This is a genomic window from Lysobacter sp. CFH 32150, from assembly GCF_022758295.1.
Taxonomy (GTDB): Bacteria; Pseudomonadota; Gammaproteobacteria; order Xanthomonadales; family Xanthomonadaceae; genus CFH-32150.
The window spans coordinates 627,711-684,154 of the sequence record NZ_JALDWJ010000001.1 but is presented as its reverse complement, the minus strand read 5'-3'; the positions used below and the strand labels follow the sequence as shown (position 1 = coordinate 684,154).

The 56,444-nt window shown below is 64.4% G+C and carries 54 protein-coding genes, 1 tRNA gene and 1 pseudogene (2 of these 56 cut by a window edge); 31 read left to right on the top strand and 25 right to left on the bottom strand.

Annotated features, from left to right (window positions below):
• The 4 genes from MO486_RS03095 to MO486_RS03080 all read left to right on the top strand — a co-directional run.
• Positions 1-406, top strand: the final stretch of a protein-coding gene (locus tag MO486_RS03095) for a hypothetical protein (RefSeq protein WP_242904468.1). 1,328 nt of this gene lie to the left of the window's left edge; the window shows 406 of its 1,734 coding nt (coding positions 1,329-1,734); its start codon lies beyond the left edge, outside the window; its stop codon occupies positions 404-406.
• Positions 407-495: 89 nt separating this feature from the next.
• Positions 496-3,714, top strand: coding sequence for an RHS repeat-associated core domain-containing protein (locus MO486_RS03090; protein WP_242904467.1), 3,219 nt, complete (start codon positions 496-498; stop codon positions 3,712-3,714).
• Positions 3,714-4,073: a hypothetical protein gene (locus MO486_RS03085; protein WP_242904466.1), complete on the top strand. Its 360-nt coding sequence runs from the start codon at positions 3,714-3,716 to the stop codon at positions 4,071-4,073. Before MO486_RS03090 ends, MO486_RS03085 begins: the two co-directional genes overlap by 1 nt.
• 676 nt (positions 4,074-4,749) lie before the next feature.
• Positions 4,750-5,022 (top strand): DUF2845 domain-containing protein, encoded by a 273-nt coding sequence (locus MO486_RS03080; RefSeq protein WP_242904465.1) that lies wholly within the window; start codon positions 4,750-4,752, stop codon positions 5,020-5,022.
• 40 nt (positions 5,023-5,062) lie between these two features.
• On the opposite strand, the gene MO486_RS03075 is transcribed toward MO486_RS03080, so the two are convergent.
• Entirely contained in the window at positions 5,063-6,649 is a 1,587-nt protein-coding gene (locus tag MO486_RS03075; RefSeq protein ID WP_242904464.1) for an autotransporter outer membrane beta-barrel domain-containing protein, read from the bottom strand.
• A gap of 195 nt (positions 6,650-6,844) precedes the next feature.
• A tRNA-Phe gene (locus tag MO486_RS03070) sits at positions 6,845-6,920 on the bottom strand.
• A gap of 147 nt (positions 6,921-7,067) precedes the next feature.
• Here MO486_RS03070 and MO486_RS03065 point away from each other — a divergent pair.
• A complete protein-coding gene (locus MO486_RS03065; protein WP_242904463.1) occupies positions 7,068-7,478 on the top strand; it encodes a DUF6491 family protein in 411 nt (136 codons plus the stop codon).
• Here the strand turns inward: MO486_RS03065 and MO486_RS03060 are convergent.
• From MO486_RS03060 to ftsY, 4 genes are read right to left on the bottom strand one after another with little or no spacing between them, the layout of a single operon-like run.
• Positions 7,460-7,759: an oxidative damage protection protein gene (locus MO486_RS03060; RefSeq protein ID WP_242904462.1), complete on the bottom strand. Its 300-nt coding sequence runs from the start codon at positions 7,757-7,759 to the stop codon at positions 7,460-7,462. The genes MO486_RS03065 and MO486_RS03060 overlap by 19 nt on opposite strands.
• 3 nt (positions 7,760-7,762) lie before the next feature.
• The gene (gene mutY, locus MO486_RS03055) at positions 7,763-8,818 is read right to left on the bottom strand and encodes an A/G-specific adenine glycosylase (protein WP_242904460.1); all 1,056 of its coding nucleotides are present in this window, start codon (positions 8,816-8,818) and stop codon (positions 7,763-7,765) included.
• Positions 8,811-10,040 (bottom strand): hypothetical protein, encoded by a 1,230-nt coding sequence (locus tag MO486_RS03050; RefSeq protein ID WP_242904457.1) that lies wholly within the window; start codon positions 10,038-10,040, stop codon positions 8,811-8,813. The genes mutY and MO486_RS03050 overlap by 8 nt, the downstream gene beginning before the upstream one ends.
• A 2-nt stretch (positions 10,041-10,042) precedes the next feature.
• Positions 10,043-11,107, bottom strand: a complete 1,065-nt coding sequence (gene ftsY, locus MO486_RS03045) for a signal recognition particle-docking protein FtsY (protein WP_242904455.1) — start codon at positions 11,105-11,107, stop codon at positions 10,043-10,045.
• 68 nt (positions 11,108-11,175) lie between these two features.
• Between ftsY and rsmD the strand changes: the two genes are divergently transcribed.
• From rsmD to MO486_RS03005, 8 genes are read left to right on the top strand one after another with little or no spacing between them, the layout of a single operon-like run.
• The gene (gene rsmD / locus MO486_RS03040; RefSeq protein WP_242904452.1) at positions 11,176-11,805 is read left to right on the top strand and encodes a 16S rRNA (guanine(966)-N(2))-methyltransferase RsmD; all 630 of its coding nucleotides are present in this window, start codon (positions 11,176-11,178) and stop codon (positions 11,803-11,805) included.
• Positions 11,802-12,302, top strand: coding sequence for a pantetheine-phosphate adenylyltransferase (gene coaD, locus MO486_RS03035; protein ID WP_242904450.1), 501 nt, complete (start codon positions 11,802-11,804; stop codon positions 12,300-12,302). The genes rsmD and coaD overlap by 4 nt, the downstream gene beginning before the upstream one ends.
• An 18-nt stretch (positions 12,303-12,320) precedes the next feature.
• Complete coding sequence (locus tag MO486_RS03030; protein WP_242904447.1) at positions 12,321-12,818, top strand: hypothetical protein; 498 nt, start codon at positions 12,321-12,323, stop codon at positions 12,816-12,818.
• A 49-nt stretch (positions 12,819-12,867) separates the two neighbouring features.
• A complete protein-coding gene (locus tag MO486_RS03025; protein WP_242904446.1) occupies positions 12,868-13,122 on the top strand; it encodes a YfhL family 4Fe-4S dicluster ferredoxin in 255 nt (84 codons plus the stop codon).
• On the top strand, positions 13,119-14,846 hold the full coding sequence (gene ggt / locus MO486_RS03020; protein WP_242904445.1) for a gamma-glutamyltransferase: 1,728 nt from the start codon (positions 13,119-13,121) through the stop codon (positions 14,844-14,846). The genes MO486_RS03025 and ggt overlap by 4 nt, the downstream gene beginning before the upstream one ends.
• Before the next feature lie 13 nt (positions 14,847-14,859).
• Positions 14,860-15,432 carry a hypothetical protein gene (locus tag MO486_RS03015; RefSeq protein WP_242904444.1) on the top strand — a complete coding sequence of 191 codons (573 nt, stop codon included), beginning with the start codon at positions 14,860-14,862 and terminating at the stop codon, positions 15,430-15,432.
• Between the two features lie 53 nt (positions 15,433-15,485).
• Positions 15,486-16,373, top strand: coding sequence for an MBL fold metallo-hydrolase (locus MO486_RS03010; protein ID WP_242904443.1), 888 nt, complete (start codon positions 15,486-15,488; stop codon positions 16,371-16,373).
• Positions 16,370-17,044 (top strand): TMEM43 family protein, encoded by a 675-nt coding sequence (locus MO486_RS03005; RefSeq protein ID WP_242904442.1) that lies wholly within the window; start codon positions 16,370-16,372, stop codon positions 17,042-17,044. The genes MO486_RS03010 and MO486_RS03005 overlap by 4 nt, the downstream gene beginning before the upstream one ends.
• A gap of 134 nt (positions 17,045-17,178) precedes the next feature.
• Here the strand turns inward: MO486_RS03005 and MO486_RS03000 are convergent, their stop codons facing one another.
• Positions 17,179-18,675 carry an aminotransferase class III-fold pyridoxal phosphate-dependent enzyme gene (locus tag MO486_RS03000; RefSeq protein ID WP_242904440.1) on the bottom strand — a complete coding sequence of 499 codons (1,497 nt, stop codon included), beginning with the start codon at positions 18,673-18,675 and terminating at the stop codon, positions 17,179-17,181.
• 115 nt (positions 18,676-18,790) lie between these two features.
• On the opposite strand from MO486_RS03000, the gene MO486_RS02995 reads away from it, so the two are divergent.
• The 6 genes from MO486_RS02995 (at position 18,791) to secF (ending at position 25,076) form a co-directional block, all read left to right on the top strand.
• On the top strand, positions 18,791-19,222 hold the full coding sequence (locus MO486_RS02995) for an Lrp/AsnC family transcriptional regulator (protein WP_242904438.1): 432 nt from the start codon (positions 18,791-18,793) through the stop codon (positions 19,220-19,222).
• A gap of 68 nt (positions 19,223-19,290) precedes the next feature.
• Positions 19,291-20,325 (top strand): tRNA preQ1(34) S-adenosylmethionine ribosyltransferase-isomerase QueA, encoded by a 1,035-nt coding sequence (gene queA / locus MO486_RS02990; RefSeq protein ID WP_242904436.1) that lies wholly within the window; start codon positions 19,291-19,293, stop codon positions 20,323-20,325.
• A 199-nt stretch (positions 20,326-20,524) separates the two neighbouring features.
• On the top strand, positions 20,525-21,634 hold the full coding sequence (tgt, locus tag MO486_RS02985) for a tRNA guanosine(34) transglycosylase Tgt (protein ID WP_242904434.1): 1,110 nt from the start codon (positions 20,525-20,527) through the stop codon (positions 21,632-21,634).
• A 197-nt stretch (positions 21,635-21,831) separates the two neighbouring features.
• The gene (gene yajC, locus MO486_RS02980) at positions 21,832-22,173 is read left to right on the top strand and encodes a preprotein translocase subunit YajC (protein ID WP_242904431.1); all 342 of its coding nucleotides are present in this window, start codon (positions 21,832-21,834) and stop codon (positions 22,171-22,173) included.
• A gap of 71 nt (positions 22,174-22,244) precedes the next feature.
• Positions 22,245-24,113, top strand: a complete 1,869-nt coding sequence (gene secD, locus MO486_RS02975; RefSeq protein ID WP_242904429.1) for a protein translocase subunit SecD — start codon at positions 22,245-22,247, stop codon at positions 24,111-24,113.
• A 12-nt stretch (positions 24,114-24,125) separates the two neighbouring features.
• Complete coding sequence (secF, locus tag MO486_RS02970) at positions 24,126-25,076, top strand: protein translocase subunit SecF (RefSeq protein ID WP_242904428.1); 951 nt, start codon at positions 24,126-24,128, stop codon at positions 25,074-25,076.
• Between the two features lie 158 nt (positions 25,077-25,234).
• Here secF and MO486_RS02965 read toward each other — a convergent pair whose 3' ends face one another.
• A complete protein-coding gene (locus MO486_RS02965; protein WP_242904427.1) occupies positions 25,235-26,053 on the bottom strand; it encodes an inositol monophosphatase family protein in 819 nt (272 codons plus the stop codon).
• A 90-nt stretch (positions 26,054-26,143) separates the two neighbouring features.
• Between MO486_RS02965 and MO486_RS02960 the strand changes: the two genes are divergently transcribed.
• The 3 genes from MO486_RS02960 to MO486_RS02950 all read left to right on the top strand — a co-directional run bounded on the left by MO486_RS02960 (position 26,144) and on the right by MO486_RS02950 (position 30,114).
• Complete coding sequence (locus MO486_RS02960; protein ID WP_242904426.1) at positions 26,144-26,944, top strand: RNA methyltransferase; 801 nt, start codon at positions 26,144-26,146, stop codon at positions 26,942-26,944.
• 108 nt (positions 26,945-27,052) lie between these two features.
• The gene (locus tag MO486_RS02955; protein WP_242904603.1) at positions 27,053-27,964 is read left to right on the top strand and encodes a phosphate/phosphite/phosphonate ABC transporter substrate-binding protein; all 912 of its coding nucleotides are present in this window, start codon (positions 27,053-27,055) and stop codon (positions 27,962-27,964) included.
• A complete protein-coding gene (locus tag MO486_RS02950) occupies positions 27,961-30,114 on the top strand; it encodes an EAL domain-containing protein (protein ID WP_242904425.1) in 2,154 nt (717 codons plus the stop codon). Before MO486_RS02955 ends, MO486_RS02950 begins: the two co-directional genes overlap by 4 nt.
• Here the strand turns inward: MO486_RS02950 and MO486_RS02945 are convergent.
• Entirely contained in the window at positions 30,111-30,746 is a 636-nt protein-coding gene (locus MO486_RS02945) for an exopolysaccharide biosynthesis protein (protein ID WP_242904423.1), read from the bottom strand. The genes MO486_RS02950 and MO486_RS02945 overlap by 4 nt on opposite strands.
• Complete coding sequence (locus MO486_RS02940; protein ID WP_242904421.1) at positions 30,736-32,052, bottom strand: hemolysin family protein; 1,317 nt, start codon at positions 32,050-32,052, stop codon at positions 30,736-30,738. Before MO486_RS02940 ends, MO486_RS02945 begins: the two co-directional genes overlap by 11 nt.
• A gap of 237 nt (positions 32,053-32,289) precedes the next feature.
• On the opposite strand from MO486_RS02940, the gene MO486_RS02935 reads away from it, so the two are divergent.
• Together MO486_RS02935 and MO486_RS02930 are read left to right on the top strand one after the other, a co-directional pair.
• A complete protein-coding gene (locus MO486_RS02935) occupies positions 32,290-32,916 on the top strand; it encodes a pit accessory protein (protein WP_242904419.1) in 627 nt (208 codons plus the stop codon).
• Between the two features lie 10 nt (positions 32,917-32,926).
• Positions 32,927-34,048 (top strand): inorganic phosphate transporter, encoded by a 1,122-nt coding sequence (locus tag MO486_RS02930; RefSeq protein ID WP_242904417.1) that lies wholly within the window; start codon positions 32,927-32,929, stop codon positions 34,046-34,048.
• A gap of 187 nt (positions 34,049-34,235) precedes the next feature.
• Here MO486_RS02930 and MO486_RS02925 read toward each other — a convergent pair whose 3' ends face one another.
• Positions 34,236-34,646, bottom strand: a complete 411-nt coding sequence (locus MO486_RS02925; protein WP_242904415.1) for a hypothetical protein — start codon at positions 34,644-34,646, stop codon at positions 34,236-34,238.
• A gap of 45 nt (positions 34,647-34,691) precedes the next feature.
• Between MO486_RS02925 and MO486_RS02920 the strand changes: the two genes are divergently transcribed.
• A complete protein-coding gene (locus MO486_RS02920) occupies positions 34,692-35,021 on the top strand; it encodes an MGMT family protein (protein WP_242904413.1) in 330 nt (109 codons plus the stop codon).
• Here the strand turns inward: MO486_RS02920 and MO486_RS02915 are convergent.
• A complete protein-coding gene (locus MO486_RS02915) occupies positions 35,018-35,623 on the bottom strand; it encodes a 2OG-Fe(II) oxygenase (protein WP_242904412.1) in 606 nt (201 codons plus the stop codon). The two genes, MO486_RS02920 and MO486_RS02915, sit on opposite strands and share 4 nt — an antisense overlap.
• Positions 35,624-35,662: 39 nt before the next feature.
• Here MO486_RS02915 and MO486_RS02910 point away from each other — a divergent pair, with 39 nt between their 5' ends.
• Positions 35,663-36,325, top strand: coding sequence for a rhomboid family intramembrane serine protease (locus MO486_RS02910; protein WP_242904411.1), 663 nt, complete (start codon positions 35,663-35,665; stop codon positions 36,323-36,325).
• A 70-nt stretch (positions 36,326-36,395) separates the two neighbouring features.
• On the opposite strand, the gene MO486_RS02905 is transcribed toward MO486_RS02910, so the two are convergent.
• Complete coding sequence (locus MO486_RS02905) at positions 36,396-38,465, bottom strand: M13 family metallopeptidase (protein ID WP_242904410.1); 2,070 nt, start codon at positions 38,463-38,465, stop codon at positions 36,396-36,398.
• Between the two features lie 123 nt (positions 38,466-38,588).
• Positions 38,589-40,643 carry a M13-type metalloendopeptidase gene (locus MO486_RS02900; RefSeq protein ID WP_242904602.1) on the bottom strand — a complete coding sequence of 685 codons (2,055 nt, stop codon included), beginning with the start codon at positions 40,641-40,643 and terminating at the stop codon, positions 38,589-38,591.
• A gap of 187 nt (positions 40,644-40,830) precedes the next feature.
• Between MO486_RS02900 and MO486_RS02895 the strand changes: the two genes are divergently transcribed.
• Positions 40,831-42,204, top strand: a complete 1,374-nt coding sequence (locus tag MO486_RS02895; protein WP_242904409.1) for an MBL fold metallo-hydrolase — start codon at positions 40,831-40,833, stop codon at positions 42,202-42,204.
• A 67-nt stretch (positions 42,205-42,271) separates the two neighbouring features.
• On the opposite strand, the gene MO486_RS02890 is transcribed toward MO486_RS02895, so the two are convergent.
• Together MO486_RS02890 and MO486_RS02885 are read right to left on the bottom strand one after the other, a co-directional pair.
• The gene (locus MO486_RS02890) at positions 42,272-43,450 is read right to left on the bottom strand and encodes a low temperature requirement protein A (protein WP_242904408.1); all 1,179 of its coding nucleotides are present in this window, start codon (positions 43,448-43,450) and stop codon (positions 42,272-42,274) included.
• Between the two features lie 116 nt (positions 43,451-43,566).
• Positions 43,567-43,929, bottom strand: coding sequence for a hypothetical protein (locus tag MO486_RS02885; protein ID WP_242904406.1), 363 nt, complete (start codon positions 43,927-43,929; stop codon positions 43,567-43,569).
• 376 nt (positions 43,930-44,305) lie between these two features.
• Between MO486_RS02885 and MO486_RS02880 the strand changes: the two genes are divergently transcribed.
• Positions 44,306-45,634, top strand: a complete 1,329-nt coding sequence (locus MO486_RS02880; RefSeq protein ID WP_242904403.1) for a DEAD/DEAH box helicase — start codon at positions 44,306-44,308, stop codon at positions 45,632-45,634.
• A gap of 270 nt (positions 45,635-45,904) precedes the next feature.
• Here MO486_RS02880 and MO486_RS02875 read toward each other — a convergent pair whose 3' ends face one another.
• A complete protein-coding gene (locus tag MO486_RS02875) occupies positions 45,905-46,798 on the bottom strand; it encodes a hypothetical protein (protein WP_242904401.1) in 894 nt (297 codons plus the stop codon).
• Positions 46,799-46,851: 53 nt separating this feature from the next.
• Positions 46,852-47,268, bottom strand: coding sequence for a DoxX family protein (locus MO486_RS02870; RefSeq protein WP_242904399.1), 417 nt, complete (start codon positions 47,266-47,268; stop codon positions 46,852-46,854).
• Between the two features lie 146 nt (positions 47,269-47,414).
• Here MO486_RS02870 and MO486_RS02865 point away from each other — a divergent pair, with 146 nt between their 5' ends.
• Together MO486_RS02865 and MO486_RS02860 are read left to right on the top strand one after the other, a co-directional pair.
• Entirely contained in the window at positions 47,415-48,482 is a 1,068-nt protein-coding gene (locus MO486_RS02865) for a histidine kinase (protein WP_242904397.1), read from the top strand.
• Entirely contained in the window at positions 48,482-49,234 is a 753-nt protein-coding gene (locus MO486_RS02860; RefSeq protein WP_242904395.1) for a LytTR family DNA-binding domain-containing protein, read from the top strand. Before MO486_RS02865 ends, MO486_RS02860 begins: the two co-directional genes overlap by 1 nt.
• Here MO486_RS02860 and MO486_RS02855 read toward each other — a convergent pair.
• The 5 genes and pseudogenes from MO486_RS02855 to trxA form a co-directional block, all read right to left on the bottom strand.
• Complete coding sequence (locus MO486_RS02855; RefSeq protein ID WP_242904601.1) at positions 49,227-49,994, bottom strand: queuosine precursor transporter; 768 nt, start codon at positions 49,992-49,994, stop codon at positions 49,227-49,229. The two genes, MO486_RS02860 and MO486_RS02855, sit on opposite strands and share 8 nt — an antisense overlap.
• 143 nt (positions 49,995-50,137) lie before the next feature.
• Positions 50,138-50,785 (bottom strand): annotated as a pseudogene (locus MO486_RS02850) (DUF502 domain-containing protein); the annotation flags it as partial.
• A 69-nt stretch (positions 50,786-50,854) separates the two neighbouring features.
• Positions 50,855-52,846: a bifunctional serine/threonine-protein kinase/formylglycine-generating enzyme family protein gene (locus MO486_RS02845; protein WP_242904394.1), complete on the bottom strand. Its 1,992-nt coding sequence runs from the start codon at positions 52,844-52,846 to the stop codon at positions 50,855-50,857.
• A 120-nt stretch (positions 52,847-52,966) separates the two neighbouring features.
• Positions 52,967-53,416: a DUF4442 domain-containing protein gene (locus tag MO486_RS02840; protein ID WP_242904393.1), complete on the bottom strand. Its 450-nt coding sequence runs from the start codon at positions 53,414-53,416 to the stop codon at positions 52,967-52,969.
• Positions 53,417-53,556: 140 nt separating this feature from the next.
• Positions 53,557-54,426 (bottom strand): thioredoxin, encoded by an 870-nt coding sequence (gene trxA / locus MO486_RS02835; RefSeq protein WP_242904392.1) that lies wholly within the window; start codon positions 54,424-54,426, stop codon positions 53,557-53,559.
• 79 nt (positions 54,427-54,505) lie between these two features.
• Here trxA and MO486_RS02830 point away from each other — a divergent pair, with 79 nt between their 5' ends.
• A complete protein-coding gene (locus MO486_RS02830) occupies positions 54,506-55,126 on the top strand; it encodes a DUF998 domain-containing protein (protein WP_242904391.1) in 621 nt (206 codons plus the stop codon).
• On the opposite strand, the gene MO486_RS02825 is transcribed toward MO486_RS02830, so the two are convergent.
• Positions 55,074-55,340 (bottom strand): SemiSWEET transporter, encoded by a 267-nt coding sequence (locus tag MO486_RS02825; RefSeq protein ID WP_242904390.1) that lies wholly within the window; start codon positions 55,338-55,340, stop codon positions 55,074-55,076. The two genes, MO486_RS02830 and MO486_RS02825, sit on opposite strands and share 53 nt — an antisense overlap.
• A protein-coding gene (locus MO486_RS02820; RefSeq protein ID WP_242904389.1) for an amidohydrolase family protein crosses the window boundary here: on the bottom strand, positions 55,337-56,444 show its 3' portion. It continues 182 nt past the right edge of the window; only the last 1,108 of its 1,290 coding nucleotides appear in the window; the start codon falls outside the window, past its right edge — the gene reads right to left on this strand; the stop codon is at positions 55,337-55,339. The genes MO486_RS02825 and MO486_RS02820 overlap by 4 nt, the downstream gene beginning before the upstream one ends.

The following is a 56,444-nucleotide window of genomic DNA, read 5'->3' as shown; positions in this document are numbered from 1 at the left end:
GTATGGACCGCCCAACAATAGTTGGGAAGCCAATTGCACGAGTGGCTGCGTAGCAACCAAATATGTCGATGTCCGCGACCCTGATGGCACACGCACACGTCATACATTCAGTAATCGCTGGCAGCTAGCCGAAGGCAAAGAGCTGTTGACCGAAACCTTCGATGTCAACAACGTGCTGCGTAAGAAGGTCGAATACGCCTACCAGACTGATCCGACAGGACAGCCCTACCCCGCGCAGATCGGTGTAGAGGGGTACACGCGTGGCGATCAGGCGGCGACCAAGTTCGATCCGCTTCTGATCACAAAGATCACCCAAGATGGCCGCACATTCACGAATCAGGTGAACGCCTACGACGACCTCGCGCGTCCGACGAATGTCACCAAGTCGAGTGCACCAGCCCCATGACGGGGCAGGCGGGGGCATCGAGCATTGACGTGCCGCGCACTGCGCGGTTGGAACAAGGACTGTCGCCACAGGGCGAGGGGAATGGAGCAATGAAGCACATTGGAATCGCATCGGCGCTGACGCTGGGGATGCTGCTGGCCTTGCCAGCGCAGGCACAGACTTACACCCGCACCGACACGATTGCCTACGAGGACAATTTGTCCCTGTGGGTGATCGGACAGCAGAAGTCATCGACTAACGTCAACACCGGTCTAGTGGAATCGCAAACGGATTACGATCCCGCCACGGCCTTGCCGATCCGCACCTATGCCTTCGGCAAACTGCAGCAGACGCTGACGTACGACACCACCTCAGCGGTGACTACCGGGCAACGCGGCACGCTCAAGACCGTCTCTGACGGCCGAGACGGCACGCTCAACACCACGATCACGTTGTCCAGTTGGAAGCGCGGCATCCCGCAGCTGATCCAGTTCCCGGCCACGCCAGAGTCGCCCACGGGCAGCAGCAAGTCGGCCGTGGTCAATAACAACGGTTGGCTCGACTCGGTCACCGACGAGAACAAATACAAGACCTGCTATCGCTTTGATGCCATGGGACGACTAACCGGCATCACCTATCCGTCCGAAACGCAGCTTGAGGTGTGCGATACCAGTAAATGGGTCGAGACCACCCAAACCTTTGCGCCAGTCGCAGCGACCGAGTACGGCATCCCCGCCGGCCACTGGAAGCAGACGGTCAGCACTGGCAACGGCCGCCAGGTCACTTATTACGATGCGCTGTGGCGTCCGCTGGTCAGCGAGCGCTACGACACCGCCAACACCGCCGGCACGCTCAGCCAGACCGTCACACGCTATGACGCCGGTGGCCATGCCGTGTACCAGTCGTATCCGATGCAGGGGCTGACCGGTTACACCGTGCCGACCCAGGGTATCCGCACCAGCTACGATGCCCTCGAACGCGTTACCCGCGTTGAACAGGATTCCGAGCTGGGTGTACTGGCGACGACCACTGAGTACCTGACCGGCTTCCAGACCCGCGTCACCAACCCGCGTCTCAAGGTGACGACCACCTCGTATCTGACCTACGACCAGCCGAGCACCGACTGGCCCAAGGCGATCGTCCATCCTGCAGGCGCCTATACCGACATCGCTCGCGATGTGTTTGGCAAGCCGACCTCCCTGACCCGACGTGACGTGGCCAGCACCAAAGTCGCGACGCGCACTTACACCTACTTCAGCGACACCCAGGAGTTGTGCCGGACCGTCGAACCGGAAACCGGCGCCACCCTGATGGGCTATGACGCGGCAGGCAACCTGAGTTGGTCGGCCGCAGGCCTGCTCAGCACGACTCCTTGCGACAAGGAAGGCGATACCGCAGCGATCCTGGCGCGCCGTGCCAGCCGCACCTACGACGCCCGCAATCGAGTCAAGACACTCACCTTCCCCGATGATGGCCTGGGAGACACCACGTACGACTACTGGGCCGATGGCCAGCTCAAGTCGTTGGTCGCCCAGAATGACGGCGGGACATTGGTCACCTCGACCTACGACTACAACAGGCGTCGCCTGCTCAGCGGCGAGAGTCTGGTGTGGAACGGCAATATCAATTGGCCGATCACTTACACCTACAACGCCAACGGCCACCTGGCTTCGCAGGTTTGGCACGGGGTGACGGTGGACTACGTCCCCAACGCGCTCGGCCAACCCACCAAGGCCGGCGTCTTTGCCAGCAGCGTGAGCTATTTCCCGAATGGGGCGATGAAGCAGTTCACTTACGGCAACGGCATCGTCCACACGCTCACGCAGAACACACGGCAGTTGCCGGATCGCAGCAAGGATGTCTACAGCACCAGTCCGGCAGTGCTGGACGACAGCTACGACTTTGACGCCAACGGCAACGTGGCTGCGATCAGTGACGGCCTGGCCGACAACCGTGGCAACCGGACGATGACCTACGACGACCTGGACCGGTTGACGGCTACGACCTCGCCAATGTTCGGTACCGGAGCGGTCTATGCCTACGACGTGCTGGACAACCTGACCCGGGCCAAGATGGGGGCCACGCCGCAGGCACCTGCCCGCGACCATTACTTCTGCTATGACGCCAACTGGCGCCTGGCCTTTGTTCGCAGCGGTCCGGTGTGCACTGGCACGGCAAGTCCGGCGGTGGACGCGCTGATCTATGACGAGCAGGGCAACGTGAAAAGCAAGGACGCACAGACCTTTGCCTTCGATTACGGCAATCGCCTGCGCAGTGAGAATACCCTGGCTTCCAGCTCCAGCTATGTGTACGACGGCCACGGCCGGCGCGTGCGCGATACGACTACGGCCGAAAAATACAGCCACTACACGTTGGACGGCCGGCTCGCGATGACCGGCGATGCCCGCGCCAACACCGTGTCGGAGTACGTCCAGCTCAACGGCAGCCTGATTGCCATTCGCGAACGCGATGTGGCCACCAATGTCTACACCTACAAGTACCAGCATACCGATGCGCTGGGCTCACCAGTGGCGGTGACTGATGCCAGTCGCAACGTGATCGAGCGCAGCGAGTACGAGCCCTACGGCAAGGTGTTAAATCGGGCGGTCCATGATGGGCCGGGTTACACCGGGCATGTAGAGGATGCGGCGACGGGGCTGACATATATGCAGCAGCGCTACTATGACCCGAGCATCGGAATGATGCTGAGCGTCGATCCTGTGACGGCCTATGAAGGCGACATGAGGCATTTCAACCGCTACGCCTACGCCTACAACAACCCCTATAAATTCACTGACCCGGACGGTAGATGTCCTTTGTGTGGGGCAGCAGTTGGCGCGGGGATTGATGCCGCTACGCAGGGGTTGCTAATGGCCGCGGGAGTGCAGGAAGAGTTTGATACCACCAGTGTCATGGTGTCTGCTGGAACAGGAGCGCTAGGCGTTGGACTTGCAGGCAGGCTAGGCAAGCTCGGTGGGATCCTTGGAGATGTAGTTGTTAGCGTGACTTCTTCTGCTTTAAAGGGCGACGACATCACTGTTGAAGGAGTTCTGATGGATGTTGCTGCAGGCCAAGGAGGAACCAAGCTTGCCACTCAGAAAATCATGAACTCCCCAGCAACCAAAGTTGCGCAACGCCAGGCCAATAGACTGGAGAGAATTGGCAATCGCCCAGGGGCCAGGCCGGCCCAAGCGGCGCGAGCGCAATCTGCTACACCTGCATTGCAAAAAAGTGTTGCTCAACAAGCTGCGAGGACTGGCATTGTCGCTTCAGGAGTTGGCTCTGCTGGCCTAAAGGGTCTTCAGGAAAAGAAGAAGGAGGCCGAGTAATGCTACGGCTTACAGGCCCCAAAAATAATCTAACCAAAGCAGCTCTGATTGCGCTTGCAGTTGGATTGTTTGCTGTCTACTTGTTCTATGCTCGCGGTTTCGAAACTACAGCACTGATCGCTGTAGGTATGTTGTGTTTTGGCTTTAATACTTTTTTTTTAGCAGCCCCGTCGCGCGTTATGCGTGGCCGATCCGATATTCGCGGCGTTGCAATATTCATCGGCATGCTGATTGCAAATGTGTCTATTTTGGTAATTACTGACTTCAATGTATGGCTGCTCCTGATTTTCTGGATACCTGCGATTGTTGGATTGCTTGCGGGATACTTTGATCGGATCAAAGGGAGCGGAGGTCGGTAAATGAAACCAGGATCAAAGGGGGCGGAGGCAATAAGCCCACCCCATAACGCACAAGGCCCGCCAATGGCGGGCCTTGTCGTTTGTAGCGTTGTCGGACGTTAAGGGGTCAGGTTCATTTGACCGCTGACCGAAAAAAAGCCCGCTCATTGAGCGGGCTTTTCAATCAAAGGGGACGGAGGCAATTAAACCGATCCCATAAGAACACAAGGCGCGCATTGCGGGCCTTGTCGTTGTTGGGGTGACGATCGGCGCTTGCCGCGCCGGCGAGCACCGAGTCGAATCCGCGTAAGGCAGGTTAAAACCGCCCTACGGAACGTCATATGTGATCTGCGTAGGGCGGGTCTTGATCCGCCATCGAGTAATCCGCAAGCCCGACACAAAATGGTCGGATCCCTTTTTCAGATGCTGCTTTACGGCTGCACGTAGACCTGAGCGTTGATTGTTGGCACGCTTGATGACTGCGCCTTGGTGTGTTCGGCCGCAGCAATTCTCGCTTCGGCGGCATGCGCTCGATCAGCTTCAGCCGCTGGTAGCACGTGAACCTGCACATGGACGGCGGCGATTGCTAGGTCAAATGAAAATTTGGCCCCTGCGTTTTGACTGCCATTGGCTCCGTTGCCAGTCGACTGGCCGGAGGGTAGATTCCATGGCCGTCCCCCACTCTGGATTGCTTAACATGCGCCCCCTGCTCACGTTAATTCTCACAGTCTTTTGTGGACTCGCATTCGCCGGCGAAACCCATCGATTCCCGCTTGGCATCGTGTCGGTGGGAGACCCCGTTGCTGCCTTGATCGAGCGGGCAGGGCAGCCGAGCAATAAGAAGGACATCGAGAATCTTTACGGCGCCGTGATCGGCGAACGCTGGGACTACTACTTGCCAGAGGGCAGCATGGTCCAGTTCAACATCCATGAAGGGCGCATCAGCAACATCGTCGAGTCGCGACGTTGATGCGTGGTGACGTCGCAATGACCTCACCGCTTCGATTCGATCACCAGCCGAACTGCACGCCTGCCTGGACGCCGTGCGCGTCATCGTCGCCGTTGCGGTGGGCTTGCGCGGCGAGGTAGAGCGAGACCCGTCCGCCCAGTCCGAGAATCGCCGCGAATCCGAGTTCGCCGCCGGTCGAGTTTTCATCGGGACCGGTGATCATCAAGGCTTCGTTGCGAGCCGTCGCGAGGGCGACGGGCAGTAGCCTGTCTTCACCGGACAATACGGACAAAAGCCGCGCGCGCATGCTGATCGCAAGCGACCGCTGTTGCGCCCATTGCCATTGGCGGCCGACCTCGAGTCCAGCCCAGGCGCGTGAACGTTCGACCGAATGCTGGTCCGCGACCAGGGCAATGCCGCCCTGTTCGGAGAAGCCATCGGTTTTCGCCTCCACCCACTCGATTCCCGCCTGCGGCACGACCTGCCAGTCGCGTGCCTGCAGCCGATAGCCGAACTCCATCACGGCCGCATTCGACGCGATGTCGTACTTCGCCGTCGAAACGCCACCCATCGATGCATTGCCATGGCGGGTATCGGCTTCGCCACGCGCATGCGATACGGCAAGGTTGGCAAACCAGCGACCGGTGCCATAGCCGGCATGCACACCGAACTGCGTCAGGTCGAGATCGGCATCTTCGGGCGCGCCCACCACGTCGATGCCGTAGTCGGTGCGATCCACGCCGAGACCGAAGCGCCAGCGATCGTTCGCCGCGAAGACTAGTCCACCCGTCATTCCCGACATCGAACGCCGATTGCCCACCACGCTGCCTTCGCTTCGGCTCTCGGAATGCCCGTCATGCCCTTCGATCCACGCGCGGCCGCCTGCTTCCGGCACGGGCGCGTCGAGCAGTCGCCCGGAGAAACGCGCGCCGCTTTCGAACAGCCCGGTCTGCACGCCGGGATGCACGGTGCCGATCAGGACCATCTGGCCGGTCAACTGGTAATGCGCGAAGTTCAGGTAGTCGTAGTTGGTGAACCAGGTCTCGAGCGTCTCGATGATCGTCGACGTATGGGTGTTGGTGTTGATCGTGCCGGACGCGACGATGACTTCTTCATAGGTGTCGCAATTGGCGAAAGCGCCATCGAAGGGCGCGTAATTGGTCGCGCCGCTCACGCCGGTATCGAAGCAGCTGCCGCGGTCGCCGGTGTAGACGACGTTGTTCGGCGCATCGCCGGTCGTGGTCTGCACCGTCGTAATGAACGTCGGCGCCAGCGTGGTGATGGAGATGTCGGTGAAGCTGTCGATCAACTCCTCGTAGGAATCGATCAGCTCGGCGCCACTCCAGACGATGACGCCAGGCGCGCCTTGGACGGCGACACCGCGTACCGCTCCGGCTTCGGCGAGCCCCGCCTGGGCTTGCGCATCGGCCAACTGCCCGTAGAAGAGCTGGTCGTAGAGGAATGTCGCCCCGTCCACGGTGGCGGTGATCCGTGTCTGGTACGCATCGTTGCGCCGCCCGTCGTAGGCGTAGTTATAGGTGCTGATGGTGCCGACGGACTGTGTCTGCGTGGCAGTCTGCGATGCAGCCACGCCGGGGAGCAGGGCCGCGCTTGCCAAGGCCCAGGTGACGATCCGTGTGTTGCCCATGCTTCCTCCCCGGGCATGTCCGTGCCCCGATTTCGTCAGAAAACGGGTAACAGGCAGCGACCAGGCCGTTGCCTCGTGCGCGGCCGAAATGAGGAGTCGCAATCGGGATGGCTTCGATCCAGACGCGCTGGGTCTAGACTCGCAAAGAAAAACGCCCCACATAGGCTGAAACCTATGCAGGGCGCGGGTATCGCGTGGTGGCCGAGGACGGAATCGAACCGCCGACACGGGGATTTTCAATCCCCTGCTCTACCAACTGAGCTACTCGGCCAGCGAGCCCGGCATGATACGGGGGCAGGCGAGTCCGGGCAAGCCGGAGGGGGACGAACTCAAGGCTGAACGGCAATCCCGGCCCGGCTTCCGCGTGCTTTCGGCAAGTGCATCATGCGTTTGAGGCATCCATCGAAAGGAGTTCGCCATGAAAAGCATTCGCACCGCATTGCTTGCCCTGTCCAGCGTGCTCTTTTTCGCCGGCTGCATGGCGCACGAAACGCGCGAGGAGAGGTTGGCGCTCTACCAGGCGCACGCCGGCACGCCGGTCAAGCGGATCCACTACTACAACCCAATCGGTTGGGAAGAGGTCGATGACGAACACATCGTATTGACCATGCGGCCCAAGGAAGTGTGGCTGATGCGCCTGTCGGGCCCGTGCCTGGACTTCGGTGGCGGTTCGCCGGTACTGCTTGTGAGCTCGCAAGCCGGCTACGTCAGCAGCGGTTTCGACCGGGTCACCGTCGGCGGGGGACTGAGTTGCCGGATCGAGGAAATCCGTCCGGTCGATGCGATGGCCCTGCGTGCTGCTGGAAAAGCTCAGCCTTCCGGTACCTGATCTTCCGGCACGAAGCCCGCAGGCTTCTCGGCGCCAGCCCCGAACAGGAACTTCTCCATCTCGACCTCGAGCATCGCGCGATGCTTGGGGTCTAGGGGAGACAGGCGGTTCTCGTTGATCAGCATGGTCTGGTGGGCCAGCCAGCGCTGCCACGCGGGTTTGCCGATGTGCGCGAACACGCGCTTGCCGAGTTCGCCCGGCCACGGCACGAAGTCGAGGCCTTCGGTCTCGCGTTGATCGACTTGGCAGAACACTTTTCTTGAAGTCGGGGTACGCGGCATCGCTCAGCCTTCTGGTAGTTGCGTGTTTTCCAACAGCTTTCGGATCGGCGCCGGGATGCCGAGCGCGACGAGTTCGTCGCGCGCCACCCAGCGCAGGTCGACATTATCGCCTACCGCAGGTTTCGCCTCGGCGCCGCGCCAGCGCAGCGGCTGGATCTGCAGGCGGTAATGGGTGAAGCCATGCACGATCGCCTGTAGCGGTTCGGCATGGTCGTAGTCGCCGCCGAGGTGGGCGTCGAACCAGTGGCGTGCGGCGTCATGGTCGTCGTGCTCGGGTAGCGACCAGAGCGCGGCCCAGATGCCGACCGGTGGGCGTCGTTGCAGCAGGACGCGGCCAGCGCTGTCTTCGGCCCACAGCACCAGCGTGCGTCGTTCCGGCAACGGTTTGCCCGGCTTCGGTGTCGGCAGCTCGGCGACGCGGCCGTCGCGCAGGGCGATGCAATCGCGCTGCATCGGACAAATCACGCAGGCCGGGTCGTGGCGGGTGCACAGGGTTGCGCCAAAATCCATCTGCGCCTGGGTGTAGTCAGCGAGGCGCGCGTGCGGCAGCTGCGCTTCGGCGATCGCCCACAGCTGTTTTTCGATCGCCGGCAGTCCCGGCCAACCTGCAATCCCGTGCACGCGCGAGAGCACGCGCTTGACGTTGCCGTCGAGGATGGCGCAGCGATCGCCCCAGGCTTGGGCGAGGATCGCTCCGGCGGTGCTGCGGCCGATGCCGGGCAGGGCGGTCAGCGCATCGAGGTCGCGCGGCAAATCGCCGTCGTGGCGTTCGACGCACAGCTTTGCCGCGGCATGCAGGTTGCGCGCGCGGGCGTAGTAGCCGAGCCCAGACCACAGTGCCAGCACGTCGTCGAGCGGTGCGGCGGCGAGCGCAGGCAGATCCGGCAACGCCGCGACGAAGCGTTCGAAGTACGGAATCACCACCTGCACCTGGGTCTGCTGCAGCATGATTTCCGACAGCCACACGCGATACGGCGCGCGCGGATGCTGCCAGGGCAGATCGTGGCGGCCGGAGACGTCGAACCACGCCAGCAACCTAATGGCGAAATCGTCACTCATCTTGCAATGTCGGATCGTCGAGCGTGATTTCGACGCCCTGCAGCTGCGCGCCGGAAATCTCCAGGCGTGGCGTGCTGAGCCTGCCATCCAGCGGCGGTAGCGGCGAGCCATTGCCCGCGTCGATCCATGCACTGACTTCCTGCAGGCGGAAACGACCGTCGAAACGGGTGTCGTCGCGCTGCAACTGCAGCGCGACAATTTCTGTCAGGTCCGGTTTGCCGACGTAGCGCAGTGCGAACGGCAGCGGTGCTGTCGATTGCCCGAGCGGCGGTGGCAAAGTCGGCCACGCCTGCGGCCACTCCGCCAACTTGCCCTCGAGTTGCAGCACCAGCCTGCGGCCGAGTGCGAGCGCGCCGCGCGCGTCGAGTGTGGGCATCACATCGCGTCCCCGCAGTGCCATGCCAGCCGGCGCCAGCGACCAGGTCGCTTCGTCGAAATGCAGCGGTCCATACAGGCCGAGCACGAACGACAAATCGGTTTCCCCTTGGTGATAACGCGCTGACATCGCCAAGCGCGCGGGAGTGATGCGCAAGTCGTCGTCGCCGATATGCAGCGGTCCCGACAGGTGGACGTGCGCGGGCATGCGCCAGTCGTCGTGCTGGATCGTCAACGGACCGATCACGGCGAGGCCGGCGTCGTTGCCAGGACGCGTCAGGGCGACGGCGAGATCGAATGGAATCGAGGTCGGCGCATCGAGGTAGCGGCCGCGGATCCGTGCGTTGAGCGGCTTTTCCGGCAGCAACGAAGGCAGTTGTACATCGATGCCATCGATGCGCCAGTCGTCGTTGATGATCAGGCCGTCGCGGATGCGCAGGCCTTTGGTGAGCGTGGGGGTGCGCTTCTTCGCCGGTGGTCGTTTTGCCAGCCAGCGTTGCAGCGCGGGCAGGTCGAATTGCGGGGCATCGAGTTCGATGCGTTGTGCGATGAGTTCCTCGCCACCAGCACGGATGGTGGACCAGGGCAGCGCCACGTAGATGCGGCGCGCGCGCAACAGGGGCGGCTGGCCATGTTCGCGTACCACGACGTCGCGCAACACCAGCAGTGGCGTGCCGCGCAGGCGGTATTCGCTGGCACCGCCAGCAGTGATCTCGAGGCCGAGCGATCGGCCGATCCGATCGACGATGAATCCGGATACCTGCGGGGGCAGTGCGAGCCAACGCAGCGCGAAGACGAGCAGGAGCGCGGCCGCGCCCAGCGTGATCAGCCAGATGCGCCGCCGCATCATTAGTTGCCCAAGGTCTCCGGCAACAATGCGTCGACGAACGCTTCGGCATCGAACACGCGCAGGTCTTCCGGCCGTTCACCGATGCCGGCGTAACGGATCGGGATGCCGAATTCGCGCGCCAACGCAAACACCACGCCGCCCTTGGCGGTGCCGTCGAGCTTGGTGACGACCAGGCCAGTCACGCCAACGGCGGCATTGAACTGGCGCAGTTGCGACAGCGCGTTCTGGCCGGTGGTGCCATCGATCACCATCAACACTTCATGCGGCGCGGTCGCGTCGAGTTTGCCCAGCACGCGGCGGATCTTGCCGAGTTCCGCCATCAGACCCTGCTGCGTGTGCAGGCGACCGGCGGTGTCGGCGATCAGCACTTCGGTGCCGCGTGCCTTCGCTGCCTGCAGCGCATCGAACGCGACCGAGGCGGCATCGGCGTTCTGGCCCTGTGCGACGACGGGAACGCCGTTGCGCTCGCCCCAGGCTTGCAGTTGCGCGACGGCCGCGGCGCGGAAGGTGTCGCCGGCGGCCAGCATCAGCGAGCGGTTCTCGTCGCGGAATCGACGCGCCAGCTTGCCGATGGTGGTGGTCTTGCCGACGCCGTTGACGCCGACGGTGAGCACGACGAACGGCCTGGCGTTGCTGTCGATCACCAGTGGTTGCGCCACCGGCGCCAGCATCGCGATCAGTTCATTGCGCAATGCCCGCAACAACGCGTCGGCATCCGCGAATTCGCGCCGCTTCATGCGCTGGCGCAGGCCTTCGAGCAACTGCGTGGTCGCGGCAATGCCGACGTCCGCAGTCAGCAACGCGGTTTCGATCTCGTCGATCAGGTCGTCATCGAGCTTCGGATGGCGCGAGAACAGGCTGCCGAAGCTGCGCGCGAACGTGCTGCCCCGCAAACGTTCGCGCCAGCCCGGTTTGCCGGGTGCGGCCGGGGCCGTTTCGGCTTCGGGCAGTTCGATCGGGTCTACGGAAGGAGCGGGAACCGGGATGTCGGTCGGGGAGGGCGAGGCCGTAATGGACACGCTCTCGGGCGCGTCGGGCTTCTTGCGTCGGAACCAGCTGACCATGAGGTCTGGCGTAAGGACTGAATGGGGGAGAATGGCGGCATGGTAGCACCCACCCCTCGCGCCTCCGGATGAAGAAAACACCGCCCAACAAAGCCGCATCCACCGCCGCGCCCGGCAAGGTCCGCATCATCGGTGGATATTGGCGCGGCACGCGCCTGCCGGTATCGACGCGGCCCGGTTTGCGGCCGACCGCCGATCGCGTGCGCGAAACCCTGTTCAACTGGTTGCAGCCGATGTTGCCTGGCGCGCGCGTGCTCGACCTGTTTGCCGGCACGGGTGCACTCGGGCTGGAGGCGGTGTCGCGCGGTGCGAAACACGCGGTACTGGTCGAGCACGATCGCGAACTTGCGCAAGGCTTGCGCGAACTCGCGGGCAGGCTCGAAGGCGGCGACGCCGTCGGGGTGGTCCAGGCAGACGCGATGGCCTGGCTGCACGCGCAACCCGATGCCTCGTTCGACCTGGCCTTCGTCGATCCGCCGTTCGACGCCAACCTGTGGGGCGGGGTGCTGCCGGCGCTCGTGCCAAAACTCGGCCCGACGGCTTGGCTGTACATCGAGGCCCCGCTCGATGCGGCCCCGTCGCTGCCTGTGGATTGGGTGCTTCACCGAGAGGGCAAAACCCGCGAGGTGCGCTATGCGCTTTACCGCCGGGTTACACTACCAACCGACTCCAACGCCGACGGCGCAGCGACTGAATGAGCGTGGCCACCCGCATCGCGGTCTATCCCGGCACGTTCGATCCGATCACGAACGGCCATGTCGACCTCGTCGACCGCGCCGCGCCCCTGTTTGAACGCCTGATCGTCGGTGTCGCCGAAAGCCCGGGCAAGGGCCCGGCGCTGCCGCTGGCCTTGCGCGTGGACCTGGCCCGCCAGGCGCTGGTGCAGTTCCCGAACGTCGAGGTACGGGGCTTCAATGGCCTGCTCGCGCATTTCGTCCGCGACCTCAACGCCGGTGTGTTGCTGCGCGGCCTGCGTGCAGTATCGGACTTCGAATACGAATTCCAGCTGGCGAGCATGAACCGCCACCTGATCCCGGAGGTCGAGACCTTGTTCCTGACACCGGCGGAACAATACGGATTCATTTCTTCTTCGTTGGTACGCGAAATCTCCCGCCTCGGCGGGGACGTTTCCGGTTTCGTGCCACCAGCGGTTGCCGCCGCGCTGCAGGCCGAATGGCAGCGCACTTCTGCATGACTTGATGGGGGACACACCATGACCAAGCTGACCCGCCCGATGTTGTTCGTAATGAGCGCGCTGCTGGCGCTGTCGTTCACCGCTTGCAAGAAGGAAGAAGCGCCGAAGCCGGTAGAAGCCGCGCCGCTGACTGCGCCGACCACCAGCGACGATGTCGCCTGGCAGAACTATCTGGTCGACGTGATCAAGCGCAACAAACCTGCCGACGTCAGCAACCCGTACGCCTACTACCTGCCGGCCGAAGGCAGCGACGATTACCAGGGCACCTACGATCGCCAGCTCGAGAAGTTGCAAGTCGACCTCTCCCGCGGCGTAATCGAAGGCAACATGCTTGCGTTCGGTTCGCCCACTTCGGCGAAGATGGCCGACATGATCGTGACCGCGTTCACCGAAATGGGCTCCGGTTCGATGAAGGGCGTGAAGGTGCTCTTCATCGGCGCTCCCGCCGACAACGAGCGGGTCAAGGCTGCCGTGACCCCGGCCGGCGTGGACTACACCTTCGTCGAAGCCAAATAACCTCGAGGTACCTGTGGCCGCCGGCATCCCGGCGGCCACCGCAGTCGAAATGTCCCTGAAGATCAATGAGCTCTGCGTCAACTGCGATGTCTGCGAGCCCGTGTGCCCGAACAAGGCGATCTCGCAGGGCGAAACCATCTATGTGATCGACCCGGCGCGCTGTACCGAATGCGTCGGGCACTACGACGAACCGCAATGCGTAGTGGTATGCCCGGTCGAATGCATCGATCCGGATGCGGAACATCCGGAATCGAACGAACAATTGCTCGCCAAGTTGGCGCGGCTGCAGCGGGAGTCCGCATGAGGCGATGGTGGTTGGTGGCCGGCCGCGGGTTGTTGGCCTTGTGGCTGGCGGTGCCTGCGGCCTTCGCAGCCGAGGTTTCCCCACAGCAGCATCCGGCGGGCGCCGCGATCGCCAGTGCGCACGCGCTCGCGACCGAAGCCGGCCTCGACGCGATCCGCGCCGGTGGCAACGCCTTCGATGCCGCGGTGGCGACATCGGCGATGTTGTCGGTGGTCGAACCGATTTCGTCCGGCATCGGCGGCGGTGGTTTCTTTCTGCTGCACGATGCGAAAGCGAATCGCGACGTATTCATCGATGCGCGTGAGACCGCGCCCGAGTCGACGACGCCTGACGTTTATCTCGATAAGGACGGCGCACTCGATCCGGATCGAGCGGAGAACGGTCCGTGGTCTGCGGGTATCCCCGGCTTGCCGGCGGCGTTGGTGCATCTCGCCGCGAAGTACGGGAAATTGCCGCTGAAAACCACCTTGGCGCCGGCGATCCGCGTCGCGCGCGAAGGTTTTCCGATCTACGAACGCCTGGCCGTCGGCTACGCCAGCCGCAGCAAGGTCATGGAGCGTTACCGCGGCACCCGCGAGGTCTTCCTGGCCGACGGCGACGCGCCCAAGGTCGGCGAGACGCTGAAACAGCCGGATCTGGCGCGTACGTTGGAGCTGCTCGCCGAACGTGGGTTCGACGGTTTCTATCGCGGCGAAGTCGCGAAGAAGTTGCTTGCCGGCGTGAAGCAGGAAGGCGGCAAGTGGCGAGCGGACGAACTCGCCGGCTACCGCGTGCGCGAACGCGAGCCGCTGCGCCTGAAATATCGTGATTGGGACATCACCACATCGCCGCCGCCATCCTCCGGTGGCGTGGCATTGGCGCAGATCCTGCAGATACTGTCCGGCTGGGATTTGCAGAAACTCGACGCGCCGCAGCGCACGCACCTGGTCGTCGAAGCGATGCGTCGCGCCTACCGCGACCGCACCATCTACCTCGGCGATCCCGATTTCGTGGAAGTCCCGCTCGTGCGCCTGACGAGTCGCGATTACGCCGCCGGCTTGCGCGCGTCGATTCATCCCGACAAGGCGACCCCGAGCGCACTGCTCTCCGGGCAACCGGCGCCGCTGGAGGACGAGGAAACCACCCACTTTTCGATCATCGATGCCGAAGGCAACCGCGTCGCGGCGACGCAGACCGTCAACCTGCTCTATGGCTCCGGCATGATCGCGCCGGGCACGGGTGTGTTGCTCAACGACGAGATGGACGATTTCGCGCTCAAGCCCGGCACGCCCAATGCGTTCGGTGTGATGGGCTTCGAGGCCAATGCCCCCAAGCCTGGCAAGCGCATGCTCAGTTCGATGACGCCCAGCTTTATCGAATCGCCGGACAAGGCGATCGTGCTCGGCGCACCTGGCGGCAGCCGCATCATCACCCAAGTGCTGTTGGGCATCCTCGCCTTCGATGCAGGTATGGATCCGCAAGCGGTCGTGGCCTTGCCGCGCTACCACCACCAGTGGTTCCCTGACGCGATTTCCGCCGAACCCGGCGCGCTCGACGCGGCGACGGTGCAAGCGCTGCAAGCGATGGGCCACACGGTGAATGCCGGCGAGCCAACGTGGGGCAATCTGCAGACCGTGCAATGGGACAAGCGTACGAATACGCTGTCCGGCGGCAGCGATCCGCGCAAACCCGGCGGGCGCGCGGACGTACTGTTGAAAGCAGTGCTCCCAGCGCCATCACCCTGACGGAACGGCGCCAATGGCCGATAACGACAAAAGCCACGACAAGAAGCCGGTGATCTCCCATGTGCCGGCGATCCTGACCGGTTCGGCAGCGTTGATCGCGGCGCTGACCACGGTCTACATCAACGTGCGCGGTGACAAGCAGGCAGACAGCAAGCCGGCCACCTCCGTGGCAGCGGCAGCGGAACCCGCAACTGCGCCGGTGTCGGACAAACTGCGCTTGCAAGTCGATCGCATCGCCGTGCAGCACGACGGTTCGCCTGGCACGACCGACTGGCGTTTCACTGTCGAGGCCGACAACGAGCCGTTGTTCGCATTCGAGCAGGAAGATCTCGACGACACCGGTGGCCGCAATGTCGCAGTGCCGGAAGGTGCCGGTTCCGTACTGCAACTCGCGGCGGGAAAACAGGCGAAGATCGTGGTGCGTGGATGGCGCGGCAGTTGGTTCAAGTTCGGCGCGGATGCCGATGCGATCGGCGAAGGCTGGCTATCGTCGAGCGGCAACATCGCGGCGATCCGGGTGCAGACGCAGGAACAGGGTGCGGGCGAATTCGTCTTCTATTTCTCCGCGGAACACGAAGTCCAATAGATCGCCGGAGTCGGATAGCGTCTGCTTAACGCCGGCGCGCTAGAATTCCTCGTATGAAACTCTGGTCCATCCTAGGCAACAGCCAGAAGCTCGATGGCGGCGCCATGTTCGGCAACGCGCCGCGGGCGATGTGGGCCAAATGGTCGCCTCCGGACGAGCAGAACCGCATTGCGCTGGCCTGCCGTGCGCTGCTGGCGAGTCCGCTCAACGGGAAGACCGTGTTGTTCGAAACCGGCATCGGCGCGTTCTTCGCACCGGCGCTGCGCGAGCGCTACGGCGTGGTCGAGGATCGCCACGTGCTGCTGGAATCGCTGCGAACCGCCGGTTTCGAGCACGAAGACGTCGACGTGGTCGTGCTCAGCCATCTGCATTTCGATCACGCCGGCGGATTGCTGGCCCCGTGGCGCGATGGCAAGACGCCTGAGCTGCTGTTCCCGAACGCTACCTACCTGGTCAGCGAATCCTGCTGGGACCGGGCGACCCATCCGCATCCGCGCGATCGCGCCAGCTTCATTCCCGAGTTGCCGCGCCTGCTGGAAGAGAGTGGACGGCTGGAAATCGTCGATGGCGTGCATTCGCACACCCTCGGCAACGCGGTGCGTTTCCACTACAGCGATGGCCACACGCCCGGTTTGATGCTGGCCGAGATCGTCGGTCCCGAACACGTCAACGGCGAGCCGCACGGCGGGGTAGTGTTCTGCGCCGATCTGATCCCGGGACGGCCGTGGGTGCACGTACCGATCACCATGGGTTACGACCGCAACGCCGAGTTGCTGATCGACGAGAAGCGCGAGTTCCTCGAAGACAAGCTCGCACGCAACGTGCATCTGTTCTTCACCCACGATCCGGGTTGCGCGCTGGCGCAGGTGACCCGCGACGAGAAGGGCAAGTTCGGCACCACGCACGAAGTCGAGGAACTGCACGCGCGGGCCCTGGCATGAGGATGTTGGCGGTCGCCGCGTTGTGGGCGATCGCAGGCATCGCCGTAGCCCAGGAACCAGCAGGCGTACCGGTGACCGACGATGTCGTTCGCGACGCCGAATTCGGTGTGACTGCGCGCCATTTCGGCCTCGAACGCCGAGTCGCAATGTATCAGTGGGCCAAAAGTGCAGGGCAGGCAAGCGGGCAGGGCTATGTACAGGCCTGGAGCGAACACGCGATCGACTCCCGTGGCTTTGCACCCGGCCACGACAATCCCGCGCTGCCGCTGCACAGCCGGCGATGGGTCGCCGCGATCAACCTCGATGGCAAGCCACTGGATGCGAGCGTGATCGAACGACTGGGCGTGTGGCGCATGTTCCGGCCGAATTTTTCCGCCTTGCCTGGCAACCTCGCCGCGACGTTCCAACCCGAAGGCGACGGTCTCGGCAGCGCCGAGAACCCGCTTGATCCGCAGATCGGCGACCTGCGCATCCATTGGCGTGAACTGACGTTGCCGTCGTTGCAGGGCCGCATCGTGCTGCGCGATGGACGTTGGCAGCTGTCGCCCGATGCCACGCCGGAGACACCTCCGGCAACGCAACCGAAGAAGTCGCGCGCGCCCTGGTGGTTCGGGGGCGGCGCGCTGGTGGTGCTGATGGGACTGGCGATAGCGCGGCGTCGTCGCCGCTGAACAAGCGAGGTCCGCGCCGATCAGCTGGCTGCAGCGGTGGCTGTGGCCGGTATCGAAGGGAGCGTGAATTTGAACGTATACGGAAGAGGCCGGGAAATCCCGGCCTCTCGTGTTTCCAGCAGGTACGGTGCCGGTTACGCCGCGGCGGCCTGCTGCGCGCGCGGGCCTTCGAGCAGCGAGCGCTTGACCATCGCGACGAGCAGGTCGAGTTCGTCGGCCTGCATCGCGAAGTGCGGGGTGAAGCGCAGCGAGTTGGCGCCACCATGGATCACGCCGATACCGCGCTCGCGCAGCCACTCCTCGGTCGAACCGTTGCCGTAGCCCTTGAACTGCGGTGCCAGTTCGCACGAGAACAGCAGCCCGGTGCCCTGGACCTTGGTGATCAGGCCGCCGAGTTCGGACTTGAGCTGTTCGAGCTTGGCGACGGCTTCGGTGCCGCGGTTGCGGATGTTGGCGCGCAGCTCGGGCGTGAGCTGTGCCAGCACGGTGCAGGCGACATCAAGCGCACGCGGATTGGTGGTCATGGTGTTGCCGTACACGCCCTTGCGGTACAGGCCGGCGGCGCGTTCGCTGACGGCGAGCACCGACAGCGGGTACTGACCGGCGTTGAGCGCCTTGGAATAGGTTTCCATGTCCGGCGCGGTCTGGTTTTCGAAACCGGGGTAATCGACGATCGACAGCACGCCGTTTGCACGCAGGCCGGCCTGGATCGAATCGATTAGCAACAGCGCGCCGTGCGCCTTGGTCAATTCGCGGGCGGCGGAATAGAACTCCACCGGCACCGAACGGCCCGGATCGCCTTCGCCCATCACCGGCTCGAGGAACATCGCTTCGATGAACCAACCATTCTTGTCGGCGTCGGCGAACACCTGCTTCAACGCGGCGACATCGTAGGGCTCGACCGTCAGCATGGTGTCTTCGCCGCGGAAGCTGGCGAGGTGCTGCAGATAGGTCTTGCGCGAGGAATCCGAATACAGCGCCGGACGCTCGGTGCGGCCGTGGAAGCTGCCCTTCACGACGACGCGCTTGATCGCGCGACCGGCGTATTTCGCGCCCGGGTCGGTCATCAGCTTGGTGTTGATGTCGGCGATGCGGGCGGCAAGCGACACCGACTCCGAACCGGAGTTCAGGCACAGGAACTTGCTGTACGGGCAGGCGCCGCGCGTGTGGCCGACTTCCGCGCGCAGTGCGCGATCGAAGCGCAGCTGCGAGAGGTTCGGGGTCATGATGTTGGCCATCACCTGCGGCTTGACCATCGCATCGAGCACGGCCTTGGGCGTGTGGCCGAAACCGAGCATGCCGTAGCCGCCGGAGTCGTGCAGCACCGCGCCCTTGAGGGTGACGATCCACGGCCCGCGTGCGACCAGCGCGACATACGGGTTCACCGTATCGTCGGAGTAGAAATTGACGTAGCCGGCCTGGATGGCGCGCGCCTGCGCGTCTTCGTCCTGGTCGAGCAGCTCCGGGAACTCGGCGCGCACGCGCTCGTATTCCGTGGCGGCGGCGTCGATCACCTCAACCAGGTCCGGGTGGCCGGCGGCGAACTTCGCCAGGGTGGCGTCGTCGAGGCCGGTGGTGCGGCGTTTGCCGCCATGGGCGCGCAGAGGCGAAAGTTTGTCGGTCACGGCCATGAGAGTCTCCTGAACTTGGCTAACGCTCTATTATCGGGATAAATTCGTCGATAGGTAGTATTAATTTGGACGAAATAATCCTATATTTCGTCGATTCGACGAAAAAGCTGGGCTTATGAAGATCACTGCCTCCGACCAGCAGCTGCTGACCGTGCTGCGCGAGAACGCCCGCGCCTCGGTCGCGGAGATCGCGCGCCGGCTGAAGCTGTCGCGCACGACCGTGCAAAGCCGCATCGAACGGCTGGAGCGGCAAGGGGTGATCGGCGGTTACACCGTGCGAGTGAACGAAGCTGCCGAGCGCGGACACATCCGGGCCTACATCATGATCACCGTGTTGCCGAAGCAGATGGCCTCCGTGGTCGAGGCGCTCCATGGTGTGCCTGAGGTGCGGGCCCTGCACTCGGTCAGCGGTCCTTTCGACCTGGTCGCAATGGGTGTGGTCCCGAACGTGTCGGAGATGGACGAGCTGACCGATCGCATCGGCGCCATCGAAGGCGTGGAACGGACCACTTCGTCGATCATCCTTTCGGCGAAGTTCGAGCGCTAGGGTTGCTGGCGGCCCAGGGGCACTGCTCGGAAGCCCTACAATTGCCGGTTTCCCTGCGCCTTGCCCCCTTGAAGAAGTCCGACTTCCATTACGACCTGCCGCCGGAACTGATCGCACAGGCGCCGCTGCCGCAACGTTCCGCCAGCCGCCTGCTGGTCGTGCCGCCGGCGCCGGCACCGTTCGCCGACCGCGGCATCCGCGATCTGCCGGACCTGCTGCAGCCCGGCGACCTGCTGGTGTTCAACGACACCCGGGTGATTCCGGCGCGGTTGTTCGGGCAGAAGGCCAGCGGGGGTCGGGTCGAGATCCTGATCGAGCGGCTGTTGCCCGGCAACGAGGCGTTGGCGCAGATCGGCGCCAGCAAATCGCCGAAGGCCGGCAGCCGTATTGCGCTTGATGCTGGCGGAGAAGCGGAAGTGCTTGGCCGCGAAGAGGAGTTCTACCGCTTGCGCTTCCATGTGCCGGAATCGCTGGAGGCATGGCTGCTGCATGCCGGCCGCCTGCCGCTGCCGCCGTACATCCATCGCGAAGCCGGCGCGGACGACACCGAGCGTTACCAGACCGTATTCGCGCGCGAAATCGGTGCCGTCGCCGCGCCGACGGCCGGCCTGCATTTCGACGAAGCCTTGCTCGATGCGTTGCGCGCGCGCGGGATCGGCTTCGGCCACGTGACGTTGCACGTCGGCGCCGGCACGTTCCAGCCGGTACGCGTGGACGATCTCAGCGAACATCGCATGCACAGCGAGTGGCTGAATGTCAGCGCCGCGTTGATCGAGGACATTCGTCGCACGCGCGAGGCGGGCGGCCACGTGATCGCGGTCGGAACCACCGTGGTGCGGGCGCTGGAAAGCGCACTGCGTGACGGCGAGTTGCAGCCGTTTTCCGGTGAGACGCGAATTTTCATCCTGCCGGGCTATCGCATCCGCAGTGTCGATATGCTGCTGACCAATTTCCATTTGCCGGAAAGCACGTTGCTGATGCTGGTGTCCGCGTTTGCCGGCAAGGAGCGCATGTCCGCCGCGTACGAGCATGCGATCCGCGAGCGCTATCGCTTCTTCAGTTATGGCGATGCGATGTTGTTGTACCCGGAGCAAGTGAAGTGACAAGTCTCGCCCGAACCTTCCCAACGTCATCCCGGCGCAAACCGGGATCCATTTTGACTTTGCGTTTCAAACTGCAAAGGCACTGGATCCCCGCCTTCGCGGGGATGACGAGCAAAGGCAACATCAAAATGGATCCCGGTTTGCGCCGGGATGACGGGGTTGGGGATCGATGCGGATTCATGCACACAGGAATGCACGCATGAGTCGCATGTCCTTCGATCTGCTGAAAACCGACGGTGCTGCCCGCCGAGGTCGGCTGACCTTCCCACGTGGCACCGTGGAAACGCCGGCCTTCATGCCGGTCGGTACCTACGGTTCGGTGAAGGGCGTGCTGCCGGAACAGGTCCGTGCGCTCGGCGCCGAGATCATCCTCGGCAACACGTTTCATCTGTATCTGCGGCCTGGACTCGATGTGATCGAGGCGCACGGCGGCCTGCACGGCTTCTCGCGCTGGGACGGACCGATCCTCACCGACTCCGGCGGCTTCCAGGTGTTCTCGCTGGCGCATCGACGCAAGATCACCGAAGCCGGGGTTACCTTCGCCGCGCCGACCGACGGTTCCACCGTGTTCCTCGGTCCGGAAGGGAGCATGCGCATCCAGCGGGTGCTCGATGCCGACATCGTGATGATCTTCGATGAGTGCACGCCGTATCCGGCGACAGAGGACGTGGCCCGCAAATCGATGCAGCTGAGCCTGCGTTGGGCGGAACGTTCGAAGAAGGCGCACGAGGGCAACGACGCCGCGTTGTTCGGCATCGTCCAGGGCGGCGTTCACCATGGTTTGCGCACGGAATCGGCAGAAGGGCTGAAGGCGATCGGTTTCGACGGCTATGCGATCGGCGGGCTGGCGGTCGGCGAACCGGAGGCCGAGCGCAACGCCATGCTCGAACACACTTGTCCACAATTGCCCGCCGACAGGCCGCGCTATCTGATGGGCGTGGGCCGGCCGGAAGATCTGGTCGAAGCGGTTGCGCGCGGCGTCGACATGTTCGATTGCGTAATGCCGACCCGCAATGCCCGCAACGGCCACTACTTCACCCGTTTCGGCACAGTGCGCATCCGCAACGCCAAGTACGAGAAGGACGTGCGGCCGATCGAGGAAGGCTGCGGTTGCTATGCCTGCACCAACGGCTATACGCGGGCGTACCTGCGCCATCTCGACCGCTGCAACGAGATGTTGGCGCCGATCCTCGGCACCCTGCACAACCTCTGGCACTACCAGAAGCTGATGGCGGACATGCGCCACGCCATCGAGCAGGGCACTTTCGCCGCGTTCAGGCAGTCGTTCTACGCTGCCCGCGATGCCTGACTCCCTCCCTTTCGCCGAAGGCGAAGGGGAGGGTTGGGGAGGGGTGCCCTTCGCGTGAAGCCTCGACGCTTCGCGTCTCACACCCCCTCCCAGCCTCCCCCTGCGCTGCGCGCAAGGGGAGGAGTAGAAGCTTGAAACGGCTGCGCCGCGGCCGCATGGCATAATCCCCGGCTATTTGACCGCTCACGGACATTCCGATGAACCTGCTCGACCTGCTGATCGCACCCGCTTACGCCCAAGCCGCGCCTGCCACTGGTGGCGGGAGCATGATGTCGACCCTGTTGTTCTCGATCATCCTGATCGGCGTCATGTACTTCCTGATGATCCGTCCGCAGATGAAGCGCGCCAAGGAGCATCGCGAAATGCTCGGCAAGCTGGCCAAGGGCGACGAAGTGCTGACCAACGGCGGCATCGCCGGCACCGTCACCGACATCGGCGACAACTTCATCACCGTTGAGATCGCCGACAACGTGCGTATCCGCCTGCAGAAGGGCGCGATCACCAACGTCCTGCCCAAGGGCACCCTGAAGTCGGCCTGATCGGGCCTGTTTTGATCAGTCTTCGTCCATCACATTGACGGCGACCATCAAGGTCGCCGCGGGGTTTCCCGATGCTTGAATACGCGCGCTGGAAATACGTCGTCATCCTGATCGTTCTACTGTTGAGCGGCCTGTATGCGCTGCCCAACGTGTTCCCGCAGGATCCCTCGGTGCAGGTCACCGCCAATCGTGGTTCGAAGGTTGACACTGCGCTCGAGCAGCGAGTCGAGGCCGCGCTGAAGAAGGCGGGCGTCGCCGCGAAGTCGGTCGAGATCAGCAAGAGCGGCAACCTGCTGGTGAGGTTGGGCGACGCTGACGTGCAGACCAAGGCCAGCGATACGCTGTCTGCGGAACTGGGCTCCGGCTATGTGGTCGCACTGAACCTCGCTTCGACGGTACCGGACTGGCTGCGCGCCGTCGGTGCCAAGCCGATGCTGCTCGGCCTCGACTTGCAGGGCGGCGTGCACTTCCTGATGCAGGTCGACCAGGACGCCGCGCTGGCCAAGCGTTATGAGGCCACCGCCGAAGACATCCGCGTGCTGTTGCGCGACAACCGCATCGGCTACACCGCGGTCGAGCGCCGTCCCGATGGCGCGATCGTGACCACGCTTGCCACTGGTGCCGATCCGGCCAAGGCACAGCAACTGATCGCCACTAACCTGCCGACGTTGATCCGTGAAACCGCCGGCAACCAGATCCTGGTGCGCATCCCGCAGGCCGAGCTCGACAAGCTGGCAAGCGAGGCGATCGAGCAGAATGTCGGCACCTTGCGGAACCGCATCAACGAACTCGGCGTGGCCGAGCCGATCATCCAGCGCCAAGGCACTGACCGCGTCGTCGTGCAGCTGCCGGGCGTGCAGGACACGGCGCAGGCCAAGCGCATCCTCGGCGCCACCGCCACGCTCGAATACCGCGGCGTGGTCGAAGGCGACGCGTTCAACGCACTCGCTACCGGTAATGTGCCGCCGGAAGCGCGCATCTATTACCGGAAGGAACTCGGCCCCGACGGCAAGCCGTTGCCGATCCTGCTCAACAAGCGGGTGATCGCCTCCGGCGAGCAGCTGCAGGATGCGTCCTCGTTCTTTGATTCGCAGACCGGCACGCCGGGCGTACGCGTGCGCCTGAACAGCGTCGGCGGGCAGCGCATGTTCGACTACTCCAGCCAGCACATCGGCAAGCCGATGGCGGTGGTCTTCATCGAGCGCATTCCGGACGTCCGTATCGTCGACGGCAAGGAAGTTCGCACCACGCGCACCCAAGAGCAGGTGATTTCGGTCGCGACGATCCAGAGCACGCTCGGTCGCGATTTCCAGACCACCGGCCTGGAGAGCATGAAGGAAGGCGCGGACCTCGCCCTGCTGCTGCGCGCCGGCGCGCTGGCGGCACCGATGGAATTCGTCGAGCAGCGCGTCGTCGGTCCGAGCCTCGGCAAGGAAAACGTCCAGCGCGGCCTGCAGGCAGTGATGTACTCGTTCGCGTTCGCGCTGGTGTTCTTCCTCGTCTACTACCGCATGTTCGGCGTGATCACCTGCCTTGCGCTGCTGATCAATATGCTGATGGTGGTTGCGGTGATGTCGGTTCTCGGCGCTACGCTCACACTGCCAGGCCTGGCCGGTATCGCGCTGACGGTCGGTATGTCGGTCGACGCCAACGTGCTGATCAACGAACGCATACGCGAGGAGTTACGAGCGGGCATGCCACCCTTGGGCGCGATCGCGACCGGTTACGAGAAGGCCTCAGGCACGATTGCCGACGCCAACGTCACCGCCTTGCTCGCCGGTATCGCGTTGTTTGCTTTCGGTACCGGTCCGATCAAGGGCTTCGCCGTGGCGCTGATCGTCGGCATCCTGACCTCGATGTACACCGCGGTGTCGGTGTCGCGCGGCATCGCCACGCTGCTGTACGGCCGTCGTCGCAAACTCAAGTCGCTGGCCATCTGACGGAGCACAGCCATGAAACCTTTCAACGTGTTCCCGTACGACAGCACCATCAACTTCATGCGCCTGCGCTGGATCTCGCTGGCGGTCGCGGCGTTGATCATGTTCGTCGGCATCGGTGCGATGTTCGCCAACGGCTTCAATTTCGCCCTCGACTTCACCGGTGGCACTTCGGTGGAGTTGCGCTTCGCCCAGCCGGTCAAGGTCGACGCCGTGCGTTCGCGCCTGGCTGCTGCCGGTTACGAGAGCGCCCAGGTACAAACCCTGGGTACCGGCACCGACCTGCTGGTCCGCCTGCAACCCAAGACGGGCGTCAGCCAGGGCGACAGCAGCCAGATCGCCGAGGAAGTCGTCCGCATCGTTTCCACCAGCGACAACCCCGCACAGCGCCTCAAGAGTGGCTATGTCGGTCCGCAGATCGGCAAGGAACTCGCGCTGAACGGCGTCTACGCGCTGTTGTTCGTGGTGCTGGGCTTCCTCATCTACATCTCGTTCCGCTTCGAATGGAAATTCGCGGTGGCGGCGATCATCACCACCTTGCACGACGTGGTCGTGGTCGCGGGTTGGTTCGCGCTCACCGGCCATGAATTCGACCTCACCGTGCTGGCCGGCGTGCTGTCGGTGATGGGTTACTCGATCAACGACACCATCGTCGTGTTCGACCGCGTGCGCGAGGATTTCCGCTCGGTGCGTGCAGAACCGATGGCCGTGCTCAACCGGGCGATCAACCAGACCCTGTCGCGCACGGTGATCACCTCGTTCGTCGCGTTCCTGACCGTGCTGGCGCTGTACCTGTATGGCGGTGGTTCGCTCAAGGGCATGGCCGAGTCGCAGATGATCGGTATCGTCATCGGTACGCTGTCCTCGATCTTCGTCGCATGCCCGCTGTTGCTGTGGCTGGGCGTGAGCAAGCAGGACCTGATGCCGAAGGCGCGCGACGAAGCCGCGTTGGCACGGCGGCCGTAAGTCGTCCGCTAGCCGCAAGCAAAAAGGCCGCGCAATGCGCGGCCTTTTTGTTGCCTGGTTGTTGCCCGTGTAGGAGCGGCTTATAGCCGCGAGCTTTTATACGGAGCGACAGCTCGCGGCTATAAGCCGCTCCTACGAAAGCAAGCAAGAGCAGTGGGTCAGGCGAACGCGGCGGCGTAACCCGAGGACACGATCGTCTTCTGCAACGCCTCGCTCAGCTTGAGGTTGCCCGCGATCAACTGCCGGCTGCCGATGCCACGTGCATCGAGCGGCCCGGTGGCGGCGCCACGGAAGTCGCAAACGCGTCCGCCGGCTTCGCGCACCAGCAGCACGCCGGCGGCGATGTCCCAAGGCTGGACCCCGGCTTCGAAATAGCCGTCGCTGCGGCCGCAGGCGACGTAGGCGAGGTCGAGCGCGGCCGAGCCGGTGCGGCGGATGTCCTCGGCGTCGCGCAGCAGTTCGCGGATGCACTCGAGTTGCGCGCCAACCCGCGCGCGTTCGCGCGGGGGGAAGCCGGTATTGAGCATGGCGCCGGACAGGTCCTTGCGCTCGGAGACGCGGAGCTTGCGCTCGTTGAGCTGGGCACCGCTGCCGCGGCTGGCCGTGAACAACTCGTTGCGCAGCGGATCGAAGATCACGCCGTGGATCGGCTCGCCGTTCTCGACCAGCGCGATCGACACGCAGTAGTGGGGAAAGCCACGCAGGTAGTTGCTGGTGCCATCGAGCGGATCGATGACGAAGGTGAAACGTCCCTTGCCCGAAGCGCCGCTTTCCTCGCCCAGGATGGCGCAGTCGGGCATCGCGCGCTTGAGTTCCTTGACGACTTCGGCCTCGGCCAGGCCGTCGACTTCGCTGGCGTAGTCGTACCGGTCCTTCTCCACCACATTGAGCGCGTCGAGCCGGTTGATGTGGCGCAACAGCACGTTTCCAGCGGCACGGGCGGCCTTGACCATGATGGTGACGGCAGGCTTTTGCATACGCGACGGACTCCGGGCGCGGGTGGGGACGACGGGGGAAAAGAGCGACCCGGCGCGGTGGCCGGGGCGCGGAGTTTAACATTCACGCCCATGAGTACCGACTCCACTGGCTTCGAAGCCGCTGCTTCACGTCTGCGCATCGTCCTGGTTGGCACCCAGCACCCCGGCAATATCGGCGCCGCGGCGCGGGCGATGAAGACCATGGGCCTGCTGCGGCTGGTGCTGGTCGCCCCGGAAAAGACGCCAGACGACCGCGACGCCATGGCCATGGCGGCTGGCGCCGACGATCTGATCGCCGCCGCGCCGGTGTTCGCGACCCTGGCCGAAGCGGTGGCCGATTGCCGGTTGGTGCTCGGCTGCACCGCGCGCAACCGCCGGGTCCAGCTGGAACAGCTGTCCCCACGCGAAGCCGCGGCGCAGGCGGTGGCCGTGGCCGGTAGCGACGAGGTCGCGCTGGTGTTCGGGCGCGAGCGCACTGGCCTCGACAACGATGAGCTGCAGCTCTGCCACGCTGCCGTGCACATCCCGTCCGATCCGGCGTTCAGCTCGCTCAACCTCGCCGCAGCGGTGCAGGTGCTCAGCTACGAGCTACGCACGACCGCGCTGGCCGCCGCTCGCTCGCCAGGCACGCCCCCGGTCACCGCGACGCCGGCGCGGGAAGGCGCGGCGTCGCATGCCGAACTGGAGGGCTTCTTCGGCCAATTGGCCGATACCCTCGACGCGATCGATTTCCACAAGGGCCGCGCCCCCGAATCGGCGATGCGCAAGCTGCGCCGGCTGTACCTGCGGGCCGGGCTCGACAGCGCCGAAGTGCGGCTGTTGCGCGGGGTGCTGGCGGATGCGCAGCGGATGGCGATGCTGGCGGGCCGGGCCGAACCGGGACCGGACTAGGGCGGTCATCCGGTTCCCCATCCCCCGTCCAGTGGGTTAGGCTCCGCTGGCGTTTTCCGACCTCGGGTTCTCGATTTGGCCGCGTTCCATCGTTGTTTCGCCGCAGTGATGCTGGTCCTGGCTGCGGCGACCATTGCCGCTCTGGCACCGACCCCACTGCAGGCTGCGACCGCCGACGACTCCAACGTATTGGTGATCGGCCGCATCAGCGACGATCCCAAGGCCCATTACGAACAACTCAAGCCGCTGCTCGACTACGTCGTGCCGCGGATGGCGAACGTCGGCATCCGCGAGGGCCGGATCCTGATGGCGCGCGACGCGCAGCAGATGAACAGCTACTTGCGCCGCGGTCGCGTCGACTGGGTCACCGAAACCGCCGGCACCGCCATGCTGTTGCAGAAGGGCTCGGGCGCGCGTCCGCTGCTGCTGACCGAACGCGACGGCGTCAGCCGCTACCGCACCGTCTTCTTCGCTCGCCGCGACAGTGGCATCCGCTCGTTGGCCGACCTGCGCGGCCGCAGCGTGGCCTTCCAGAATCCGTTGTCGACCAGTGCCTATTACGTGCCTGCAAGCGAGCTGATTGGCGCAGGCCTGACGCTCGAGATATTGCTCTCGCCAATGGACCGGCCGGCATCGGGCTCGGTCGGTTACCTGTTTGCGCGATCCGAGCTCAACATCGCCACCTGGGTGCACAAGCGGCTGGTCGATGTCGGGGTGATGAGCAACCTCGACTGGCAGAACCCGCAACGCGTGCCACTGGCGTTCCGCCGCGACTTCATTCTTATCCGCGAAACTCCCGACTACCCGCGCGCGCTGGAAATGGTGCGTGGGAATCTCGATCCGAAGGTCGAGGCGCGGTTGCGCCAGGTGCTGATCGAGGCTGCCAACGACCCGGATGCGCGCGAGGCACTGCTGCGGTTCTTCAAGACCACCCGGTTCCTGCCGATCGACACTACGGCGCGGCATGCGCTGGAACACATCGGCAAAGGCGTGCAGCGCGTGCACGCGGAAGTCGAATGAACCTGCGCTTCAGCCTGCAGACGAAGTTCATCGCGGGCATGATCGTGATGTTGCTGGTCGTACTGACCGTAGTCAGCCTGATGTGGCAGCGCCAGAACACGATGCAGGGTGAAGTCGCCAGCCTGGCACGCGGCTCGATGCATGACTTGGTGTTCGAGCGCCTGCGGCGCCGTGGCGAATATGCGGTCGCGCAGCTGGCCGACACGCTGACGAACCCCTTGTATTACTCGGACCTCGACGCGATCGGTAGCATCGCGCGCACCACGTTGCGCCAACCTGACGTGAGCTATGTGCTGGTGTTCGATCCGCAGGGCAGGATCGTTCACGACGGTTCCGGCGACATCCCGGCTTACGGTCGGCCGATGAGCGATCCGTTCGCGTTTGAAGTGATCGCCGCACGCGCACCGCACACGCAGGTGTCGGAGCATGTGGTCGACATCGCCAGCCCGATCATGATCGGCGGGCAGCGCCTCGGTGGCGTGCGCGTCGGTTACTCGCTGGCATCGATGCGCAGCGACGAAGATCGCGCCACCCAGAGCATGACCGGTCGCCTGGACATCATCAGCCAGCGCCATCTCGGCTGGATCACCCTGCTCGGCGGGGCACTTCTGGCACTCGGTGTAACCGCAGTGTGGCTGATGCAGCGAGCGCTGGTGCGGCCGATCCGGCAGCTCGCGCACGCTGCGCGCGAAATCGAGACTGGCAATTTCGAGACGGACACCCCGGTCAGCAACCGCAGCGACGAAGTCGGCGATCTCGTGCGTGCATTCGGGCGCATGAGCCACAGCGTCGCGCGCCACGACCGCGACATTCGTCGCATGGCCTACACCGATGCATTGAGCGGCCTCGCCAATCGCCTTGCGTTCCGCGAAAACCTCGACCAGCGCCTGTTGCAGTTGCGCGGGGCCGGCCGGCAGTTGGCTTTGCTGTTCGCCGACATCGACGACTTCAAGCGCGTCAACGACACCCTTGGCCACGATGCCGGCGACGACGTGCTGGTGCAGTTCGCCAATCGCATCCGCGAAACGGTCGAACGCATCGGCGGTGAGAATGCGGTGCTGGCGCGTTTCGGCGGCGACGAATTCGTCATCCTCCTGCAGGGCCAGGCCGACGGCGACGTGCGCACCGCTGCCAGCCACCTCGCCGAAACTCTGGTGGCCGAACTGAGTCGGCCGATCCTGGTTCACGATCGCCAGGTGTTCCTCGGCACGTCGATCGGCATCACGTTGTTCCCGGAAGATGCGTCGGGGTCGACGATGCTGATGAAAAACGGCGACATCGCGATGTACCAGGCAAAAGTGGCTGGCAAAAACTGCTATCGCTTCTACAGTCGCGCGATGGACCAGGCGGTGGAGCGGCGTGTGCGCATGGAGCAGGAGCTCCGCGGCGCCTGGGAACGCGGTGAACTCAGCCTTGCCTACCAGCCGGTGTACCGCCTCGCCGATGGCCAACTCGTTGGCGCCGAAGCGCTGTTGCGCTGGCAGCATCCGGAACACGGCGCGATCGCGCCGTCGGTGTTCATCGATGTCGCCGAGCAGAGCGGCCTGATCGAGACGATCGGCCTGCAAGTGCTGCGCACCGCCTGCAACGATGCTGTGCGTTGGCAGCAGATGCGTAGCAATGCCGAACCCTTGTTTGTTTCGGTCAACGTCTCGCCGCGGCAGCTGCGCAGCGGCGACCTGCCGCAGGTGGTCGAAGCCTGCCTGAGAGAAAGCGGCTTGCCCCCATCATGCCTGCACGTGGAGCTCACGGAGACGGCGGTGATCGGTGACGAGCTGCACGCCAGCAGCCTCCTGGCGCGCCTGCGCAACAGCGGCGTGAAAGTATGGCTGGATGACTTCGGCACTGGCTTTTCCGGCCTCAGCCACCTGCGCCGAGTGCCGGTCGACGGCGTGAAGATCGACCGCAGCTTCATCGCCGACGTGCTGCGTGATCCGGACGACCTGGCCCTGACGACGGCGATCATCGCGATGGCGCATTCGCTCGGGATCACGGTGATCGCCGAGGGCGTCGAGAAAGAAGGCCAGTACGCCATCCTGCGCGAGCGCGGCTGCGATCTTGCACAAGGGTATTGGCTGGGGCACCCGGTGAACGTGCAGGAGTTCAGTTTGCTGCTGGCCGGGGCGCAGCAGCTGCAAACTAGGAACTAGAAGAATCGATCCAGCATCTGCGCAAGTAGTGCAGCGAGATTGCCGGACAGGAACCCGAACGTCACGACCGCTGCACTGCCAGCGACCCAGGCCACAGCCATCAGCACGCCGTCGCGTTCCAGAAGTGCCAACGCGAACAGCAACAGCAGCCCGCCGAACACGAAGTTGGTGAACGGGATCGGCAGCGAGGTCAGCACACCGAGCAGCACCAGCAACAGGCCGGTGAGCAGGGTGGCGATGCGGTGATCGAGCAACAGCGTGAGGCGCGGTTTGATCAGGTGTTCGAGACGCCCAAGCCAGGGCGAGATCAGCTTGTCGAAACGTCGCAGTGCTTGCCGATGCGGACCGCGTTTGGCGAGGAATTCCGGCAACCACGGTTTGCGCAGGCCGATCAGCAGTTGTGCCCCGATCAACATGGCGAGCGGACCACTGATCGCGCCGCCGATCGGAATCGGGATGAAAGCGGGCAGGGCGGAGACGAACAGCAGCATGCCGAAGGCGCGGCGGCCGAGGCCGGCGAGCAGTTCGCGCAGGGTGAGGATGTCGTCGGGGTTGCCCTCGGCGAAGCTGTCGAGGATGGCCCGCGTGCCGGCCTCGCGTGGGCGGCGTGGGCGCGATGGATCAGCTTTCATCATCAGCGTCGTCGCGCTCCGTGTCGATACGTTGCAGCAGCAGCTTGTCGACGCGCGGGCCATCGAGGTCGACGACTTCGATGCGCCATCGGCCCCAGTCGAAATGCTCGCCTGCATGCGGAATGCGCCCGAAACGCGCGATCGTCATGCCGGCGGCCGTGTGATAGTCGTACTCATCCTCTTCCGGCAGCGCGACGCCGCCGAGCAGTTCGCGCAGATCGTCGATCGCCATCGCGCCGTCGACCAGCAATGAACCATCATCGCGTTCGATCACCATCGGTTCGGCGTCGGCACTCTCGCTGGTCTGCAGGCGACCGAAGATCGCGCCCATCAGGTCGGTGACGGTGACCATCCCCTGGATTTCGCCGTACTCGTCGACCACCAGCGCCAGCGATTGCTGTTCTTCGCGGAAGATTTCCAGCAGCTTCAGCGCGTACGTCGATTCGGATACAAACAGCGCGGGACGGATGTCGCGGAACAGGTCCGGCTCGCCCTTGCCGAGTTCGTCCAGCAGCGTTTTGACTTCAAGCACGCCGATCACGTCGGCGTCGCTGCCGCGGTAAACCGGATAACGCGAGTACGGCGTCTCGCGCATGGTTTCGAGGTTCTCCTCGAAGCTTGCCGCCCCGTCCAGCCAGGTGATGCGCATGCGCGGCGTCATCAGGCTCTCGGCGGTGCGATCGCCGAGGCGCATGACACGGTTCATCATGTTGCGTTCGTCGGCGTCGATCACGCCCTGCTCGTGGCTTTCGCTTACCAGCAGGTGGATTTCCTCTTCGGTGATCGCGCTGCGGGCGTCGTCCTTGATCCCGAGCATCCGCAACACCAGTCGGTTGATCGCGCCCAACGTGAACACGATCGGTTTGGCGGCGCGGGCGAGGGCATCGAGCGGAATGGCGATCACGCTCGCGATGCGTTCGGCATTGGTCAGCGCCAATCGCTTCGGGATCAACTCGCCGAAAATCACCTGCGCGGCCGTGATCAGGGTGACCGCGGTGCCGATGCCGATGGGGCGGGCGTATTCCCGGGCCTGCGGCCACATGCCGTCGATCCAGTTGGCGACCATCAGCCCGATCGATTCGCCGCCGAACACACCGGTCAGCACCCCGATCAGGGTGATGCCGACCTGCACAGTCGACAGCAGGTTGTCCGGGTGTTCTGCCAGGGCCAGGGCCTTGCGCGCGCCGCGGCTATGCTCGGCCAGCTGCTTCAGGCGCAGCTTGCGCGAGGTCATCAGCGCCATCTCCGATAGTGCGAAGAAGGCGTTCAGCGCGATCAGGGCGAGGACGATCAGCAGTTCCAGCACGCGGGCGGTTCCGTCCGTAGCGGGGTGGAGGCGGGCAGCATCACGGCGCCTTCGTTGGCGTCATGTGCAGACTGGCAGGGGCTAGGGTCGTCGTCCATGGAATGGCGCCGGGGCGCAGCTGCATCATAACAGCCGTCCTTTTGGCCGCCGTCTCGGCGGTCGGGCGTGGGCAGGATGACATCAAACCGTCATAATCCCGCCCCGCACCCGTACCTAACTCCCGGCGAGGCCTCCGCGATGTTCTCCCTGCAGACGATTTTCGGCCAGGGCAAGCAGTTCTATGGCTTGCTCAATGACGCGGCCGTGGCGGCGCACGACAGCACCAAGGCCTTGCACGAGATGCTGAAGGCGCCGGAGCGCACGCCCAGCCTGGACCTGTTCAAGCTGGCGCGGCAACGCGAGCGGGTGGCTGCCGACAAGATCAGCCAGGCGCTGGTCGACAGCTTCATCACCCCGATCGAGCGCGAGGACATCGAGGCCCTGGGTTCGGCGCTGTACAAGATCCCGAAGCAGGTCGAGCGCTTCGCCGACCGCTATGCGCTGGCCAGGCACCGACTCGAAGGCATCGATTTCGCGCCGCGCGCGTCGATGCTGGAACAGGCCGCCGGCGTGGTCGTCGAGATGGTGAAGGAACTGCCACAGCTACGACTGGAGCCGATGAAGGCGCTCAACGACCGCCTGCGCGTGCTCGAGGCCGAGGCCGACCGGCTGATCCTCGAATTGCATCGGGACATCTACTCCGGCCGCCTCGACGCCGGCGAGATGTTCCTCCTTAAGGAGTTCTTCGAGATCCTGGAAAAGGCGATCGACCGCTGCCGCGAAGCCGGCGTGGTCGCCTACCAGATCGCGCTGAAGAACAGCTGAGGTCGCGGTCATGCTGACCCTCGTGCTGGTGGTGATCCTTGCCGCACTCGTCTTCGAGTTCATCAACGGCTTCCACGACACCGCCAACTCCATCGCCACCGTGGTCGCGACCAAGGTGCTCTCGCCCGGCCAGGCGGTGATCCTCGCCGCGACGATGAACCTGATCGGCGCGTTCGCGGGAACCGCGGTGGCCAAGACCGTTGCTTCCGGCCTGATCGACACCGAGGTCGTCAACGTGACCTCGCAGGTGATCCTGTGCGCTCTGGCTGGCGGCATCACCTGGAACCTGATCACTTGGTGGCTGGGCCTGCCGTCCTCGTCCTCGCATGCACTGATCGGCGGCCTCTGCGGCGCCGCGCTCGCAGCCGCGCACAACGACTGGGCTGCGCTAATCTGGGCCAAGGCCGGCGACGCTGGCTGGACCAGTAACAAGGGCCTGTTGTGGAAGGTGTTCATCCCGATGATCAGTTCGCCGATCGCGGGCTTCCTGCTGGGCGTAGGCATCATGGTGCTGCTGTGGGCGATCATCGCGGGGATGTCGCGCATCGGCGGGCAGATCGCCCGACTTGCACGGCCACGCTGGGTCAATGCGTTCTTCGGCAAGGCGCAGCTCGCCTCGGCCGCCTACATGGGCTTCGCCCATGGCACCAACGATGCGCAGAAGACCATGGGCATCATCGCGTTGTCGATCTTCGGCGCGCAGTCCTCAGGCGCGCTTGAGCACCTGCCGTCGTGGCTCGCCTTCATGCGTCCGGATGGTGGCGAAAAGGACATCGATCTCTGGATCATCATCACCTGCGCGCTGGTGATGGCGGCGGGCACCGCCGCGGGCGGCTGGCGCATCATCAAGACGCTCGGCCACAAGATGGTGAAGCTGCATCCGATCCATGGTTTCGCCGCGGAAACGGCCTCGGCCACCATCCTCACCACCGCTGCGCATTTCGGCATGCCGGTCTCGACCACGCACAGCATCTCGACTGCGATCATGGGCGTGGGCTTCGCCAAGAATCCGCGCGCGCTGAAGTTCACGGTGATCGAGCGGATCATCTGGGCGTGGATCCTGACGATCCCCGCTGCGGGCGGCATCGCCTACGGCTTGCTGCGGCTGTTTGAAGCCCTCGGCTGGGCGTGACATAGCCCCTCTCTCAACGGGAGAGGGGTTGGGGTGAGGGGGGCGAAGCGAGAATGCCGAGTGGACGGGCTGGTTCGAGGACAACTGCACGCGACTGTTGAAGCGGTACTGCAGTGCCAGCATCGTCGCTTCGCCGCCCCTCATCCGCCCTTCGGGCACCTTCTCCCGACGGGAGAAGGGAAAAGAGTTAGAGCAAATCCCCACCTGCCGACAGCATCCGCTCCATGCGATCGCCGAGACCGCCGATCTCGAGGACAAGGCGATCGACCTCGGCGGCGTTGAGGCTGTCGTAAGGACGGTTCTCGCACAGCTGCAGATAAGGCACGCCATCGAGTTCGCCGATGGCGAGGTAGCCGACGCGGCTTTCCCAGTTGAACGCGAGCGCGCGCTTGGCGTCGAGGCCGGTCGTCGGCGCCACCGCGGTGCTCACGCGCAGGTAATCGCGGCCGTCGTCGTCCTGCATCTCCGACAGGAAGATTGCCTGGTGGCGCGTGCCTTGTTCCAGCGAGAGCTCGACGCACAGGACGTACGGATCCTGCATGCTGACGCGATAATCGGAGCTGGCGAGATGGGTGCGGATCTGCTCGAAGTTCTGCATGGTGGTACCAAATCCTTCCTAGGATGCCCGCTATGCTAATCCCCCATGGTCGAACTGTCTGCCGTCGACAAGATCCTCGCCGCGATCCGCGCGATTCCGCGCGGCCAGGTTGCAGGCTACGGGCACATCGCGCAACGCGCCGGCCTGCCTGGCAGGGCGCGGATGGTGGCGCGCATCCTCAGCGAGAACGCCGATCCCAAGCTGCCGTGGCATCGGGTGTTGCGTTCGGATGGTCGCATCGCGTTTCCCGAAGGTTCGAAAGGCCATCGTGAACAGAGCCAACGCCTGCGCGCGGAAGGCGTGATCGTGGAGAAGGGCCGGGTCCGGCTGCCGCGCGAACTCGATCTCGATGCGGAGTTGTGGCGGCCGCGCTAACGGCGACGGAACCAGGCCGCGATGCTGAAACGTTCGCGCCGTGCCGGCAGGACTTCGTGCTCGTGTTCGCTGAGGAAACAGACGCTGCCGCTGCGCGGGACGATGTCGATCACACCGTCGTCGCGATACAGCCGCAACGCGCCGCCATCGTCGTCGCGCCAGTCCGGATTGAGGTAGGTCACGATCGACAACACGCGTGCATCATCGTCGTGGAAGCGGTCGCGGTGGCGCGTATAGCCAGCGCCTGGGGGATACGCGGCGTAATGCGCTTCGACTTCGTCCAGGCCGAGGAACAGGCGGTGGTTGAGTTCGACCCGCAGCGTATCCAGCGTGGCGAGGTAGGCGCTGGCCGCTTCGCCGCAACGCGCATCGTCCAGCCATAACGTGGCGTCGCCGCGGATCTCCCGCCGTAGGGCATGACTGTCGGCGCGCCCTACCGAGGCTGCGTCCAGCGCGTTTTCATTCCGCAGGCGCAGTAGATCGGCACGCAAGGCCGCAGCCAGCACCACGTCCGGCAACGCTGGCATGTAGCAGGCACCGTGCGCGTGCAACGCCATTGCGATGGCATCGGCGTCGGGGGCGACCACGGGCAGGGCGGGCATGCGGCTATCATATCCGCGCTTCCATGAGGTGCTCCCCCGATGTTCTCCAACCTGCCGCCCGTCACCAAGGCGCTGTTGATCGCGAATGGCATCGCCTTCGTGTTGCAACAGCTGCTCGGCGACATGACCTTCGCACCCTTCATGCTGTGGCCCCTGGGCGACAGTGGTGTCGATCCCTATGCGTCGATGCAGACCTTCCTGCCGTGGCAGCTGGTCAGCTACGGTTTCCTGCACGGCGGCTTCGCCCACCTCGCGTTCAACATGCTCGCGCTGGTGATGTTCGGCGCGCCGCTGGAATACACCTGGGGTAATCGTCGCTTTGCCACCTATTACTTCACTTGCGTGATCGGCGCCGGCCTGTGCCAGTTGGCTGTCGCGTCTTGGGCGGTGTCGCAGGGCGGCGGTGCGTATCCCACCATCGGCGCATCAGGCGGTGTGTTTGGCCTGCTGCTCGCCTACGGCATGCTGTTCCCAAACCAGCGCGTGATGCTGCTGATCCCGCCCATCCCGATGAAGGCGCGTACGCTGGTGATCGTCTACGGCGCGATCGAATTGCTGCTCGGCATCACCGGGACGCAATCGACCGTGGCGCATTTCGCCCATCTGGGCGGCATGCTGTTCGGGTGGTTGCTGATCCGTTACTGGCGTGGGCAACCGCCGTTCGGCAAACGCGGACCACCGCGGCCGCGGATCGTGCGCTAGGCCGCGGAGCCCAGCGCTACCCATTGGACAATCGCGTCAAGATTTTGTCCTTGTTGCGGTTTGCGTGCGCTTACTTCTTCTTCGCGGGTTTCTCTGGTTCGACCGGGGCTGGTGGCGCCGGTTCGGCCCAGATCGCGACGCGTTGCTCGGGCTTGAGCTGCATCGCACCGGCCTTGCAAGCATAGGCTTCGCCGAATGCGGGTTGGTTCATCAGCGGGCCGTTGACGCGCCATTGTCCCGGTGAGTGCACGTTGGTCGCAGCGCGCTGGGCCGCAGCTTCGGCGCTCAGTTGTTGCACCCACACGTTCGCCCACCCTTTGAAGAAGGCCTGCTGCGATTCCTTCAACGCTTGCGGTTGCGCCTGGCGATAGGCATCCCATGCCAGTTCGATGCCACCGATGTCGGCAACGTTGGCGTCGCGAGTCTGGCTGCCGTTGAGCTTGATGCCCTTGAGCGCGGGGTAGTCGAAGCCGCCGTACTGCGTGACGACACGTTGCCCGAGCGCATCCCAGGCGCTGCTTTCGGCCGGCGTCCACCAGTCGCGGAGGTTGCCGGCGGCATCGACCAGGCGGCCCTTGCCATCCACGGCATGACTTAGTTCCTGCGCAACCAGCGCGCCGAACGAGCCGTACTGGGCTGCGGTGTCCTGGGTCATGTCGAGCACCGGTGCCTGCAGCATCGCGGCGGTCACGATCAAGCGGTTCTGCGCGAGGTCGTACGCGAGGGCCGGCTGCTGCGGCAGCACGTCCCAGCGGCGATCGGCGTTGCCGCGGCCGATGCGCTTCATTTCCTCGCGGTGGTGCCAGGTCGACGCGATCAGCATGTTGCCGCCGAAGCTGCCACGGCCCATCGGTTGCACGGTGTAGTCGAGGTCGCGACGCGGCGTGCCGATTTCGATCTTCAGCTTGTCGAGCTTGGCCTTGGCTTCGGCTTTGGCCGTAGCGCCCATCCAGGTGTTGCGTTCGATGGCGCGACCGAGCGCATCGCGCACTTCGGTGGCCAGCGTTTCGGCACGCGACTTGGTGCCGGCCGGCAGGTAACGCCCGGCGTATTCGCGGCCAAGCATCGGCCCGGCGGCGATGTTGATCGCGCCCAGCACGTGCGACCAACGCGGGGGTGGCGCAGACTCGCCGCGCAGTACGCGACCCCTGAATTCGAATTCGGCATCGCGCCACGCTTTCGCCAGATATGGCGCCATCGCGTTGCCGACGTGGAAACGCAGGTAGGCCTTCCATTGATCCGGTTTCAACCCGGCGACGAGCGCTTCGAGCTGCGCGAACAGTGCCGGATTGGCGATCGAGACGCTGTCGTCGGTCACGCCCTGCGCCTTGAGGAATTCGCCGAGTTGCAGTCGCTTGTAGGTCTTGGCGAGGTCGGCGACGGGCACCGGTGCGTAGTTGGCGAGTGGATCGCGCAGCGACACCAGCGGCTTGGAGGCTTGCGCGAGGCGTGTCTCGAGATCGATCACGAGTTGCGCATCGCTGGCGAGCTTGTCCTGCGGCGTGCCGGCCAATGCAAGGATCTTCTGCACGTAGTTGTTGTACTGGCCGAATATCTTGCGCGCATCGGCGTTGGTGCTCGTGTACCAGGCCGGGTCGGGCAGGCCGAGACCACCCTGGCTGAAGTAACCGATATGGCGGTTGAGATCCTTGAGGTCGATATCGGCGGCGAAGTTGAATACGACCGGGATACCGATCTGGTGCAGCGCGGCGATCGCCGGTGGAATGTCCTTCGCGCGCTTGATGCTGTTGATGCGCCCAAGCAGCGGCGCGACCGGATTGGCGCCGTCACGCTCGACCGCCGCTTCGTCGAGGCCGCTGGCCCAGAAGTCGCCGAGCAATTTCTGCACGTTACCCTGGGGCGCGGTCATCGCCGTGTCGAGCAATTCGCGCTGCTGCTGCTGTGCGCGCTCGGCGAGTTGGCTGATCGCTGACGCCGCGCCATTCGCGGGGGCCGGATTCGCCTTGAGCCAATCGGCGTTGACGAAACTGTAGTAATCCGTACAGGCCGTCGCTGCCGCGGGCTCTTTCGGTTTGGCGGGGGCCTTCTTTTTCTTCTTGGCAGCATCCGCGTCGGGCGCGGCGAGGGCGGCGATCAGGCTGAGGCCCAGTGCGACTGCAAGCATGTGCGGCTTCGGCATGCGATTCCATCCGGTGACGAGTCGCCGGAGTGTAACAAGCGGCCGTCGGCGGCCGATGAATGCTGGCCAAGAAGAAGGCCCGCACGCGGCGGGCCTTCGTCACAGTTCATGTCGTTGCCGCGATTACCAGAGCACGACTTGATGTTCGCCCTGGCGCACCATCGGATCGCCGGGGCGGCACGAGAACGCCGCGGCGAAATTCGGCATGTTGGATGGGGGCGCGACCGCGCGGAAATTCGGCGGTGCATGCGGGTTGGTGGCGACCAGCACCTTGAGGGATTCCGGTGTCAGCTTGGTGCGCCACACGGTCGCCCAGTTGATGAAGAAGCGCTGGTTGCGGCTGAGGCCATCGATCATCGGATCGGCCTGGTCCTTGCTCGCGCGCTGCAGTGCGTCGTACGCGGTGGCGACGCCACCGAGGTCGGCGATGTTCTCACCGAGCGTCAGCTTGCCGTTGACGTTCAGCTCCGGCGTGGCGCGATAGCTGTTGAACTGCTTGACCAGACGGTCGGTGCGCTCCTTGAAGCCCTTGGCATCGGCGTCGCTCCACCAGTTCTCGAAGTTGCCGGTGGGGCCGAAACGACTGCCCTGGTCATCGTAGCCGTGGATCATTTCGTGGCCGATGACCGCGCCGATGCCACCATAGTTGATGGCATCGTCGGCGTTCGGATCGAAGAAGGGCGGTTGCAGGATCGCAGCGGGGAACACGATTTCGTTCTTCTGTGGATCGTAATAGGCGTTCACCGTTTGCGGGCTGAGCAGCCACTCAGTCTTGTCTACGGGGTTGCCGATCTTGCCCAGCTTCCATTTGTAGTTGAACTCGTTGGCAGCGAGCACGTTTTCGATGTAGCTGTCGCGCGAGGTCGACAGGCCGGTCCAGTCGCGCCACTTGTCGGGATAACCGATCTTGGGCGTGAACGAGGCCCACTTCTCGAGCGCCTTTGCCTTGGTGTCGGCGCTCATCCACGCGAGGTTCTCGATCCGCACCTTCAACGCATCGCGCAGGTTCTGTACCAACTGCTGCATGCGCGCCTTTGATTCGGCCGGGAATGCCACCTGCACGTACATCTGCCCGAGCGCCTCGCCGGTCTTGCCCTCGATGGTGTCGAGCACGCGCTTCCAGCGCTGCTTGATCTCCTTCTGGCCGAAGAGCGTCTTGCCGTAGAACTCGTAGTTCTGCTGCACGAAGGCGTCGCTCAGGTACGGCGAGGCGCCATCGACGGTGTGGAAGCGCAGGTAGCTCTTCCATTGCTCCACCGGCACGTCGGCGAGCATCGTGCTGACTTCCTGGTGGAAGGCCGGGATCGCCAGCGAGAACATCGTCGGTATTGCGACACCCTGCGATTCGAAGAACTTCGTCCATGGGAAGTTCGGCGCCAGCTTGTCGGCTTCGGTCGGGCTCACCGGGTTGTAGTACAGCGAGACGTCGCGCGAGAGTTCTTCCTCGGACTTCGACACCTTCGCGAGCCGGGTCTCGAACGCGATCACATCCTTGGCCTGCCCGGCGGCATCTTCGGCGGCAACGCCAGACAGCTCCAGCACCTTGGCGATGTGCGCTTCGTATGCGGCAAGCTTGTCCTGCTTGTCTGCGTCGAAATAGTAGTTCTTGTCGGGCAGGCCCAAGCCGCCCTGGAAGGCCGAGCCGATGTTCATCGACGAATTCTTGAAATCGGGATCGGCGCCGAAGTTGAACAGGAAGCCCTCGCCCTTGGCGAACGAGGTGCGCAGGTAATCAGCGACGGCGTTGCCATCGGCGAGCGCGTCGATCGCAGCGAGGCGATCCTTGATCGGCGCGATGCCCTGCGCGTTGATCCTGGCTTCGTCCATGCCGGTCGACCACAAGTCGCCGACGATCTTCTTCACCCCATCGGCGTTGGCATCGGCCGCGGCTTGTTCGGCGAGCTGGCGCTGTACGGCCGTGGAGCGTTCATCGAGCATCGAGAACGCGCCCCACGACGTGCGATCGCCCGGAATCTCGTTCGCGGCCAGCCACTTGCCGTTGACGTAGCCGCCGAAGTCGCTGCAGGCGTTCTTGGTGGTATCCAGATCACCGATCACGAAGCGGCCGACAGGCGGTAATTTGCGTTCGTCCAGGGTCAGCGCGGCAGCGGCGGGTTTGGTGTCGGTGGGCGCGGCGTCTTCACGCTTGCAAGCGGTCAGCGCGAGGGCGACGGCCATCGACAACAGAAGGAGCTGGTGCTGCTTTGAAGTTTTAGCGCTCACGTTCGGCTCCGGCCCCGATGGGGGCGAGGGTGGTCATGGACTCGCGGGACTGTAACCGTAGCCCGTCAAGGGGGCCGGTGTCGAAGGTCATGCCGCCATGGGCACGTGTTAAGTTCCGCGCGAAGACATGGCGGAGGCCCACATGCGTGTGCATTTCCACGGTGCGGCCGGCGAGGTCACCGGCTCGTTGCATGAGGTCGATGCAGCAGGCAAGCGCGTGTTGCTCGATTGCGGCCTGAGCCAAGGTAGTCCGGAAGCCGAGGCGCACAACGCCGACCCTTTCCCATTCGACGTGTCGACGCTCGATGCGCTGGTCATCAGCCATGCGCATATCGATCACATTGGCCGCGTGCCGTTGCTGGTCAGACGCGGGTTCCGCGGACCGATTTTCGCGCAGGCCGCGACCGCGGACCTGATGCCAGTGATGCTGCTGGACTCAGCGTCGCTGGCGGAGAGCGATGCCGAGCGCGCCAATCGCCATCGCCGCGACGGTGAGCCCGAAGTCCTGCCGCTGTATACGCGCGATGACGTTCAGGCGGCGATGGCGCAGGTGCAGGAGCTGCCATACGACACGCGCACGACGATCCTGCCCGGCATCGACATCGCTTTCCGCGATGCGGGGCATATCCTCGGTTCGGCCATCGTCGAGTTGTGGGCTGATGGCAGGAAACTGGTGTTCTCCGGCGATCTCGGTCCGAAAGGCACCCCGATCCTGCGCGATCCCGTCGCGATCGACAGCGCCGACCTGGTGCTGATGGAATCGACCTATGGCGATCGCAATCATCGCGATCGCGGCGACACCATCCGCGAGCTGGGCGAAATCTTCGCCGAAGCCTGGCGCGACCATGGCAACGTGCTGATCCCGGCATTCGCCGTCGGTCGTTCGCAGGAGTTGCTGTACTGGTTCGCCAAGCACTGGGACGAATGGCAGCTCGCGCGCTGGCAGATCTTCCTCGACAGCCCGATGGCGGCGAAGGTGGTCGGCGTTTACGGCAGGCATTCCGAACTGTTCGATGAAGATGCCGTCAAGGTCTGGCGTGACGCGCCGCATCCGTTCCGGTTGCCGAACCTGCGCATCAGCGAGTCGATCGAGGACTCGATGGCGATCAACCGCATCGAAGGCGGGGCCATCATCATCGCCGGCAGCGGCATGGCCAACGGCGGCCGCATCGTCCACCACCTCAAGCACAACCTCGGCCGGCGCAACACGCACGTGGTATTCGTCGGCTACCAGGCGCAAGGCACGCTCGGGCGGCGCCTGGTCGACGGCGCGAAATGGGTGCGCATCCACGGTCGGGACTATCGCGTCAACGCGCAGTGCCACACCGTCGGCGGGCTGTCCGCACATGCCGACCAGCGCGGGCTGATGGAGTGGTACGGCCAGTTCGGCGGGCATCCTGCGCTGGCGCTCGTGCATGGCGAAGACAAGGCGCGCGAAGCGCTGGCCGGTGAGATTGGCGAACGCGATGGCATCGAGGTGACGCTGGCGCGACCGGGGATGGTGCTCGCGGTGTGATGCGCCGTAGGGTGGGCTTCAGCCCACCGTAATTCATGCGGTCATTGATGGTGGGCCAAGGCCCACCCTACGAAGGGCGTCGCAACGCCATGGTTTCCCACGCTGCGACGAGGACGAGTATCGCAGTCGTGAAAACGCCCAGTACCAGTGCGGAGAACAAGTGCGCGAACGCAAACGGCATCAGTCCGAACAGCAGCAATAGACCCACCAGGTGCGACAGCGGCGGGCCGCGACGGTCATTGGTGACCCATTTGAACAGCGCGTTGCCGAGCACGTAGAGCGTGGGCCCGCCGAGGATCGCGGCGATGCCTGCGTTGGTGGCGTGGCCGGGGTGCGTCAGCACCAGTTCGTCAGCGACCGCGTAGACGATGATGCCGGCGACGATCAGCAAATGCAGGTAGGTGTAGGCGTTGCGCGCCACGCGGCCCGGATCCTCGGATTGCGCGATGCGATGGCTGGCGCGTTCGGCGCCGGTGTCGAAATAGATCCACCACATCGCCACGCTACCGAAGAAAGCGGAAAGGAATGCGGTCAGGGCAGGTGCATTCCACGGCAATTCCGCGAACGTCGCGCCGGTGACGAGAATGGATTCGCCCAGCGCGATGATGACGAACAACGCACAGCGCTCGGCCATGTGCGCGCCGTCGATGTCCCAATCCGCGGTACTGGAATGACCCATCCCGGGCACCCAGAAGTACAGCGCCGGTGCGGCGTATTCGACTGCCACGGCGGCAACCCAGCAGGCGACGCGCGTTTCGCCCGCAGCGAAGCCGCCGGCGACCCAGAGCGCCGCCGACACGCAGAACCAGACCGTGATCCGCTGGAAATTGCGGAAGTGGCCAGGGCGGTGTGCGCGCATCGCGCGCAGGACGAAGAGCGTGCGACCCAGCTGCATCGCTGCGAACACCACGCCGAACGCCAATCCCTTGTCGCCGAAAGCCTCAGGAATCGACGATGACAACAGCAGTCCACCCAACATCAGTGCGAACAACATCAGCCGCACTGCCGGGCGCTCGGGATCGAGCCAATTGGTCGTCCACGAGGTGTAGATCCACAACCACCATACCGCCAGAAACAGCAGCAACGTCTGCGCCGTGCCGCCCGGGGTGAGGTGTTCGAGCAGGGTGTGCGAGAGCTGGGTGACTGCGAAGACGAACACCAGGTCGAAGAACAACTCGACCATCGTGACCCGGTTGCCTTCGTGACGGCTGCGGTCGCGCAGTAAGAGGTGGGTACGTTCGCTCACGGCGCGTGTTTCGATCGGTGTTGGGGCATGCGCTTGGCGTTCCTGCTCACTTTGTAGGAGCGGCGTAAGCCGCGACCGACCACGAGTCGCGGCGTACGCCGCTCCACAGGGCCAGATCAGTAATGCCGGCGCTTGTGATGTCCGCCGTTCGCCATCAGCAGCAGCAAGCCGCCGACCAGGCCGATGTTCTTCATGAAGTGCAGCAGCTGTGCGCTGCGTTCGGCGCCGGCCAGGCTCCAGAATGGATGCGACATCGCCGCATCGACCAGCATCAGCGCGGCGGCCAGCGCCGCGGTCCAGCGCAGCCGCCAGCCGAAGGCGATCAGCAGGCCCAAGGCCAGCTCGGCGCTGCTGAACACCAGGGTCGAACCCGGCGTCGCCGCGCCGTTGTAGGCGGCCCACAGGCGGTAGCCGCCCATGACCACGAAAACGCTGGCCAGCAGCAGCCGTGCCGTCACCTGCAACCCGTTCCCACGCATCGTTCCCCCGGCCGGGACACGCCCGTTCGTTCAGCTTGGGGCCGATGGTGCGAGCCGCGGCGGCGCTTGGCAAGTGAGCCGCAATGCCTTTCGGGGCCGATTTGGCTGAACGTGGCGAATATTGTTCTGGTGCGCCCCATCGCTTTCGCGTACAGTTCGCCCCGTTTCGCGCACGGCTGATCCGTATTCCTAGGTAAGCCTGCCGCCGATCGAGCATCCAGCGTCGATCATTCGCGGCCTTCTCCCCGCACGTCTTTCGTCGCGCAGACACGATCCGGAGCATCCGGCTCGTCAAATCGTTTACTCGTCGCGCGGTTCAAGGGAACGCTTCGGGTCGGCCACGGACATGTCCGTGGTTTTTTACCGGAGTAACAACATGACGTTTGAATCGCTCGGGCTTTCGCCCGCGCTGCTGCGCGCGCTTATCGAATCCAACTACACCACGCCGACCCCGATCCAGGCCGAAGCCATTCCGCTCGCCCTGGCCGGTCACGACCTGCTTGGTGGCGCGCAGACCGGCACCGGCAAGACCGCCGCATTCTCGCTGCCGTTGCTGCAGCGCCTGTCGAAGGAAACGCCCCCGAACGGCCCGCGCAAGCCGCGCGCGCTGATCCTCACCCCGACCCGCGAACTCGCAGTGCAGGTCGCCGAGAGCCTCAAGACCTACGGTCGCCACCTGCGCCTGAACGTCACCATGATCTACGGTGGCGCCGGCATGGGCCCGCAGATGGACAACCTGCGTCGTGGCGTCGACATCCTTGTCGCCACCCCGGGTCGCCTGATCGACCACATGGAGCGTGGCACCGCCAAGCTCGACGCGGTCGAAGTGCTGGTGCTGGACGAAGCCGACCGCATGCTCGATATGGGCTTCCTGCCCGCGATCAAGCGCATCCTCAACCGCGTGCCGAAGGAGCGGCAGACGCTGCTGTTCTCGGCGACGTTCGAGGAGCAGATCAAGGCGCTGGCGCTGGAGTTCATGCGCAATCCGCAGCAGGTGCAGGTCACGGCGAAGAACACCATCGCCGAGACCATCGTGCATCGCGCGCATCCGGTCGATGGTTCGCGCAAGCGCGACCTGTTGATCGACATCCTGACCAAGCGTCACACCGACCAGGTCCTGATCTTCGGCAAGACCAAACACGGCTGCAATCGCCTCGCCGAGCAGCTGGAAACCGCCGGTCTCAAGGCCGTCGCGATCCACGGCAACAAGAGCCAAGCGCAGCGGCAGAAAGCCCTGCGCGACTTCAAGATGGGCAAGGCGCGGGTGCTGGTGGCGACCGACGTCGCCGCACGTGGCCTCGATATCCCCAACCTGCCGCTGGTCATCAACCACGACCTGCCGATGGTGGCCGAGGATTACATCCACCGCATCGGCCGCACCGGCCGTGCAGGTGCGGCCGGTGAAGCGTTGTCGCTGGTGTCGCCGGAAGAAGGCGGCCTGCTGCGCCAGATCCAGCGCATGCTGAAAGTCGACCTGGTGATGGACGTGGTCCAGGGCTATGCGCCGAGCAAGCCGATCCGCCTAGATACGCCGATCCCGCGGAACGGTGGTGGCCAGCGCGATGGTGGCCAGCGTCCGCCGGGCCGTCCAGCCAATCGTCCGCACGGCCGACCGGCTGCGCGCACCTCGCATGCTGGACCCAAGCAGCGTTCGGGCGGCGGGCAGGGTGCCTGGGCTGGCCCGAAGCACGGCTCGCGCGCCTGATCGATTGCATCAGCGTTGAGATGAGGAAGGGTCGGCATTGCCGGCCCTTCTTCTTTGGCGCGCCCAAAAAAGCCTCCCGGCGAACCGGGAGGAATCGGGGAATCACGGACTGCAGGTGATGGATGCTTCCCTGCCCATGCGCCTGTTCCGCTCAGCGCGGCAATGCAACGGTGCCACCATGAGATCGATTGTCGTGGAGCGAAGAGGTCCCTGTCGTCAGGGAACTGATCCCCGGTTGTGCTGGATGGGTACCGGGATGCAACGCTCCGGTCATTCTGGCAATTGCAGCGGCGCCACCATGAAGTCGAGCGTCTGGCCGACGCGCACGAAATACAGTTCGCCGCGATCCCAAAGCGCGGTCGGATTGAACTCGGGCGCAGTGCTGTTGACACACGTGCCCAGGTTGACCGGCGTGCCCCACATGCCGTCCTCGAGCCTGGACACCCAGATGTCGGCGTTCTTGCCGATGGTGTCGTGGCTGCCGAAGCTGCCGAGCAGCAGGGTTTTGCCATCCGGCGAAATTTCCGGATTGAATTCCCAGCGGCCGGGATGGTTCAACGCGCGATTGAGTTTCTCCGCCGGCGCGTAGCTGCCGTTGGCGCGGCGGCGACTGCGGTAGATGTCCCAGTGGCCTTGCTCACGGTCGCTGGCAAAGTAAAGGTTTCCGCGCAGGTCGGCGCTTGCATACAACTCGTTGGACGGGCTGTTGACGTTGCCTCCCAGGTTGACCGGCTGCCCCCAGCTGCCATCGGCCTGGCGATGCACGACCCACAGGTCGTTCAAGGGGTATTCGCCGAGATTGCCAGGACGGTTCGACGAGAAGATTAGGCTGCGGCCGTCGGGGGTCACGAAGGCATCGGAATCCGCAAAGCTGCCGAGGCCGGAAAACGAGGCAATTCGCGGCTGGCTCCAGCCGTCTGTGGTGCGGTCGGCGGTCATGATGGTGAAATCGACTGCTGAACCCGGCGGACCCGGCACCAGGTTCACGTTCCAGTAGATGGTGTTGCGGTCCGGGGTGAAACTGATCCGGCCTTCGTTGTACTGCGTGGTGCTGATCACGCCGGGCGCGAACGGAACGGCAGTGCAAGTGGTTTGGGCATTGGCGGCGAATCCGGTCGAGCACAGGCACAACGCGATGGTGGGTAACAAGATCGAACGTTTCACGGCATCTCCTTTGTTGTTGGGTACGGCAGAAAACCTGCTTCGATGGAACACGGTCAGTTCGCTGTCTTGCGCGGGAGATGCTGTAGACCGAGGCAAAGCAAGGCGACGATCAGCAATACGCTGTACTCCACGCCATTGCGCCCCTTGCCCACGACGAACCAGCCCTCCTGGGCATGCACCATGTAGATGCCGACCGAGTAAATGGCGGCGAAGGTCAATGTCAGTGGTGCGACGATTTTTCCTGTCGCGAGCAACACGGTTCCCAGAATCTCGATTCCGGTGACACTGGCCGCAATGGCGTAGCCAAACGGCAGCCCCTGACTGGTGAGCCATTCGCCGAAGATGGGAACACCGCCAGTCAACCAACGCGTCCAGCCGTGGACCGCAATCAAACCCGAAAGCGCAAGCCGCAGGACGAGCCATCCCAGTTCGTTGCGGCTTGGGGAGGAGGAGAGCTGAGGAGCGATCATTCGGTTGCCTGGTGAGTGAACACGACGGGCAACTTCGACGTGCAAGGTGGAGCCGGCAAGGACGATGTGACGAACGTATCGCTGGCCGTGACCAGCACACCGGAATCCGGTTGCAACGGAGGAGGCGTGTCCGTTAGCGTGGCCGCATGTTGCGACGTAACTGGATCGTGCTGCTGGTGGTGGCCGCGTGGTGGACCCTCGAAGGTCTCATCACAGCTGGCCAATTGCTGACCATGCAGTTCCACAACGCCGAGGTGCTGACCGCGGGTGCTGCACTGCGTCGCGGCTTGTTGTCGGCGTGGTTGATGATTCCTTTCTCGCTCGGTCTGGTGTGGTGTGTAGAACGCTTTCCGATCGAGCGCGGCAAGATATCGCATTCGCTGGGTGTATTGATGGCTGCGACATTGATGGTTGTCGTGCTCCGCGCCGTCGTCATCCGCGAAATGAATCCGTGGCTCGGTTGGTACGACACAGTGCCATCGTTCGGCGACGTGCTGCTGACCAGCGTCTTCAACAATTTCCTGGCGTCATGGTTGATCATCGGTGTGGCGCACGCTTGGGTGTACGCGCGGCATGCGTACGCGCGGCAGCGGCACGCCGAACAGCTGCAGGCACTGCTGGTCGAAACACGGTTGGAAGCCTTGAGTTCGCAACTCAATCCACACTTCCTGTTCAACGCGCTCAATTCGATCGCCGAGATGGTGCATCGCGATGCAGCAGCGGCCGATCGCATGCTGGTCGGTCTCGGCGAACTCTTGCGCAGCAGCCTCGATCATCGGCAAACGCGACTGGTACCGCTAAGCGAGGAATTACGGCTGCTGCGACATTACCTCGAAATCGAAAAAGTCCGGCTCGGTGAGCGCCTGCAATTGCATTGGGAGATCGGCAAGGGACTAGATGCTGCGCTGGTGCCGCCGCTGGTGCTGCAACCGTTGGCGGAGAACTCAATCCGTCACGCGATCGCGGAAAAGATCGCGCCAGGGCATCTGGGCATCTATGCACGCAGTGAAGGGCCATGGCTATGTCTGGAGGTCTGCGACGATGGCGGCGGCAAACCCGCTGCGATCCGGCGCGGCACTGGCCTGAGCAACATCAGCTCGCGACTCGAATGCCTGTATGGGCACGATCATGCGCTGGAACTCGATGCGCAGCCAGATGGTGGCACCCATGCGCGGTTGCGCGTACCGCTGCAGTACGAACAGATGGTGGCCTGATGCCGGCGTTGCGTGCCGTCATCGTCGACGACGAGCCCTTGGCGCGGGCCAGGTTGAGCCGTCTGCTTGGGCGCGAACGCGAAGTCGTTGTGGTCGCCGAATTCGGCGATGGCGAATCTGCAGTCGAAGGCCTCGGTGCTCTCGCCGCGGATGTTCTTTTCGTCGATGTGCGCATGCCGCAGCTCAATGGTTTCGCCATGCTGGACAGGCTTCCAGTGCAGCAACGCCCACTGGTGGTGTTCGTCACTGCCTATTCCGAGCACGCGGTGCAGGCCTTCGATACGCACGCCGTCGATTACCTGGTGAAGCCGGTCGCCCCGGATCGCTTGCACGACTCCGTGCAGCGCGTGCGCCGGCAACTCGCCGCACGCGGTGGCGAAGCGCGCTATCCGGATCGACTGGCAGTGCCCGATGGCATGCGCGTGCGCATAGTCGCCGTGCGCGATATCGAATGCGTCCTGGCCCAGGGGAATTACGTCGAGCTGCGGGTCGATGGCCGCGGTTTGTTGCTGCGCGAAACCATGGCCAGCATCGAAACACGATTGGATCCCAGGCTGTTCGTGCGCATCCATCGTTCGCGCATCGTGCGCGTCGACCTGATCGAACAGATCGAGATTCACGGCGCCGGCCAATACCTGGTGAGGATGCGCAGCGGCCTGCGCATGACTTCCGGCCGCAGCTATCGCGCCGTCTTACGCAAGGCGTTGGACCTGCCGTTGGCGAACGAAGCGTTGGAGCAGCCGCTCACGTAGCGCTGGCGGCCTCGCGCAATTCGGATGCCCGTGCCACGCCGAGGTAGTTGGTGATCAACCGGCGCAGCAGGTAGATGAGCGGGATCAGCGCGACCGCGGCGAGCATCTTGTAGATGTAGTTGAGCGTGCCGATCGCGAGGAACAGTGACGTCGGCCAATGCTGCGGACCGAGCACGAAGGCGATGTACAGCACCACGAAGCTGTCGACCAGCTGCGACACCGCGGTGGAGCCGGTCGCGCGCAGCCATACGTAACGCTCGCCAGTGAGGCGGCGGATGCGATGGAAGACGGCGACATCGATCAGCTGGCCGACCAGGAAGGCGATCACCGAACCGCCGATGGTCCACAACCCCTGGCCGAAGACGGCAGCGAATGCGGCCTGGTAATCAGGCACGCCCTGCGTTTCGGCCGCTTTCACCCACCAGCCAGCCGGGGCCAGCGAAATCGCGGCGAACGCGAACAGGAATCCGTACACGATGAGTGCCACGGCGATCCACGAAATCATGCGCACGCCACGACGACCGTAGAATTCGTTGATGACGTCGGTGAACACGAACACCAGTGGCCACAACAAAGTGCCGGCAGTGAAGCTCAACGAACCGGTTTGCCCGAACAGGTTCCACTCGAACGGCGCAACACCGAGCGTGTCTTCGAGTGCGAAGATCTTGACGCCGATGAATTCGGCCAGCACTGCGTTGACACAGAAGAACGCCGCCAGCGCGATGAACAGCCGCGTGGCGCGGTCCTCGAGGGGACGCAGGCTCACGCGTCGCGACCCTTATCCAGTTGTGGTGCGACAGGAACGGGGTCGTGCTCATGTTTCGATGCCAAGGGCACCGGGGCGTGCTCATTCTTCGGTGCCAACGGCACCGGGGCGTTCTCATGTTTCGGTGCCAAGGGCACCGAAAATGGGATTGAATCCGGCGATACAGCACCGCCGGAGATAATGAAGCTCATCGCCTGGTCGACGGTCCAGTCGGTCGGGGTCATTTTTTCCACCGGCACGATTTCGAGGTAACCCGAGGTCGGATTCGGCGTAGTCGGCACGTATACGGCGGCGAGTTCGCGGCCGGTGCCCTGTTCCTTGATGACACGGGTGACGAAGCCGACCGATTTCATCTCGGTGTGCGGGAAGTCGATCAGCACCACGCGCTGGGTACCGTCCGGCTGCGTCTGCAGGATGTCGAGCAATTTGCGCGCGCTACCATAAATGGTGCTGGCGAGTGGGATGCGTGCGATCAACGCCTCGAACCAGCGCAACATGCGCTGGCCAAACACGCGTCGCGCCATCACGCCCGACAGCAGGATCACAGCCAGAGTCGCCAACAGCCCGAGCGCGGTCTGGACCCACGGTTGCACCAGCCATGCAAGCGCCGGACTGCTCGCAGCGAGGTTATGCAGGAGTGGTGCGACTAGCGGCCGGCTGGTGTCGGACAACAGCACGAACACGAACTTGACCACGACCCAGGTCAGCCACAAGGGCAGCAGGGTCAGGAGTCCGGTCAGGAACAATCGTTGCAGGCTGGGGCGCGACGGCGAGGGGTTGCTCATCGCACCATTGTAGGGCGGGTTTCAACCGCCATTACGGAACTCGTTGTCTGTGGCAGCTTTGAAACCCGCCTACTCGCGAACGAGGCGGAAGCCGACATCGTCGTATCCGCGGCTGGGATCGACAATCCGCGAGCGCAGGTTGCCGCGCCAGGACGAGCCGGCGATGGTGCGTTCGCGCAACCATTCGGCCACTACGCGGCCGCCGTTGCTCTCGCCGGCGAGCGCGCGCCATTCGGCGGCGCTGGGCAGCCGGTAGGTGTGGCCGCTCTTGCGGCTGAGCCACTTCGCATAGGCGTTGGCGTCGTCCCAGGACACGCATACCACCGATTCCGCATTGCCTTGCTCGAAACCGGGCTCGCGCCAGTCGCGCGGCTTCACCAGCCGGAACAGCGAAAGTCTTTCGCGGCACAGCGCGGGAGCCCGCCCGGTGGCGGCGACGAAGCGTGCGTACTCGGCGTGGGTGACTTCGCGCCGCGTCGCCGTGACCGTGCCATCCTCCGCCGCCACCGCACGATCGCCAGGGGCGTTCTTTTCGGCCGGGGTGATCTTCTCTGCACGTGCGCGCAGCGCGTCGGCGAGGGCCTGGTCGCCGGCGAATTCGTTGGCCAGTGCGGCTGCGGCGAACGCGTCGGTACGATCGTGGCGCTTTTCATCCGCTGCGACTCGCGCCTGCAATGCCTTGGCCGCATCGCTGTGCAAAGTGCGCAATGCGGGCGGGCCGATTGGCGCGGTCTCAGCGGCGAGGTCGGTGGCGCGCTTGAGGTACTCGCGGGCGCGCTCGGCATCGCCGGTGCGCAGGTGCCGCGCCATTTCATCGGTGAGTGCGTCGATCACCGCGGTCACGGTCGCACCCATGCGTTCGTGCGAATGGTCCGCGCGCCACGCGGCAATAGTGCTCTCGTAGGCGTTCCCGCTCTCGGGCGAAGTCAGGTTGCGCGACGCGATCTGCTGCTCGGCAGCGGTGATCCAGCGTTGCGCAGGCGACTCCGGTGGGGGTTCCAGCATCGCGTTGATCGGATCGTCGCCCGACGCAGTCGCAACGGCTGGCTGATTGCTGGCGGTAGCGCGTAAGGAGGTCCCGTCACCGCCGTTGCCCTGGCGCAGGCCGAAACCGATCAACACAGCCACCACAAGGCCAGCACCGATCCACACGCCCTTGGGCACCGTGCGAGCGAGGCGCGCACCGTTGCCGATCACCGCGTCGGCGGAGAATCCGCCGCGTTCGATCCGGTCTAGCGCTTCCAGCATCTGCTGGGCGCTGCGGAAGCGGTTGGCCGGGTTCTTCGTCATCGCCTTGTCGATGAAGCGCTGCCAGTGGCGCAATTCGATCGGCAGGCGCGGGATCGGGTCCTGCGCATGCATCACCGCCATCGACAGGGCATCGCCGGCGGTGAACGGCAGCTCGCCGTTGAGCATTTCCCAGGCCAGTACGCCGATGCTGTAAAGGTCGGCGCGGCTGTCGACCTCCTCGCCCCGCGCCTGTTCCGGCGGCATGTACGCAGTACTGCCGACCGCGAGCCCAGTCATGGTCAGGCGTGGGTTGATGCCCTTGCGCAGGGCGATGCCGAAGTCGGCGAGCAACGGACGCTCGGCTTCGTCGAACAAGACGTTTTCGGCCTTGACGTCGCGATGCACCACGCCGCGCACGTGCGCGTAGTCGAGCGCGCCGAGCAACGCGCGCAGGATCGTGATCACCCGCTTCTCGTCGTGGGTCTGCCCGTTCTGTTTCGTGATGCGCATGCCGAGATGGCCGCGTGCGAGATGGGGCATCGCGTAATAGGGCAGGCCGTCGGCGGTGCGGCCGACCTCGTAGATGCCGACGATGTTGGTGTGGTCCAGGCGCGCGATCGTGCGCGCCTCGTTCTCGAAGCGGCGCCGGCTGACTTCGTCCGCCAACGCCTCCGGCAACATCACCTTGACCGCGACCTTGCGCCCCAGCGATTCCTGCTCGGCCAGGTACACAGTCGACATGCCGCCATGGCCGATGACGCGCAGCAGCTTGTAGCCGCGAATCTGCGGCAATCCATTGGCAGCGTCGATATTCGACGACTCGGTGGTCATCACGGGCCCCTGTTCCGTGGGCGCAGGATACGCTGTCGCCGTTCACAGGCGAAGCGTGCAGTGGTCGCAGTTCATCCGATTGCCACCGTGCGTACGCGAGGTACGTATGGTGGAGCAAGGTCAGCGCCCGCGTTTACGGCGCACGTACACCTCGATGCGGCCCTTCGCGGCGACCTCGCCGCCGGCGTTCGCGATCTCGAATGGGAACCAGCGCAGCACCTTGTCCCCGTTCGCGGCGGCGGATCGTATGTCGTCGACGGCAGCCGGGTCGAGGCGGAACTCGGCGAACACCTCTTCGCGCATGGCCTTCACGAATTCGATCTCGTTCTTCGTATCCCAGACGATGTAACCCGGGCCGAGCTTGTTGAAAACCAGCAGCGGCCAGAACGGATTGACCATCGCCAACAGACTGCCCCCGAAGTGGGTGCCGAAGAAGTTGCGGTTCCATGGGCGCAGGCGCAGGCGAACGCGGGCATGGAGGCCGTCGTCGGAGATGTCGAGGACGCGGATACCGGTGAAGAGGTAAGGCGGCCAGAAGTTCCAGATCCACCGCAACGTGCTGAATTTCATGCCGCTCCCAAGTGGTCGAAGTGGCGCCTAGGGTGCCATACGCGTGCGTACTGTTGATAGGGGCGGCGTGAGTCGCACCCCAAAATGGCCGTCGCGACTTACGTTGCTCCCACACCGCGCACCCGCAATTCCCTGGGCAGTTAAACCAGTAGCAGCGAGGACATCTTGCGGCGGTAACGACCGACGAGGTCTTCGTCCTCGATCACCCGGAAAGCGTCGATCAGCACTTTGCGCGGCAGCCCGTCCTCGAAACCACGATTGCGGCGCAGCATCTCGATGAACTGCTCGAGCCCGGATTCGGCGTCGCCGGAAACGATGCGGTGCACGCCGAGCAGGTGGCGCGCGCGCAGGTCATCCGGGTTGGTCGCGATGGCCGCTTCCAGTACCTGCGGCGGCGGCGCGTCCTTGAGCACGGCGGCGAAGCCCAGGCGGGCGCGCGCACGGATCGCCCGGTCGTCGTGGGCGAGGTTGGCGGGCAGGGCATCGAGGAGGTGTTCGGCTTCCTGCGTGGCACCGGTCTGCAGCAGGGCGAGCGCAAGGTCGAGCTTGAGTTCGTCCTTCTCGGGCGCGGCGCCCGATTCGGCGCGCAGGCGCATCACTTCGACATGCGGATCGACGGGCGCAGCCTCGGCCGGAGCCGCTTCTTCCACGGGCTCTGCAGGTTCGACGCCATGGTGCTTCAGGAATTCGCGCAGCTGGCCTTCCGGCAGCGCGCCGGGGAAGCCGTCGACCAGTTGTCCGCCCTTGACCAGGAACACGGTCGGGATCGAGCGCACCTGGAACGCCGCGGCCAGCTGCTGTTCCTTGTCGACATCGACCTTGGCCAGCAGGAAGGCGCCGTTGTACTCGTCCGCCAGCTTCTCGAGGATCGGCCCCAGCGTCTTGCACGGTCCGCACCATTCGGCCCAGAAATCGACCAGGACCGGCGTTTCCAGCGATTTCTGCAGGACCTCGACCTCGAAGCGGTCGGTGGTGGCGTCGAAGACGTGGAGCTTGGTCGTGTCGGTCATTGCGCGGCCCTGTGTGCGATTCTGCAGCAAGTGGGGGCGTGCGGCCCGCCAGGCAAGGCTGCACGCTAGCATTGGCGCGATGAAGTCCCTATACGCCCGTTTCACGCCTTATTTCGGCTCGTTGGCGGCGTTGTCGTTCGCGCTCGCCGTTGTCGGCTTCGGCGCCTCGCTCAGCGGTTATTCGCATGCCCGGCATCCGGTCTCGTTGCTGGGTGCAATCGGCGTGCCGCATGCGCAGGCGTTCAATCTGCTCGGCTTCCTGCTACCCGGCCTGCTGGCGGTGCTGGCCGGATTGCAACTGCGACGCCGCATGCCCGCTGCTGCGGGATGGAGTGCGCGCATCGGGGCGCAGTTGATCGTGTTGTCGGCGCTGGCCTTCGCCGCTCAAGGCTTGTTGCCGTTGGATCCGTCGGACCTCTATGCGCCTGGCGCCCGTCTGCATGCGACCGCGTGGATGCTGTGGTGGATCGCATTCGTGCCCGGCGCGTTTGTGCTCGCCTACGGGTTGCGCAGTCTTGCGCTGGTCAGTGTTGTCGCTGCGGCGATAGTGCTTGGTTTCGGCCTGTTTGCCCCGGACGCGTTGGCACCCGGGACGGTGCAGCGGATCGCATTCGGCGCATGGTTCGCATGGTTCGCCGTGGCAGGCATCACCCGTACCGCAATTTCAGCCCCAGGATCGTTGCCGACAACCCGAACGTGACGATGTTCGACAGGATCATCGGCATCGAGCCCAGGCTGATGCCATAGATCAACCAAAAGCCAATCCCGATGGTGAACACCACATACATCCCTAGGGAGATGCTGCGCGTGTCCTTGGTCCGGATGGTCTTCACCGCCTGCGGCACGAACGCCAGCGTGGTCAGCGCGGCGGCAACGTAGCCCGTCCATTCCAAACCGTTCAGGGGCATGCTCATGGTGCGGGCGTCCGGTAAACCACGCCATCCTTCATCACGAAGTCGACGTTGAGCACCACGTTGATGTCGGCAATCGGATCGCCCGGCATTGCGACGATGTCGGCGCGCTTGCCGGCTTCGATCACGCCCTGGTCGTCGACGCCCAGCACTTCGGCGGCGCCGATCGTCGCGGCCTGTAACGCGAAGGCCGCGGGCATGCCGGCTTCGACCATGTAGACGAACTCCTTCGCGTTCTCGCCATGCGGGCTCACACCGGAGTCGGTGCCGAAGGCGATCCTGACGCCGGCCTTGTAGGCCTTGCCGGCGGTGTCCTGGATCTGGGCACCGACCCGTGCGGCCTTGGGCCTCACCACCTCGGGAAAGTAATCCGGCAGCTTGGCTTTCTCGGCAACGAAGCGGCCGGCGGCGATGGTCGGCACATACCAGGTGCCCTTCTGCTTCATCAGCGACATCACCTCGTCGGTCATGTAGGTGCCGTGCTCGATGCTGGTGACGCCACCGAGCACCGCGCGTTTCATGCCTTCGGTACCGTGTGCGTGCGCGGCGACGCGATAGCCATAGTCCTTGGCGGTATCGACGATTGCCTTGATCTCATCGACGGTGAATTGCGGTGCATCCGCGGACTTGGCGTAGGACAGCACGCCGCCGGTAGCCGTGATCTTGATCAGGTCGCTGCCATTCTTGTAACGCTGGCGCACGGCCTGGCGTGCCTCGTCGACCGAATTGACCACGCCCTCGGTGGGCCCCGGCGGCCCGAGCAGGTGCGAGAGCTCGGCGTTGTAACCGTTGGTGGGGTCGGCGTGGCCGCCGGTGGTGGCGATCGACTTGCCTGCGGCCCAGATGCGTGGGCCATCGACCAGGCCCTGGTTGATCGCGTTGCGCAGGTGCGGGGTCACTTCGCCGCCGAGATCGCGCACGCTGGTGAACCCGGCCAGCAGCGTTTTGCGCGCGTAGCCGACCGAGCGGAAGGCGAAATCGACGTCGTCGAGGCGAAAGCCCTCTTCGTAGCTCTTCGGGTTGTTCTGGCCGCCGAGGTGCACATGCAGGTCGGTCCAGCCTGGCGTGCAGGTGTGGCCGGACAGGTCGATGTTCTTCGCGCCCGGC

Coding starts and splice junctions, on each gene's coding strand:
- MO486_RS03090 (WP_242904467.1), top strand. CDS start 496: ATGAAGCACATTGGAATCGCATCGGCGCTGACGCTGGGGATGCTGCTG.
- MO486_RS03085 (WP_242904466.1), top strand. CDS start 3,714: ATGCTACGGCTTACAGGCCCCAAAAATAATCTAACCAAAGCAGCTCTG.
- MO486_RS03080 (WP_242904465.1), top strand. CDS start 4,750: ATGCGCCCCCTGCTCACGTTAATTCTCACAGTCTTTTGTGGACTCGCA.
- MO486_RS03075 (WP_242904464.1), bottom strand. CDS start 6,649: ATGGGCAACACACGGATCGTCACCTGGGCCTTGGCAAGCGCGGCCCTG.
- MO486_RS03065 (WP_242904463.1), top strand. CDS start 7,068: ATGAAAAGCATTCGCACCGCATTGCTTGCCCTGTCCAGCGTGCTCTTT.
- MO486_RS03060 (WP_242904462.1), bottom strand. CDS start 7,759: ATGCCGCGTACCCCGACTTCAAGAAAAGTGTTCTGCCAAGTCGATCAA.
- mutY (WP_242904460.1), bottom strand. CDS start 8,818: ATGAGTGACGATTTCGCCATTAGGTTGCTGGCGTGGTTCGACGTCTCC.
- MO486_RS03050 (WP_242904457.1), bottom strand. CDS start 10,040: ATGCGGCGGCGCATCTGGCTGATCACGCTGGGCGCGGCCGCGCTCCTG.
- ftsY (WP_242904455.1), bottom strand. CDS start 11,107: ATGGTCAGCTGGTTCCGACGCAAGAAGCCCGACGCGCCCGAGAGCGTG.
- rsmD (WP_242904452.1), top strand. CDS start 11,176: ATGAAGAAAACACCGCCCAACAAAGCCGCATCCACCGCCGCGCCCGGC.
- coaD (WP_242904450.1), top strand. CDS start 11,802: ATGAGCGTGGCCACCCGCATCGCGGTCTATCCCGGCACGTTCGATCCG.
- MO486_RS03030 (WP_242904447.1), top strand. CDS start 12,321: ATGACCAAGCTGACCCGCCCGATGTTGTTCGTAATGAGCGCGCTGCTG.
- MO486_RS03025 (WP_242904446.1), top strand. CDS start 12,868: ATGTCCCTGAAGATCAATGAGCTCTGCGTCAACTGCGATGTCTGCGAG.
- ggt (WP_242904445.1), top strand. CDS start 13,119: ATGAGGCGATGGTGGTTGGTGGCCGGCCGCGGGTTGTTGGCCTTGTGG.
- MO486_RS03015 (WP_242904444.1), top strand. CDS start 14,860: ATGGCCGATAACGACAAAAGCCACGACAAGAAGCCGGTGATCTCCCAT.
- MO486_RS03010 (WP_242904443.1), top strand. CDS start 15,486: ATGAAACTCTGGTCCATCCTAGGCAACAGCCAGAAGCTCGATGGCGGC.
- MO486_RS03005 (WP_242904442.1), top strand. CDS start 16,370: ATGAGGATGTTGGCGGTCGCCGCGTTGTGGGCGATCGCAGGCATCGCC.
- MO486_RS03000 (WP_242904440.1), bottom strand. CDS start 18,675: ATGGCCGTGACCGACAAACTTTCGCCTCTGCGCGCCCATGGCGGCAAA.
- MO486_RS02995 (WP_242904438.1), top strand. CDS start 18,791: ATGAAGATCACTGCCTCCGACCAGCAGCTGCTGACCGTGCTGCGCGAG.
- tgt (WP_242904434.1), top strand. CDS start 20,525: ATGAGTCGCATGTCCTTCGATCTGCTGAAAACCGACGGTGCTGCCCGC.
- yajC (WP_242904431.1), top strand. CDS start 21,832: ATGAACCTGCTCGACCTGCTGATCGCACCCGCTTACGCCCAAGCCGCG.
- secD (WP_242904429.1), top strand. CDS start 22,245: ATGCTTGAATACGCGCGCTGGAAATACGTCGTCATCCTGATCGTTCTA.
- secF (WP_242904428.1), top strand. CDS start 24,126: ATGAAACCTTTCAACGTGTTCCCGTACGACAGCACCATCAACTTCATG.
- MO486_RS02965 (WP_242904427.1), bottom strand. CDS start 26,053: ATGCAAAAGCCTGCCGTCACCATCATGGTCAAGGCCGCCCGTGCCGCT.
- MO486_RS02960 (WP_242904426.1), top strand. CDS start 26,144: ATGAGTACCGACTCCACTGGCTTCGAAGCCGCTGCTTCACGTCTGCGC.
- MO486_RS02955 (WP_242904603.1), top strand. CDS start 27,053: ATGCTGGTCCTGGCTGCGGCGACCATTGCCGCTCTGGCACCGACCCCA.
- MO486_RS02950 (WP_242904425.1), top strand. CDS start 27,961: ATGAACCTGCGCTTCAGCCTGCAGACGAAGTTCATCGCGGGCATGATC.
- MO486_RS02945 (WP_242904423.1), bottom strand. CDS start 30,746: ATGAAAGCTGATCCATCGCGCCCACGCCGCCCACGCGAGGCCGGCACG.
- MO486_RS02935 (WP_242904419.1), top strand. CDS start 32,290: ATGTTCTCCCTGCAGACGATTTTCGGCCAGGGCAAGCAGTTCTATGGC.
- MO486_RS02930 (WP_242904417.1), top strand. CDS start 32,927: ATGCTGACCCTCGTGCTGGTGGTGATCCTTGCCGCACTCGTCTTCGAG.
- MO486_RS02925 (WP_242904415.1), bottom strand. CDS start 34,646: ATGCAGAACTTCGAGCAGATCCGCACCCATCTCGCCAGCTCCGATTAT.
- MO486_RS02920 (WP_242904413.1), top strand. CDS start 34,692: ATGGTCGAACTGTCTGCCGTCGACAAGATCCTCGCCGCGATCCGCGCG.
- MO486_RS02915 (WP_242904412.1), bottom strand. CDS start 35,623: ATGCCCGCCCTGCCCGTGGTCGCCCCCGACGCCGATGCCATCGCAATG.
- MO486_RS02910 (WP_242904411.1), top strand. CDS start 35,663: ATGTTCTCCAACCTGCCGCCCGTCACCAAGGCGCTGTTGATCGCGAAT.
- MO486_RS02905 (WP_242904410.1), bottom strand. CDS start 38,465: ATGCCGAAGCCGCACATGCTTGCAGTCGCACTGGGCCTCAGCCTGATC.
- MO486_RS02900 (WP_242904602.1), bottom strand. CDS start 40,643: ATGGCCGTCGCCCTCGCGCTGACCGCTTGCAAGCGTGAAGACGCCGCG.
- MO486_RS02895 (WP_242904409.1), top strand. CDS start 40,831: ATGCGTGTGCATTTCCACGGTGCGGCCGGCGAGGTCACCGGCTCGTTG.
- MO486_RS02885 (WP_242904406.1), bottom strand. CDS start 43,929: ATGCGTGGGAACGGGTTGCAGGTGACGGCACGGCTGCTGCTGGCCAGC.
- MO486_RS02880 (WP_242904403.1), top strand. CDS start 44,306: ATGACGTTTGAATCGCTCGGGCTTTCGCCCGCGCTGCTGCGCGCGCTT.
- MO486_RS02870 (WP_242904399.1), bottom strand. CDS start 47,268: ATGATCGCTCCTCAGCTCTCCTCCTCCCCAAGCCGCAACGAACTGGGA.
- MO486_RS02865 (WP_242904397.1), top strand. CDS start 47,415: ATGTTGCGACGTAACTGGATCGTGCTGCTGGTGGTGGCCGCGTGGTGG.
- MO486_RS02860 (WP_242904395.1), top strand. CDS start 48,482: ATGCCGGCGTTGCGTGCCGTCATCGTCGACGACGAGCCCTTGGCGCGG.
- MO486_RS02845 (WP_242904394.1), bottom strand. CDS start 52,846: ATGACCACCGAGTCGTCGAATATCGACGCTGCCAATGGATTGCCGCAG.
- MO486_RS02840 (WP_242904393.1), bottom strand. CDS start 53,416: ATGAAATTCAGCACGTTGCGGTGGATCTGGAACTTCTGGCCGCCTTAC.
- trxA (WP_242904392.1), bottom strand. CDS start 54,426: ATGACCGACACGACCAAGCTCCACGTCTTCGACGCCACCACCGACCGC.
- MO486_RS02830 (WP_242904391.1), top strand. CDS start 54,506: ATGAAGTCCCTATACGCCCGTTTCACGCCTTATTTCGGCTCGTTGGCG.
- MO486_RS02825 (WP_242904390.1), bottom strand. CDS start 55,340: ATGAGCATGCCCCTGAACGGTTTGGAATGGACGGGCTACGTTGCCGCC.